Annotated in this window: 46 protein-coding genes (1 of these 46 cut by a window edge); 22 read left to right on the plus strand and 24 right to left on the minus strand. The window is 72.5% G+C overall.

The features are described 5' to 3' along the window. Positions 1-2,079 (minus strand): AAA family ATPase (locus tag LZ198_RS36850; RefSeq protein WP_253976827.1); only part of this gene is annotated, 2,079 nt, incomplete at its 3' end. Next, entirely contained in the window at positions 2,076-3,320 is a 1,245-nt protein-coding gene (locus tag LZ198_RS36855; protein ID WP_253976828.1) for an exonuclease SbcCD subunit D C-terminal domain-containing protein, read from the minus strand. The genes LZ198_RS36855 and LZ198_RS36850, both read right to left, overlap by 4 nt. A 239-nt stretch (positions 3,321-3,559) precedes the next feature. Here LZ198_RS36855 and LZ198_RS36860 point away from each other — a divergent pair, with 239 nt between their 5' ends. Then, on the plus strand, positions 3,560-4,183 hold the full coding sequence (locus LZ198_RS36860) for a hypothetical protein (RefSeq protein ID WP_253976829.1): 624 nt from the start codon (positions 3,560-3,562) through the stop codon (positions 4,181-4,183). Between the two features lie 8 nt (positions 4,184-4,191). Here the strand turns inward: LZ198_RS36860 and LZ198_RS36865 are convergent, their stop codons facing one another. Together LZ198_RS36865 and LZ198_RS36870 are read right to left on the minus strand one after the other, a co-directional pair. Further along, positions 4,192-6,933, minus strand: coding sequence for a PQQ-dependent sugar dehydrogenase (locus LZ198_RS36865; protein WP_253976830.1), 2,742 nt, complete (start codon positions 6,931-6,933; stop codon positions 4,192-4,194). A gap of 148 nt (positions 6,934-7,081) precedes the next feature. Beyond that, positions 7,082-7,804 carry a lysophospholipid acyltransferase family protein gene (locus LZ198_RS36870; protein ID WP_253976831.1) on the minus strand — a complete coding sequence of 241 codons (723 nt, stop codon included), beginning with the start codon at positions 7,802-7,804 and terminating at the stop codon, positions 7,082-7,084. A gap of 148 nt (positions 7,805-7,952) precedes the next feature. Here LZ198_RS36870 and LZ198_RS36875 point away from each other — a divergent pair, with 148 nt between their 5' ends. The 5 genes from LZ198_RS36875 to gndA all read left to right on the plus strand — a co-directional run bounded on the left by LZ198_RS36875 (position 7,953) and on the right by gndA (position 14,663). After that, positions 7,953-9,824 carry a hypothetical protein gene (locus tag LZ198_RS36875; RefSeq protein ID WP_253976832.1) on the plus strand — a complete coding sequence of 624 codons (1,872 nt, stop codon included), beginning with the start codon at positions 7,953-7,955 and terminating at the stop codon, positions 9,822-9,824. A gap of 55 nt (positions 9,825-9,879) precedes the next feature. Next, positions 9,880-10,776: a collagen-like domain-containing protein gene (locus LZ198_RS43320; protein ID WP_267145506.1), complete on the plus strand. Its 897-nt coding sequence runs from the start codon at positions 9,880-9,882 to the stop codon at positions 10,774-10,776. Between the two features lie 207 nt (positions 10,777-10,983). Further along, a complete protein-coding gene (zwf, locus tag LZ198_RS36885; RefSeq protein ID WP_253976833.1) occupies positions 10,984-12,525 on the plus strand; it encodes a glucose-6-phosphate dehydrogenase in 1,542 nt (513 codons plus the stop codon). After that, positions 12,522-13,193 (plus strand): 6-phosphogluconolactonase, encoded by a 672-nt coding sequence (gene pgl / locus LZ198_RS36890; protein ID WP_253976834.1) that lies wholly within the window; start codon positions 12,522-12,524, stop codon positions 13,191-13,193. The genes zwf and pgl overlap by 4 nt, the downstream gene beginning before the upstream one ends. A gap of 33 nt (positions 13,194-13,226) precedes the next feature. Beyond that, positions 13,227-14,663, plus strand: a complete 1,437-nt coding sequence (gene gndA / locus LZ198_RS36895; protein WP_253976835.1) for an NADP-dependent phosphogluconate dehydrogenase — start codon at positions 13,227-13,229, stop codon at positions 14,661-14,663. A 42-nt stretch (positions 14,664-14,705) separates the two neighbouring features. On the opposite strand, the gene LZ198_RS36900 is transcribed toward gndA, so the two are convergent. From LZ198_RS36900 to LZ198_RS36915, 4 genes are all read right to left on the minus strand, one after another. Continuing rightward, positions 14,706-16,352, minus strand: coding sequence for an acyl-CoA synthetase (locus tag LZ198_RS36900; protein ID WP_253976836.1), 1,647 nt, complete (start codon positions 16,350-16,352; stop codon positions 14,706-14,708). A 148-nt stretch (positions 16,353-16,500) separates the two neighbouring features. Further along, positions 16,501-17,928, minus strand: coding sequence for a zf-HC2 domain-containing protein (locus LZ198_RS43325; RefSeq protein WP_267145507.1), 1,428 nt, complete (start codon positions 17,926-17,928; stop codon positions 16,501-16,503). Beyond that, positions 17,925-18,482 (minus strand): RNA polymerase sigma factor, encoded by a 558-nt coding sequence (locus LZ198_RS36910; RefSeq protein WP_253976837.1) that lies wholly within the window; start codon positions 18,480-18,482, stop codon positions 17,925-17,927. The genes LZ198_RS43325 and LZ198_RS36910 overlap by 4 nt, the downstream gene beginning before the upstream one ends. A gap of 180 nt (positions 18,483-18,662) precedes the next feature. After that, positions 18,663-18,857 carry a hypothetical protein gene (locus tag LZ198_RS36915; RefSeq protein ID WP_253976838.1) on the minus strand — a complete coding sequence of 65 codons (195 nt, stop codon included), beginning with the start codon at positions 18,855-18,857 and terminating at the stop codon, positions 18,663-18,665. A gap of 111 nt (positions 18,858-18,968) precedes the next feature. Here LZ198_RS36915 and LZ198_RS36920 point away from each other — a divergent pair, with 111 nt between their 5' ends. Further along, complete coding sequence (locus LZ198_RS36920) at positions 18,969-19,979, plus strand: cupin-like domain-containing protein (RefSeq protein WP_253976839.1); 1,011 nt, start codon at positions 18,969-18,971, stop codon at positions 19,977-19,979. A gap of 13 nt (positions 19,980-19,992) precedes the next feature. On the opposite strand, the gene LZ198_RS36925 is transcribed toward LZ198_RS36920, so the two are convergent. Beyond that, a complete protein-coding gene (locus LZ198_RS36925) occupies positions 19,993-22,740 on the minus strand; it encodes a CHAT domain-containing protein (RefSeq protein WP_253976840.1) in 2,748 nt (915 codons plus the stop codon). 500 nt (positions 22,741-23,240) lie between these two features. On the opposite strand from LZ198_RS36925, the gene LZ198_RS36930 reads away from it, so the two are divergent. After that, positions 23,241-24,305, plus strand: coding sequence for a polysaccharide lyase (locus tag LZ198_RS36930; RefSeq protein ID WP_253976841.1), 1,065 nt, complete (start codon positions 23,241-23,243; stop codon positions 24,303-24,305). A gap of 113 nt (positions 24,306-24,418) precedes the next feature. Here LZ198_RS36930 and LZ198_RS36935 read toward each other — a convergent pair whose 3' ends face one another. From LZ198_RS36935 to LZ198_RS36945, 3 genes are all read right to left on the minus strand, one after another. Beyond that, on the minus strand, positions 24,419-25,960 hold the full coding sequence (locus LZ198_RS36935; RefSeq protein WP_253976842.1) for a DHA2 family efflux MFS transporter permease subunit: 1,542 nt from the start codon (positions 25,958-25,960) through the stop codon (positions 24,419-24,421). 1 nt (position 25,961) lies between these two features. Beyond that, complete coding sequence (locus LZ198_RS36940) at positions 25,962-27,212, minus strand: HlyD family secretion protein (RefSeq protein WP_253976843.1); 1,251 nt, start codon at positions 27,210-27,212, stop codon at positions 25,962-25,964. Positions 27,213-27,326: 114 nt separating this feature from the next. Beyond that, positions 27,327-27,851: a MarR family winged helix-turn-helix transcriptional regulator gene (locus LZ198_RS36945; protein ID WP_253976844.1), complete on the minus strand. Its 525-nt coding sequence runs from the start codon at positions 27,849-27,851 to the stop codon at positions 27,327-27,329. Between the two features lie 192 nt (positions 27,852-28,043). Here LZ198_RS36945 and LZ198_RS36950 point away from each other — a divergent pair, with 192 nt between their 5' ends. The 5 genes from LZ198_RS36950 (at position 28,044) to LZ198_RS36970 (ending at position 31,602) form a co-directional block, all read left to right on the plus strand. Continuing rightward, complete coding sequence (locus tag LZ198_RS36950; protein WP_253976845.1) at positions 28,044-28,277, plus strand: hypothetical protein; 234 nt, start codon at positions 28,044-28,046, stop codon at positions 28,275-28,277. Positions 28,278-28,312: 35 nt separating this feature from the next. Continuing rightward, the gene (locus tag LZ198_RS36955; RefSeq protein ID WP_253976846.1) at positions 28,313-28,864 is read left to right on the plus strand and encodes a metal-dependent hydrolase; all 552 of its coding nucleotides are present in this window, start codon (positions 28,313-28,315) and stop codon (positions 28,862-28,864) included. Positions 28,865-29,116: 252 nt separating this feature from the next. Further along, complete coding sequence (cobT, locus tag LZ198_RS36960; RefSeq protein ID WP_253976847.1) at positions 29,117-30,181, plus strand: nicotinate-nucleotide--dimethylbenzimidazole phosphoribosyltransferase; 1,065 nt, start codon at positions 29,117-29,119, stop codon at positions 30,179-30,181. Between the two features lie 46 nt (positions 30,182-30,227). Further along, complete coding sequence (gene cobS / locus LZ198_RS36965; RefSeq protein WP_253976848.1) at positions 30,228-30,971, plus strand: adenosylcobinamide-GDP ribazoletransferase; 744 nt, start codon at positions 30,228-30,230, stop codon at positions 30,969-30,971. A gap of 10 nt (positions 30,972-30,981) precedes the next feature. After that, positions 30,982-31,602 carry a histidine phosphatase family protein gene (locus LZ198_RS36970; RefSeq protein ID WP_253976849.1) on the plus strand — a complete coding sequence of 207 codons (621 nt, stop codon included), beginning with the start codon at positions 30,982-30,984 and terminating at the stop codon, positions 31,600-31,602. Between the two features lie 23 nt (positions 31,603-31,625). Here the strand turns inward: LZ198_RS36970 and LZ198_RS36975 are convergent, their stop codons facing one another. From LZ198_RS36975 to LZ198_RS36985, 3 genes are read right to left on the minus strand one after another with little or no spacing between them, the layout of a single operon-like run. After that, positions 31,626-32,567 (minus strand): FecCD family ABC transporter permease, encoded by a 942-nt coding sequence (locus tag LZ198_RS36975; protein WP_253976850.1) that lies wholly within the window; start codon positions 32,565-32,567, stop codon positions 31,626-31,628. Next, positions 32,564-33,361: an ABC transporter ATP-binding protein gene (locus LZ198_RS36980; protein ID WP_253976851.1), complete on the minus strand. Its 798-nt coding sequence runs from the start codon at positions 33,359-33,361 to the stop codon at positions 32,564-32,566. The genes LZ198_RS36975 and LZ198_RS36980 overlap by 4 nt, the downstream gene beginning before the upstream one ends. Beyond that, entirely contained in the window at positions 33,358-34,224 is an 867-nt protein-coding gene (locus LZ198_RS36985) for an ABC transporter substrate-binding protein (protein WP_253976852.1), read from the minus strand. The genes LZ198_RS36980 and LZ198_RS36985 overlap by 4 nt, the downstream gene beginning before the upstream one ends. A gap of 226 nt (positions 34,225-34,450) precedes the next feature. Between LZ198_RS36985 and LZ198_RS36990 the strand changes: the two genes are divergently transcribed. The 3 genes from LZ198_RS36990 (at position 34,451) to LZ198_RS37000 (ending at position 37,590) form a co-directional block, all read left to right on the plus strand. Then, a complete protein-coding gene (locus LZ198_RS36990; protein ID WP_253976853.1) occupies positions 34,451-34,660 on the plus strand; it encodes a hypothetical protein in 210 nt (69 codons plus the stop codon). Positions 34,661-34,759: 99 nt separating this feature from the next. Then, the gene (locus tag LZ198_RS36995) at positions 34,760-36,241 is read left to right on the plus strand and encodes a sensor histidine kinase (RefSeq protein ID WP_253976854.1); all 1,482 of its coding nucleotides are present in this window, start codon (positions 34,760-34,762) and stop codon (positions 36,239-36,241) included. Further along, positions 36,223-37,590: a sigma-54-dependent transcriptional regulator gene (locus tag LZ198_RS37000; protein ID WP_253976855.1), complete on the plus strand. Its 1,368-nt coding sequence runs from the start codon at positions 36,223-36,225 to the stop codon at positions 37,588-37,590. The genes LZ198_RS36995 and LZ198_RS37000 overlap by 19 nt, the downstream gene beginning before the upstream one ends. Positions 37,591-37,594: 4 nt before the next feature. Here LZ198_RS37000 and LZ198_RS37005 read toward each other — a convergent pair whose 3' ends face one another. The 3 genes from LZ198_RS37005 to LZ198_RS37015 form a co-directional block, all read right to left on the minus strand. Beyond that, positions 37,595-38,392, minus strand: a complete 798-nt coding sequence (locus tag LZ198_RS37005; protein WP_253976856.1) for a glutaminyl-peptide cyclotransferase — start codon at positions 38,390-38,392, stop codon at positions 37,595-37,597. A 92-nt stretch (positions 38,393-38,484) separates the two neighbouring features. Further along, on the minus strand, positions 38,485-39,963 hold the full coding sequence (locus LZ198_RS37010; protein WP_253976857.1) for a hypothetical protein: 1,479 nt from the start codon (positions 39,961-39,963) through the stop codon (positions 38,485-38,487). A gap of 148 nt (positions 39,964-40,111) precedes the next feature. Beyond that, entirely contained in the window at positions 40,112-41,491 is a 1,380-nt protein-coding gene (locus LZ198_RS37015; protein WP_253976858.1) for a hypothetical protein, read from the minus strand. Between the two features lie 166 nt (positions 41,492-41,657). On the opposite strand from LZ198_RS37015, the gene hflX reads away from it, so the two are divergent. The 4 genes from hflX to mxcH all read left to right on the plus strand — a co-directional run bounded on the left by hflX (position 41,658) and on the right by mxcH (position 48,017). After that, positions 41,658-43,100: a GTPase HflX gene (gene hflX, locus LZ198_RS37020; protein WP_253976859.1), complete on the plus strand. Its 1,443-nt coding sequence runs from the start codon at positions 41,658-41,660 to the stop codon at positions 43,098-43,100. Between the two features lie 58 nt (positions 43,101-43,158). Further along, positions 43,159-43,743 carry a TetR/AcrR family transcriptional regulator gene (locus tag LZ198_RS37025; protein WP_253976860.1) on the plus strand — a complete coding sequence of 195 codons (585 nt, stop codon included), beginning with the start codon at positions 43,159-43,161 and terminating at the stop codon, positions 43,741-43,743. A 78-nt stretch (positions 43,744-43,821) separates the two neighbouring features. Then, on the plus strand, positions 43,822-44,934 hold the full coding sequence (locus LZ198_RS37030; RefSeq protein ID WP_253976861.1) for an aldo/keto reductase: 1,113 nt from the start codon (positions 43,822-43,824) through the stop codon (positions 44,932-44,934). 320 nt (positions 44,935-45,254) lie between these two features. Beyond that, entirely contained in the window at positions 45,255-48,017 is a 2,763-nt protein-coding gene (mxcH, locus tag LZ198_RS37035; protein WP_253976862.1) for a TonB-dependent siderophore myxochelin receptor MxcH, read from the plus strand. Between the two features lie 57 nt (positions 48,018-48,074). Here the strand turns inward: mxcH and LZ198_RS37040 are convergent, their stop codons facing one another. The 6 genes from LZ198_RS37040 to LZ198_RS37065 all read right to left on the minus strand — a co-directional run bounded on the left by LZ198_RS37040 (position 48,075) and on the right by LZ198_RS37065 (position 53,147). Then, positions 48,075-49,304, minus strand: a complete 1,230-nt coding sequence (locus LZ198_RS37040) for an MxcI (protein WP_253976863.1) — start codon at positions 49,302-49,304, stop codon at positions 48,075-48,077. A gap of 44 nt (positions 49,305-49,348) precedes the next feature. Continuing rightward, a complete protein-coding gene (locus LZ198_RS37045) occupies positions 49,349-50,893 on the minus strand; it encodes a PepSY-associated TM helix domain-containing protein (protein ID WP_253976864.1) in 1,545 nt (514 codons plus the stop codon). After that, positions 50,890-51,147: a hypothetical protein gene (locus LZ198_RS37050; RefSeq protein WP_253976865.1), complete on the minus strand. Its 258-nt coding sequence runs from the start codon at positions 51,145-51,147 to the stop codon at positions 50,890-50,892. The genes LZ198_RS37045 and LZ198_RS37050 overlap by 4 nt, the downstream gene beginning before the upstream one ends. Continuing rightward, positions 51,147-51,422, minus strand: coding sequence for a hypothetical protein (locus LZ198_RS37055; RefSeq protein ID WP_253976866.1), 276 nt, complete (start codon positions 51,420-51,422; stop codon positions 51,147-51,149). The genes LZ198_RS37050 and LZ198_RS37055 overlap by 1 nt, the downstream gene beginning before the upstream one ends. Positions 51,423-51,635: 213 nt before the next feature. Next, positions 51,636-52,631 (minus strand): lysylphosphatidylglycerol synthase domain-containing protein, encoded by a 996-nt coding sequence (locus LZ198_RS37060; RefSeq protein WP_253976867.1) that lies wholly within the window; start codon positions 52,629-52,631, stop codon positions 51,636-51,638. Positions 52,632-52,685: 54 nt separating this feature from the next. Then, positions 52,686-53,147: a response regulator gene (locus LZ198_RS37065; protein WP_253976868.1), complete on the minus strand. Its 462-nt coding sequence runs from the start codon at positions 53,145-53,147 to the stop codon at positions 52,686-52,688. A 463-nt stretch (positions 53,148-53,610) separates the two neighbouring features. Here LZ198_RS37065 and LZ198_RS37070 point away from each other — a divergent pair, with 463 nt between their 5' ends. Both LZ198_RS37070 and LZ198_RS37075 read left to right on the plus strand, forming a co-directional pair. Continuing rightward, positions 53,611-55,092 carry a Do family serine endopeptidase gene (locus LZ198_RS37070; RefSeq protein WP_253976869.1) on the plus strand — a complete coding sequence of 494 codons (1,482 nt, stop codon included), beginning with the start codon at positions 53,611-53,613 and terminating at the stop codon, positions 55,090-55,092. Between the two features lie 96 nt (positions 55,093-55,188). Beyond that, a protein-coding gene (locus LZ198_RS37075; protein WP_253976870.1) for a serine/threonine-protein kinase crosses the window boundary here: on the plus strand, positions 55,189-57,553 show its 5' portion. Its footprint extends 1,661 nt past the window's final position; only the first 2,365 of its 4,026 coding nucleotides appear in the window; its start codon is at positions 55,189-55,191; its stop codon lies beyond the right edge, outside the window.

A 57,553-nucleotide genomic window follows, 5' to 3' on the forward strand; every position in this document is an offset into this window, starting at 1 on the left:
TTCCGCCCAGGCGCTCCGCTGCTCCGCGCCCCGCGCCGCCGCGGCCTCGCGCCGGCCCTCCGCCTGCGTCCGCCGGGTCCGCGCCGCCGTCCGCCGCGCGCCCGCCTCGACCTCGCGCCGCGCGTGGTCCGACCGCTCCGACTCCAGCGTGTCCACGCGGGCCGCGGAGAGCGCCACCAGGTCCTCCAGCGCGGAGACCTCGTGGCGGTACGGGTGCGACGTGGCGCCACACAGCGGACAAGCCTCGCCCTCCCGCAACCGCGCCCGCTGCGACGCGTACCCCTGCGTCGCCTGGGCCTGAGACAGCGCCCGGCGGGCCTCCTTCAACGCCGCCTCGCGCTCCAGCCGCCCCGCCGCTGCCTCGGAGGCCTCCCGGTCCGCGGCCTCTGCTTCCTCGAGCGCCTCGCGGGCCTCGCGCTCCGCGTCCCGCGCCTCCGCCCCGCGGGCGAGCCACTCGCGCCGGGCCGCCTTCAACCCCTGGAGCACCTCCTGGCGGGCGTGCAGCGACTCACGCAGGGCACGGCGACCCGCGCCCGCGTCCGTGCCCACCGCCGCGTCCGCGTGCGTGGAGGCCGCCTGGGCCCGGGCCTCGGACTCCACCGCCGCGTCGCGCTCCTGGCTCCGCAGCCGGGTGGCGTCGCGCAGCCGGTCCACCCGCGCGCGCAGCTCCGCGCTGGCCTCGCGCTCCACGCGGCTGTCGCCGAGCGCCTTCTCGTACCGCTCCAGCTCGCGCTGCCACCGCGGCCACTCGTCCGCGAGCGCCGCCCAGTGGGCCTTCTCCGCCAGCCACGTCCGGGCCCCCTCCCCCGCCACCCGCGCGGCCTCCTCTCGGACCACCACCTCGTCCAGCTCCGCGCGGGCCTGCGCCGCGGCCTCGGCGGAGGTCCGCGCCCGGTCTCGCGCCTCCTCCGCCTCCTTCGTCGCCGCCACCAGCCGCGCGTCCAGCTCCGCCGCGGCCTCCAGCGCCGGCCTCGCGGACTCCTCCTCCGCCAGCGCCACCGCGCGCGCCGCCTCCGCCTCCGCCAGCAGCGCCTGCTGCCTCGCGGCCCGCGCCCGCGCCCCCTCCCCCTCCGCCGCGCGCGCCTCCCGGGCCGAGCGCGCCTCCGTCCACTGGCGCTCCGCGCCCTCCGCCGTGGCCACCGCGCCCCGGAACGACTCCGCCGCGCGGACCTCCTCCAGGCGCTTCACCCGGGGCGCCGCGGCCTCCAGGGACTCCGCCGCGCGCCCCTGCCGGAGCTCCGCCTCCTGGCGGGAGGCCGTGAGCGCCCCCCGCTCCGCGTGCCACGCCGCCGCGGCCTCCGCCTCTCCCAGCCGGGCCTCGACCGCCTTGCGCGCCTGGGCCTCCACCGACAACTGGGACGCCGCCGCGGCCCGCTCCTCCTCCGGCATCAGCGCGATGGCCTTCAGCCCCGCCTCGCGCCGCGCCAGCTCCTCCTGCTCGGCCTTGTTCTTCTCGTGCGCGGCGATGGACAGCCGGCTGTACACCTCCGTGCCCGTCATCCGCTCCAGCAGCTCCGCGCGCTCGCTCGCGTCCGCCTTCAGGAAGGCGGCGAACTCGTTCTGCGCCAGCAGCGCGGAGCGGCGGAACTGGTCGAACGACAGCCCCAGCCGCTCCTGGATGGCCGTCAGCACCTCGCCCTTGGTCCGGCCGAACTGCTGCCCGGAGGCCACCTCCGTCAGGCTCATCTCCTGCGGCCGGAAGCGCCCCTCCGCGCGGCTGCGCGCGCGCCACACGGACCAGCGGGCCCGGTAGCGCTTGCCGTCCTTGCCGAGGAAGTCCACCTCCGCGAAGCCCTCGCCCGCCCCGCGCCGCAGCATGCCGCGCACGTCGTACGCGGACAGCCGCGCCTCCTCGTCCTCGTCCGCGCGCCCCACCGGCACGCCGCCGCGCCCGCCCAGCCGGGGCGTGCGGTCGAACAGCGCCAGACACATGGCGTCCAGCAGCGTGCTCTTGCCCGCGCCGGTGGCGCCGGTGATGGCGAACAGGCCCAGCCGGTCCAGCGGCGGCCGGTCCAGCTCCAGCGCGAAGTCCCCCGCGAAGCTCGTCAGGTTCGCGCCCCGGATGGAGAGCACCTTCATCGCGGCTCCTCCTGGACCTGGGTGAGCAGCGTGTGGAACGCCTCCAGCAACGGCTCCGCGGGTGGCTCCGCGTAGTCGCGCGCGTATCGCGCCCGGAAGACGTCCTCCGGCGTGCGCTCCTTCAGCGACAGCCCCGGACGCACGTCCGCCAGCGCGCCGCCGGTGCCCGTGTACGCGGGCGTCAGCTTCACCAGGCGCGCCGCGCGCCCCTCCAGCGCCTTCTCCACCTTCTGCCGCAGCGACGGCTCCGGCCGGGGCAGCGACACACACACCTCCAGGTACGGCCGCCGCCACTCGGGCACCTGGTCGTCCCACGCCGGCAGCGCCTCCAACGACCCCAGCACCTCGTCCAACGGCAGCGCCTCCCGCTCCGGCACGCGCAGCATCTCCGCGCGGCGGGGCACCGGCAGCGACGTCACGCGCCCCAACGCCGCCGCCTCCAGCTCCACCAGCAGCACCTGGTGCCGGTAGCCCGCCTCCGACAGCGACAGCGGCAGCGGCGAGCCGCTGTAGCGCACCCCTTCGCGCCCACCCACCCGCTGCGCCTTGTGCAGGTGCCCCAGGGCCACGTACGCGACGTCCTCCGGGAACAGCTCCACCGGGAGCGCGTGCTGGTTGCCGCCGAGGATCTTCCGCTCGCTGAGCACCGACAGCTCCGAGCCCGTCATGTAGCAGTGGCCCATGGCCACGAGCGCCTGCCCCGGTCCACGCCGGCGCCGCGCCTCCTCCAGCACCTCCGCGTAGATGGCCCGCACGCCCTCCACGAGCCGGTCCCCCGCGTCCTCCGCGACAGGCGGCAGGTCCGAGGGGCGCAGGTACGGCACCGCCGCCACCCACGCGCCCACGTGCCCCCTCGCGTCGTGGATGGGCACGAGCAGCCGCTCCAACTCCAGCGCGCCCCCCGCGCGGGGCAGCCCGCCCACCACCCTCACGCCCAGCGCCGCGAACAGCGGGTCCGGCGCGTCCAGCCGGGCCGCCGAGTCATGGTTGCCACCGACGACGACCACGTCCAGCCGGGGGAGCCGGCGCCGGGCCTTCGCCACGAACTGATACCAGGCCGCCTGCGCCTCCGCGCCCGGGTTGGCCGTGTCGAAGATGTCGCCGGCCACCAGGAGCGCGTCCACGGCGTGCTCCTCCAGCGTGTCCAGCAGCCACTCCAGGAAGGCGCCGTGCTCCGCCTCCCGCGAGACGTCGTACAGCGTGTGTCCCAGGTGCCAGTCCGACGTGTGCAACAGACGCATCCCGCGTACTCCCTCCCTCTCACCCCTCGGCGGTCGAGCCGGCCGGCAGCCTCACCCGCCGAAGCCGCCCGCTCCAAGCGCCGGGCGCCCGCTCCCTTACACCCTCCCTCTGACATGCGAGCAAGCGCCTGGAATTCCGCGCGGTTGCGGAGCGGCCCCGCGCCCCGAGTCGGCTTCCCACCTCCGACCCGCGAGGGCGACTGGTGGACCGCACCGCCCTGGAGAGATGCTGCGTCCCTATGCCCGCGACTTACATGCCCTACGTGGTCATCGGCCTGACGCTCGGCCTGCTCGCCGGCGGGTTCGTCTACGCCGTCTGGGAGCAGCGCCGGCGGCACGACGCCTGGAGCGGGTTCGCCGCCGAGCGTGGCTGGAACTTCAGCGAGTCCTGGGGCGCGATGGAGGTGCAGGGCCTCTACCAGGGGCAACAGCTCTCCGTCGCCACGGAGACGCGCGGGCGGGGCAAGGGCCGCTACACGACGACGGTGGTGCGGCTGGACCTGGGAGACAGCGTGCCCCCGGAGCTGCACGTGGAGCGCGAGGGCCTGGGCAACAAGCTCCTCAAGCTCGTGGGCGTCCGCGACGAGGAGCTGGGGGACGCGGAGCTGGACGCGGCGCTCGACCTGAAGGGGCTTTCACCGGAGTCCCGCCAGTTGCTCCTGGCGGACGCCGTGGCCACCGCCCTCTTGGAGGTGCGGCGGCACAACGAGCGGTTCTGCATCATCTCCGGGCTGCTGGAGGCGGAGCACCGCGGGACGCCGAACTCCCCCGACAAGCTGGCCGCGAGGGTCGACCCCCTCCTCGCCCTGGCCGACGCGCTGCACGCCGAGTCAGGGCGAGTCCGGGAACGCCGAGGCGCCTGAGGGCCCGCTCAGCGCCGCGCGCGACGGCGGCGGGTGAGCGCCAGCGCCATCAACGCGCCCCACGCGAGCGGCCCCATCGCCGCGCTGCCGCAGCCGCAGCCGTCGCCCTCGCCATCCGGGGGCAGCGTGATGCCGGCGTCCGACGTCCCTCCGTCCGACGTCCCTCCGTCCGACGCCCCTCCATCCGGCCCGCCCGCGTCGGGCGGCGGCACCAGGTCGCAGGAGCCATCCCCCACGCACACCTTCACCTCGACCTCGTGGCGGGCGCCGCCGGTGTCGATGACGGCGAACTTCACCAGGTGCCCACCGGGGGCGAGGCCCGTGGTGTTCCAGCGGTTGTGCTCACCGCCGAAGTGGAAGTGGTTGTCCGTGCGGTTCTCCGCGTACTCCCGCTGGCCGTCGATGAAGAACTCCGCGCGCGTGCACCCCACGTCGTCGAAGCAGTCACCGTAGAACTCCGCCGAGTCTCCCGCCACGCGCTCCTCCGCCCTGGGCCGGGTGAGGACGGCGCGCGGCGGGTCGTCCTGCTTCACCACGAGCGTGAAGGTCTGGGTGGCGTTCGGGGAGACGCCGTTGCGGACGTCCACCGTCACCGTGGTGCTCATCGCCGTGGTGGGCGTCCAGGTGACGAGGCCGCTGGCCGCGTCGATGCTCATCCCCGGCGGGCTCGCGGTGAGCGAGAACGTCGCGGCGGGGCGGGCCTGCACCTCCACGTCGTAGCGGTACGGGCTGCCCACCACGGCGGAGGTCGGGGCGGTGGAGGTGATGACGGGCGCGAGCGGTTCGTCATCGACCTCCGTGGCCGTCACCGTGCGCGAGTCCAGCTTGGGCGCGGTGAGGCTGATGGTGGCCACGCCATCCACGTTGTCCGCGTCCTGCGCGGCGGCCAGGGTGACCGTCTGGGGCGTGCTCCAGTTGCTCGGGGTGAACGTGAGCGACCCACCCGCCTGCACGGTGATGTCCGTGTCGCCCGTGGTCCGGGCCACGGTGAACGTGACGTTGGCCGTCGGCTGCCGGGAGAGGGACACGTCGAAGGTGGCGGTGCCGCCCTCGGGGACGCGCACGTTGGTGGAGGACAGCACCAGCTGCACCTGGTTGTCGTCGATGGTCGTCGCCACCACGGACTCGGAAGACAGGCCGTTCGAGCCCACGATGAAGGTGGCCGTGTCCGGGTCCGCGTCCGCGTCCTCCAGCGCCTCGAGGGTCACCACGCGCGGCACGCTCCAGTCCGTGGACGTGAAGGTGAAGGCGGTGGGGCCCGTCAGCCGCAGGTCCGTGCTGCCGCCCGGGGCGCGGTACACGTCGACCAGCACCGGCTCGGTGGGCGCCTGCGCCAGCCGCACGGTGAACGTGGCCCGACCGCCCTCGACGACGCGGGGGAAGAGGTGGGTCACCACCAGCTTCTGCCCCACGGTGCTCGGGGTGATGCGGCGCAGCCGCCCCCCCGTCACGCCGATGGTGTACAGCGCGCCGTCCGGCCCCACCGCGACGTCGACATATGAAGAGAAGTTGCTGCCCCACGGGTCCACCGTGGCCACGGTGTTGTCCCCGGCCAGGGTGACGCGCATGAAGTTGGAGGAGTTGTAGTCGCCGAAGAAGAAGTTGCCGCGGTACTCCTCGGGGAAGAGCGTGGCGTCGTAGAAGACGCCGCCGTTCATGCACCCGCCCAGCTCCTGCGTGCGCGCCGTGCCGCCGGTGCTCGTGGCGTCGGGCTGTCCCGCCTGCGCCACGGTGACGGTGGTGTCGCCGGGCACGCTCGCGACGTAGAAGTCGCCGTTGAAGGTCGCGTCCGCCACGCCGGCGATGGTCAGCTTCTCGCCCTTGCGGAAGCCGTGCCGCTGCGTGCCCGTGGTCAGCGTGGTGACCCCACCGGCGCGGGCCGCCGTCGTGAGGTTGCGCGTGTCCGCGCCGTTGGTGCGGTACTTGATGACCGGGGTGATGTAGTCGTTCGTCGAGGGCTGGTTGTTCTCGTAGTCGTCATAGCCCGCGTGGTTGCGCCGGTTCACCACGAAGGTCTGCTCGTAGCCGGTGCCCACGACGTTGACCCACAGCTGGCCCGTGGAGGGTTGGAAGGTGAAGGTGAACGGGTTGCGGAAGCCGCGCGCCCAGATGAACTCGTTGTTGGGGCCCACGCCGTCGTTGAAGGGGTTGTCGTTGGCCGGCGTGCCGTCGCGGTTGGCGCGGCTCACCTTCGCGGCGAGCGAGGTCAGGTCCGCGTCCACGCCCGTGCCGTTGCCCAGGTCGCCGATGGACCAGTAGAGCTTCCCGTCCGGCCCAAAGCCGATGCCACCACCGTCATGGTTCTGTCCCCGCGTGGGCAGCCCGGAGACCAGCACCGTGCGGGAGATGCCCACGTCGTTGGAGTCCGTGTAGCGGACGATCTGCTGCTCCGTCGCGGACACGGTGACGAAGATGTACACGTAGCGGTTGGCCACGTAGTTCGGGTCGAACGCGATGCCGATGACGCCGCACTCGCTGTTCGTGTGGACGTTCGGCTCGGTGGCGAACAGCTTCGTCACCAGCCGGGCCGGATTGCCCGACGTCTCCAGCTCGCCGTTCTTCATCGAGACGATGCGGACCTGGCCCGTCTTGATGGTGACGAACAACCGCCCCGAGCCATCCGGCGCCCACGCGAGCCCCGTCGCGCTGCCCAGCTCGTTCGACAAGTAGTCCGTCTCGGTGAAGCCGGAGGGGACCGTGGCCCAGGCGGGCACGGCCATCAACAGCAGCAGAAGCAGGAGTTGGCGCATGACCGCCAAGGATAGCGCAGCCCATGCACGCCCAGACTGTCTCGTGAAACAACGACACGTCCGCTGTGACGAGACCGGCTTTTTTCAGTCGTGGTGATGGAACACCGCCATCCCGACGACCTCTCCCTACCGGGAGCCGTGGCTCGCGTCAGCCCGCCGCGAGCGTCGTCTCGTAGAGCGAGCGCACGCGGTTCGCCAGCTCCACGGAGTCGGCGCCCAGGGACTCGGGCAGAAGGGGCGGCAGCACACGCACGCGGATGGAGGCGCGGACGTTGAACCAGGGGCCGTCCCCCTCGAGCAACTGCGTCGTGCCCTCCACGACCACGGGCACCACCGGCACGTGCTCCTCCACCGCGAGCTGGAAGGCGCCGCGCTTGAAGGGCAGGAGCTGGCCCCCGGTGGAGTACGTGCCCTCCGGGAAGATGAGCACGGACATGCCCCGGCGCAGCCAGCGCCGACACGGGTCGAGCAACTGGTTCATGGCCGTGGACGAGCCCCGGACGATGGGCACGTAGGCCAGCAGCGTCATCATCCAGCCCACGATGGGGATGGAGAACAGCGACGCCTTCGCCACGAACTTGTACGGATGGAACAGCCCCATGACGGCGAGGATGTCCATGGCGGACTGGTGGTTGACGACGAGCACGCTCGGGCCCGGGGGCAGCAGCTCCCGGCCCTCGATGCGGGTGCGCCACCCGGGCGACAGGTGCAGCCACAGCAGGTGGCACCAACCACACACCAGCAGGTGCAACAGGTTCCGGTTGCGGTCGAACGGATACGAGACGACCAGCAGCAGCGCGCCCAGCGTGAAGAGCACCGGCGCGGTGACCAGGAAGACGAACCAGAACCAGACGGTGACGACGTACTTCATGGGGGGCGGGGTGCTCGGCGGCGGGGCGCGAGGCCGGGTTCGGGGGCCCCAGGGCATAGCACCTTTCCGCCCGTCCCGCGTGAGGAGGGGGCTCGACCGCCAGCTCGCACTGGAAACCCCCGTCCTCCTGACATAAACGCGCTCGGGCATGACTTCGCCCCCGCCCACCGAGCAAGCCCCATCCCCGTCGCGGCCCCGGTGGAGCAAGGAACCCTGGCTGGCCGTCGGTCTCGTCTTCGCCGCCGTGGCGGCGGCGGCGTACCACTGCGGCTTCCTGTCCGTCCCCATCGTCGACGACGCGGCCATCTCCATCGCGTACGGCCACACCTTCTTCGCGGGCCACGGCTTCCGCGTCACCCCGTCGTCACAGCCCGTGGAGGGCTTCTCCAACCTGCTCTGGACCCTGATGCTGGGGCTGAGCCGGCCGCTGGACGCCGCGCCCGACACGTACGCGCACACGCTGGGGATCGTCTTCGGCCTGCTCGCGCTGCCGGTGTTCGCCGCGTGGGGCCCCGTCGCGGGTCGGCGCTCGCCCCGGCTGGAGGACGCGCTCGGTCCCTGGGTGGCCGCCGCGAGCACCACCTACGCGACGTGGATCTCGAGCGGCATGGAGACGGGCCTCCAGACCTTCCTCCTCGCGCTCTGCGGGGTGTTGCTCCTGCGGGAGCTGCGCACGGGCACCGGCGCCTGGGTGGGGCTGGCGCTGGGACTGTTGTGCCTGACCCGGCCGGAGGGGCTCCTGTACGTCGTGGCGGCCGGGCTGGTGTGGCTGTGCCACCAGGGGCTGGGGCGCCAGTGGGCGGGGCGCCAGGCGCTGGGCATCGCCGCGTGGCTCGTGGTGCTGGTGGGCGGCTGGTTCGTGGTGCGCTGGGTGTACTTCGCGGACTGGCTGCCCAACACGTACTACGCCAAGCGGCTGTGGTCGTTCGACGGCCCCGGCTACCTGCGCAACTACTACACGGAGAACGGACGGCTGTGCCTGCTGGCGGCGGCGGGCCTCGTGCTGGGCCTCCTGGGTGGCGCGGCCACGGGGCGGCAGTCGGCGCTCGCGGCGCTGTTCCTCCTGGCGGGTGGATTCTTCGCGTACCGCAACGGGGACTGGATGCGCGAGTGGCGCTTCCTCGCGCCGCTGGTGCCGCTGCTGGGCGTGGCCCTGGCGGCGGGCGTGGCCGGGACGCGGGAGCGCGCCGCGCTCGTGGGCGCGCGCGGCGGCCGGTGGCACTGGGGTGAGCGCGGCGTCGTGGCGGTCGTGGTGGTGGCGATGCTCGCGGTGCTCGGGCCGTGGATGAAGAAGTCGGTGATGCGCGCGCCGGGCATCAAGGTCCATCCGGAGCTGCCCTACGAGTTCATCGCGAACCGCCTGCGGGTGGTGCAGGACCAGGCGCGCGCGCTCGGGCAGGTGCATCCCCTGGTCGCGTACCCGGACCTGGGCGGCCAGTCGATGGTGCTGCGCGAGGGTGAAATCATCGACGTGGCGGGGCTGGGCGACTACGCGATGGCGCACCAGTCCGGCAACCCGGCCGCCATGGAGGACTACCTGGTGTCGGAGGGGCCGCCGAGCTTCCTCGACGTACACGGCCCCAGCAGGCACCTGATGGGCTTCCGGTCGCTGATGACGCAGTTCCACGCGCTGGGCGAGGACCGCTGGCAGCTCAACGGCCTCTCCGCGACGGAGGACCCGCGCTGCCCCGGCGGGAAGAGCGCGGCGCTGGCGCCGGACCGGCAGGCGCTCGCGAAGCTGTTCGAGCAGGACATCCAGGAGGGCGCGGCGGAGCGCGGCTTGAAGCGCTGGCGCTGCGTGTTCGCGTACAAGCCGCGCCGGGAGCTGCCCGAGCGGGACGAGCTGCGTCGGCTGTCCGACCTGGCCGAGGAGCGCGGCGAGGCGCTGGAGAAGGAAGGACAACTGGTGCCCGCGCTGCGCAGCTACTCGCTGGCCACGCTGCTCGACCGGGGCGACGCGCACCTGCGCCGGAAGACGGAGGCGCTGCGCGCGCGGGTGTTCCCGGCCGTGGCGCCCTGACACAATCCGCTGGCGTTGCAGAGTGCGCGGGGCGGTTGCTATGCGCTTGCCCCACATGACCTCGACCGCCCGGCGCGTGTTCCTGCCCCTGTTGTTGAGCTGTCTCCTCTCCACCGCCTGCACGTCCGAGGGCCCCGCGGGGCCCCAGGGCCCGACCGGCCCACAGGGTCCGGCGGGTGGGCCCGTGGGCCCACAAGGCCCCCAGGGTCCCAAGGGCGACACCGGGGCACAGGGGGCCACGGGCTCCCAGGGCGCGACGGGGCCGCAGGGCGCGACCGGACCGCAGGGCGCGACCGGACCGCAGGGCCCCAAGGGCGACCCGGGCTCCGGGGGCGGAGAGGCGCCGCAGAGCTGCACGCCGGGCGAGCGATTCTGCGATGGCGCGACGGTGTGGGCCTGTACCCGGACGGGCACCGACGCGGTCCGGAGCGAGAAGTGCAGCGGGGGCGACCCGACGAACCCCGTGAGCTGCCACGCGAGCGACTGTGGCGCGGATGAGGCCGCTTGCTGTCGGACCGCGCAGCCCACGTGTCGCTGGGACCTGACCCGACCTGTCGTCAGCGCGGGGGTGACCTACTCGAACAGCCTCGGCAGTCCCGACACCACGGGGCGCGACTTCTACTGCTACACCCAATGGAACTGCGCCGCGGATACCCACCTCACCATCACGGGTGCCAGCACGCGGTTCGCCTCCTGCAACGACCCCATGAAGAACATGACCGTCGCGCTCGAGCGTCCGCTCACGACGCCCGGCCAGGTCCTGACCCTGCCGAACGCCAAGGTCACGCTCCGCCTGTACGCGAGCGACACCGCGCAGTCCTGCTCGACGTGGACGGGGACCGTCACCTGGGACTCCGACCTCCCGAACTGGAAGGTGCGCATCGACGCGACCTGCTCCGAGGCGGGCACGAGCCACATCCAGGTCGTGGGCACCTACAGCGGCGGTCCTTGAGCCTCCCGCGGCGGCCCACGCCCATCCCCCCTCAACCGGGCGTGGCGGTCCGCCGGCCCCACTGTTAGAGCTGCCGACGTCGTCCGGGGCGTATTTTCGGACGCTTCGGACGTCACGCGGCAGTCACTGCGCACCACGTCCCTTGCAGCCGGAGGACGCGAGCGGCGTAAGGTGGCCGCCCACGAAAGAGCCGGAGGAGGCAGCGGAATGGACGCGCAGGGGCTGCACATCGAAACCCACCCCCGAGAGGGAGATCCGCTGCTGCGCGCGGCGCGACCGGACCCGTGCACGGCGGTGATCTTCGGCGCGACGGGCGACCTGGCCCAGCGCAAGCTGTTCCCCGCGCTGTTCGAGCTGGCGCGCGCCAACCTCCTCCCGGAGCACTTCTCCGTCGTCGCCTTCAGTCGCTCCCCCATCGACAACGACGCCTTCCGCCAGCACGTGAAGGCGGGGCTCCAGAAGTTCGCGCGCACCCAGCCCCTGGACGAGGCCACGTGGCAGCGCTTCGCGCCGCGGCTGGAGGGTATCTCCGGCGCCTATGACGACCCGGCCGCCTTCGCCCGGCTGCGCGAGCGGCTGGACCAGGTCGCCCAACGCCAGGGCACCGAGGGCAACCAGCTCTACTACCTGGCCACGCCCGCCTCCACCTTCCCGCAAATCCTCCACGAGCTCGCCGGCGCCGGCCTGCTCAAGCGCGAGGACCAGCCCGGCCAGAAGCCCTGGCGGCGGCTCATCATCGAGAAGCCCTTCGGCCACGACCTGGAGAGCGCCAAGGCGCTCAACCGCGAGCTGGCGGCGGTGCTGGACGAGAAGCAGATCTTCCGCATCGACCACTACCTGGGCAAGGAGACCGTCCAGAACATCCTCGTCTTCCGCTTCGCCAACGCCATCTTCGAGCCGCTGTGGAACCGCAACCACATCGACCACGTCGAAATCACGGCGGCGGAGTCCATCGACGTGGAGAACCGCGCCGGCTTCTACGACGAGACGGGCGTCATCCGGGACATGGTGCAGAACCACCTGCTCCAGGTGCTCGCGCTGTGCGCCATGGAGCCGCCGGTGTCCTTCGCCGCGGAGGACATCCGCGACGAGAAGAGCAAGGTGTTCCGCGCCCTGCGCCCGGTGGAGGGACGCGAGGTGGCCAATTCGGTGGTGGCGGGCCAGTACGAGGGCTACCTCCAGGAGAAGGGCGTCAAGCCCGGCTCGCGCACCCCCACGTTCGTGGCCATGAAGCTGAGCGTGGACTCGTGGCGCTGGGAGGGCGTGCCCTTCTACCTGCGCGCGGGCAAGGCGCTGAAGAAGCGCCTGACGGAGGTGTCCATCCACTTCCGCTCGGTGCCCATCGGCCTGTTCTCCGGCGAGGGCGCCACCTGTCAGCGGCTTCAGCCCAACGTGCTCACGCTGCGCATCCAGCCCCAGGAGGGCATCGCCCTCTCCTTCGAATCCAAGGTGCCCGGCGAGGACGTCAACATCGCGGGCGTCACCATGGACTTCAACTACGCGGAGAGCTTCCAGAAGCCGGTGCCGGAGGCGTACGAGCGGCTGCTGCTGGACTGCATGCGCGGCAACGCCACCCTCTTCGCGCGCCAGGACAGCGTGGAGCAGGCGTGGGCCTACGTGACGCCCATCCTCCAGGCGCTGGAGTCGGGCGTGGGAGGCCCCATCCAGTCCTACGCCAAGGGCAGCACGGGACCGCAGGCCGCGGCCCAGCTGACCGCGCGCGACGGCCGGCGGTGGACGCAGCTATGAGCAGCCTCCCCCCCCGCGTCGTCCCGGACGCGGCGCTGTCACACGAGGCGGCCGAGTGGATGGCGCGCGCGCTCCAGACGGCGCTCAAGATGAAGCGCCGCGCGAGCCTGGCCCTGTCGGGTGGGAGCACGCCCGGCCCCGCGTACCGGGAGCTCGCGCGCATGACGCTGCCCTGGGAGCGGGTGGACGTGTACTTCGTGGACGAGCGCTTCGTCCCGCCCGACCACCCGGAGAGCAACTACCACCTGGTGGAGGACACGCTCCTGCGTCCGCTGCGGCTCGGGCCGTCCCAGGTGTTCCGGATGGAGGGTGAGCGCGACGACCGCGACGCCGCCGCGAACGACTACGCGGCGCGCCTGCCGTCCTCGCTGGACGTCGTGCTGCTGGGCATGGGGCCGGACGGGCACACGGCCAGCCTCTTCCCGTCCCACCCGGCGCTGGAGGAGAAGTCCCGCCGGGTGCTGGCCGTGGTGGGCCCCAAGCCCCCACCCTGGCGGATGACGCTCACGCTGCCGACGCTGCTCGGCGCCAACGCGGTGCTGATGCTCGTGGCGGGCGCGGGGAAGAAGGACGCGGTTCAACGGGCCCTGGCGGGCGACCAATCGCTGCCAGCGGCCCGGGTCACCAATGCGCAGTGGATGATGGACCCCGCCGCCGCCGGGCGGTGAGTGGTCCTCGTCGGGACGAAAGAGGGAGGGAACATGAGTGCGGCAGACAGCGCCCCCCAGGGCGCGCAGTTCGGCGTGGCGGGCATGGGGGTCATGGGCGCGGCCCTCGCCCTCAACATCGCGGACCATGGCTTCCGTGTGGAGATATGGGACCGGCATCCGGAGCGCATCGACGAGATGCGCCAGCAACACCGTCACCCGCGCATCTCCGGCACCGGCTCGTTGGAGGAGTTCGTGGCGCGGCTGGAGCGCCCGCGGCGCATCCTCCTGATGGTGACGGCGGGCGCGCCGGTGGACCAGATGCTCGAGCGCCTGTTCCCGCTCCTGTCCGAGGGCGACGTCGTCCTGGACGCGGGCAACTCCTGGTTCCAGGACACGCGCCGGCGCGAGGAGCTGTGCCGGAGCAAGGGCCTGAACTTCATCGGCGTGGGGGTGTCCGGCGGCGAGGAGGGCGCGCGCCACGGCCCGTCCATCATGCCGGGCGGCTCCGTGAAGTCGTACGCGCTGGTGCGGCCGGTGCTGGAGGCCATCGCCGCGCGCACCGACGAGGGCCTGTGCGTCACGCACGTGGGCCCGGACGGCGCGGGCCACTTCGTGAAGATGGTGCACAACGGCATCGAGTACGCCGACATGCAACTGCTCGCGGAGACGTACGACGTGCTGCACCGGGGCCTGGGCCTGTCCAACGACGCCATCGCCGACCTGTTCAGCCAGTGGAACCAGGGCATCGCCGAGTCCTTCCTGCTGGAGACCAGCATCAAGGTGCTGCGCAAGAAGGACCCGGAGACGGGCAAGCCGCTGCTGGACCTGGTGCTGGACAAGGCCGGCCAGAAGGGCACGGGCAAGTGGACGGTGCAGGTGGCGCTGGACCTGGGCGTCCCGGTGCCCTCCATCGCCTCCGCGCTGGACGCGCGCAACCTGTCGTCCATGAAGGACGAGCGCGTGGCGGCCAGCCGCAAGCTGAAGGGCCCCACGGAGGCGCTCTCCGCCGAGGAGAAGGCGCAGCTGGCGGCGTGGACGCATGACGCGCTCTACGCGGCGCGCGTGGTGACGTACGCCCAGGGCATGCGCCTCATCCAGGTGGCCTCCCAGGAGTACAAGTGGGACGTGTCGCTGGCGAGCATGGCGCGCATCTGGCGGGGTGGCTGCATCATCCGCGCGAAGCTGCTCACCCCGCTGCGCGAGGCCTTCACCCAGCAGCCGGAGCTGCCCAACCTCCTGGTGTCGGACGCGTTCGCCCCGGTGCTGGAGCGCATGGCGCCCCAGTGGCGCAAGCTCGTCGCCACCGCGACGAAGGTGGGCATCCCCATCCCCGTGTTCAGCTCCTCGCTGGCGTACCTGGACAGCTACCGCAGCCCGGAGCTGCCGCAGAACCTCACCCAGGCCCAGCGCGACGCCTTCGGCGCGCACACCTACCAGCGCCGGGACAAGCCCGACGCCGGCTTCGTGCACAGCGACTGGAACGGCTAGGCCCGCCCGGGGCCACCGCCGGGGTGACGGGCACCGTGTCCCTCACCCCGGCTTCGGCGGCGTGGCGCGCAGCTCCGCGCGGCGAATCTTCCCGCTCACCGTCTTGGGCAGCTCGGTGACGAACTCCACGTCGCGCGGGTACTTGTAGGGCGCGGTGACGCGCTTGACGTGCTCCTGGAGCTCCTTCGCCAGCTCCTGCGACGGCGCGTGCCCCGGCGCCAGCACCACGAAGGCCTTCACCTTCTGGCCCAGCTTGTCGTCCGGCACGCCGATGACGGCCGACTCCGCGACGGCGGCGTGCTCCAGCAGCGCGGACTCCACCTCGAAGGGCCCCACGCGGTAGCCGGACGTCTTGATGACGTCGTCCGCGCGGCCCACGAAGTAGAAGTATCCGTCCGCGTCGCGCACCGCCCGGTCGCCGGTGACGTACCAGTCCTCGCGCCGGCACGCCGCGTTCGCCGCCGCGTCGCCCAGGTACTCCTGGAACAGACCCACCGGCCGCTCGGGCGCCACGCGCACCGCGATGTCGCCCTCCTTGTCCACCGCCACCTCCTGGCCCTGCTCGTCGATGACCGCCACGGTGAAGCCCGGCGAGGGCTTGCCCATGGAGCCCACGCGCGGCTCCAGCGCCGGGAACATGCCCACCACCACCACCGTCTCCGTCTGGCCGTAGCCCTCGCGGATGTGCAGCCCGGTGGCCTCCTTCCACGCGTCGATGACCTCCGGGTTGAGCGGCTCGCCCGCGCTCAGCACGTGGCGCAGCGAGGACAGGTCGAAGGCCTTCAGGTCCTGCAGCACCAGGGCGCGCCACGCGGTGGGCGGCGCGCAGAAAGTGGTGACGCGCTGGGTGCCCAGCACCGTGAGCAGCCTCGCCGCGTCGAAGCGCCCCCGGAAGTCGTAGACGACGTTGCACGCGCCCTGGCTCCACGGCCCGAACAGCTTGCCCCAGGCGCACTTGGCCCAGCCCGTGTCGCTCAACGTCAGGTGCCGGTCCTCCGGCGTGAGGTCCAGCCAGTACTTCCCCGTCACCTCGTGCCCCATGCCGTAGCTGGCCTGGGTGTGCAGCACCATCTTCGGCATGCCGGTGGTGCCGGACGTGAAGTAGATGAGCAGCGGGTCGTCCACGCGCGTGCGAGGGAACTCGAGCCCGTGCGCGCCGATGCCCACCGTGCCGGACGCGTAGCCCACCCAGGGGGAGGGCGCGCCCTCCCCCACCGCCACCCACGTCTCCACCCGGCCGGTGCCCACCAACCCCTCGAAGCGGTCCAGGCAACTGACGTCCGCGATGACGGCGCTCGCGTCCGCGGCCACCAGCCGGTAGCGGATGTCCTTGGGCGTGAGCATGGGCGTGCCGGGCATGAAGACGATGCCCGCGCGGATGCAGCCCAGCACGAGGAACCACCACTCCGGAACCCGCGGCATCATGATGAAGACGCGGTCGCCCTTCTTCAGCCCCAGCCCCGCCAGGAACTGCGCCGCGTGCAGCGAGCGCTGACGCACGCCCTGCCACGTGAAGCGCTGGCCCCGGCCGGACTCGTCGGACCACAGCAGCGCCAGGGACTCCGGCCGCTCGGCGGCGTGCCGGTCCACCACGTCCGTGGAGAAGTTGAAGAACTCGGGCCGCGCCCACCGGAAGTCGCGGTGGGTGGACGCGTAGTCACGCATGTTGCGGGGGGCGGTCGAGGACATGGCCCCGAGCCTGCCATGCGGGGCGAGGCAGGACAGCACCCCGCCCCGGCCACCGCCCGCTGGACGACAGGAGCCCGCAACGAGGAAGGCCGGCCCACGGGGGACCGGCCTTCACGCGTGGAGCGAGCGGCTCACGCCCGACGACGGCTCAGTTCAGCTCCATGCACGGGGCGATGTTGCCCAGGCCGTTGCACGTCAGCATCGCGTCCATCAGTTGCTTCTCCGCCTGGGCGGTGTGCCCGGCGGCCAGCTCGCGGCGGATGACCTCCCGCTCGGCGAGCAGGTGCAGCCAGGGGTCCGGCGTGCCCTCGGCGAAGCCGCGCAGCGCGCCCAGCGCCGTGGCGTCCGTCACCGCCGCGCCCGTCTGCACCAGGGCGCCGAAGTAGATGTCGCGCTCACCCGAGCGGCGCAGCATGTCCATGAGCGACGTCGTGTCCTTCTTCGACTCGCTGTGCCGCAGCAGGCCCGCGTACCCCAGCGCCAGCGGGGAGCGCGCCGCGAAGTCCTTTCCGGCCACCTGCCGCACGTAGTCCTGGAGCACCGAGCCGCCGCCAATCGCGTCCAGCTCCCGCGCCAGCGGCAGCAGCGCCAGGGCGCGCTCCTTCGACGTCACCGTGCGGGCCGCCTCGTACAGCGCCGCGCGCGCCACCACCGGCCGCTGCGCCAGTTGCTTCGCGTCCCACGCGCCGTCACCCGAGAGCGTCTGCCAGGCGTCGTTCACCTGCCGCTTCCAACGCACGCGCTCCTCGGCCAACTGCGTGCGCAGCTCCGCCGCCATGCGCCGCGCCTCGTTGCTCCAGCCGTCCTCGCCCAGCGAGGCCACCGTGTCGAAGGACGCCGCCGCCCGGTCCAGCAGGTCGCGCTCGCGCAGCACCAGCGCCCGGTTCCACAGCGCCTGGGAGTGACGCGGGTCCAGGGCCAGCGCGCGGCTGACGAGCCCCAGGGCCTCCTCGTACCGCTGCCGGCTCAACGCCACCACCGCCAGGTCGTTCAGCTTGTCGGCCGAGTCCGGCTCGCGGCCCAGGAAGGCCTCCGCCTGCTGCCAGTCGCCGCGCAGCGCGTACGCCGCCGCGATGCCCCGGAAGTCCTTGCGCTCCTCCAGCTCCGCCAGCGGCCGCAGGGGCAGCATCTCCGACGTCTGGCTGGTGCCGCGCATGGGGCCATAGGGCAGGAAGCGGTCCGCCCGCGGGTGGCTCAGCCGCGCCTCGAAGGTGCGCGTGTCCGCGCTCGCCAGCCAGACCTCGCCCGGAATCTCCGGCGTCGCCTGGAAGCGCAGGAGCCCCACCGCCGCCAGCCCCGCCGCCACCGCCAGCGGCACCGCCACCTGGTACGCGCGCTTGAGGCGCGAGCGCAGCGGCGTCACGTTCTGCGGCAGCGCGTCCGGCTCCGGCTCCGCCACCGCGGCGCCCCCCAGCGCCCGCGAGGCCAGCAGCTCCAGTTGCAGCAGGTCCCTCAACCCCGCCTCACACTCCGCGCACCGCGTGAGGTGCTGGCGGAAGGCCTCCGCGTCCGGCGCGGACAGCTCGCCGTCGACGAAGAGGTGCAGCCGGTTGATGTTGGTGCATGGCGTGTTCATGAGCTCGTTGCCCCCCGCTCCCGGGCCACCGCTACCTGTGGCAGCAGCAAGTCCTTCAGGTCCCTGCGCGCCAGGGTGAGCCAACTGCCCACCGTGCCCACGGGAACGTTGAAATGCTCGGCGATGGCCGTGTAGCGCCTGCCCTCCGCGTGCAGCCGGTAGGCGTCACGCAGGTGCGGCTTCAGCCGCTCCACGGCCTTCTGGAACTCCTCGGTGCTCACCAGCTCCCAGTTCTCCTGGGCCTCCACCTGCGCCGCCGCCTCCTGGACCAGCGCCAGGTGCGGCATGCCCCGCGACTCGGTGCGCTGACGACGGCAGTAGTCCAGGAACCGGTTCGTCATCGTCGTGCACAGCCAGGCCGCCGCCGCGGCCTCCGTCCGCCCCTTGAGCTGTTCGAACTCCTGCATCGCCCGTTCGAACGTCTCCTGGACCAGGTCCTCCGCCTCCAGGCTGGAGCGCGCCGACAGCCGCCGCGCCAGGCCCAGCAGGCTGGGCCGGTGCAGTCGGATGAACGCGTCGAAGCGCCTCCGCTCCCGGTTGAAGAGGTCGGCCATGATGTCCCACACACTCGCACGGCAGGTTTCAGGTCAAAGACGCGAAGCCCCGCCAATCCTTGAGAAGAAAAAAGATCAGCCCCCGGACAAAGCAATGCCCGGAAAGGGTGAAATCCCCGTCCGGGCAACAACGTCGCGGGGTGAGGCGCGGACACCCCACCCCGAGTCAAGCCCGCGGGACTAGCGGGCCAGGGCCGGAGTCGAGGGAGGGGGGAGCGGCTGCCGCTGGCGCTGCACTCCCACGTTGGTGGAGCAATCCACGTAGTTGTTCTTCACGTGGGCCTCCGAGGCGTTGACCTCGGCAACCTGGGGCTTCTGGGACTGCATCGAACCGGGCGTCATGCTCTCCCCCTTGTGCTCGGATACAGGCAGCACGGACAAGTTCCTGGTTGGTGAAATGGAACTGTCGACGTCCTTACCATGACGGGGCCCGAATCCGTGAGAGGGTGGGGGCCAGATTGACTCTCGTTTTTCTTGGATTTCCAAATGCACACGGAAATTTCGCGACTCTCGACGGAGTGGCAGGTCTGGCTGGTGGAGAACCTCTCGCTGGGCGTGACGCGAGAGGACGCGTGCCGGACGCTGATGGGAGCCGGGGTGAGCGAGGAGGTGGCGCGGGAGGAGGTGGCGCGGGTGGAGGCGCACCCGTACTTCCAGGCCTGCCAGCGGGTGGGCCGGCGCTACGGGTGGCTGGAGTCGGTGATGGACGTGTACAGCGAGCTGCACCGCCAGTCCGGCGGGCACGCGACGCTGGAGCGGCGGGAGAAGCTGTCCGCGGACGAGTTCTTCGCGCGCTACTACTTCGGCCACCGGCCGGTGGTGCTCACGGGGATGATGGAGGACTGGCCGGCGATGGGGCGCTGGAGCCTGCCGTACCTGGCCGAGCGCGTGGGCGACGCGGAGGTGGAGGTGATGACGGGGCGCAACGCGAACCCGGACCACGCGCCGGAGTCCGACAAGCACCGCTCGACGATGTCCTTCCGCGCCTACGTGCAGCAGGTGGCGACGGGCGGCGAGACGAACGACTACTACATGGTGCCGCGCAACGAGAACTGGCAGCGCAACGGGCTGGCCCCGCTGCGTGACGAGGTGCGCGCGCCCCGGGGCATCATCGACGAGGGGCTGCGGCCCGACATGATGACGCTCCTGCTGGGCCCGGCGGGCACCGTCACGCCGCTGCACCACGACAACATGAACGTGATGCTGGCGCAGGTGATGGGGCGCAAGCACGTGCGGCTCATCCCCTCCTTCCAGCGCCACCTGATGTACCCGCGCTACGGGACCTTCAGCCACGTGGACGCGGAGCGACCGGACCTGGAGCGCTTCCCGCTGTACGCGGAGACACACCAGGTGGAGGCCGTGCTGGAGCCCGGGGAGCTGGTCTTCATCCCGGTGGGCTGGTGGCACTGGGTGCGCGCGCTCGACGTGAGCGCGTCCGTGACGTTCCACCACTTCCAGGTGCCGAAGAACAACACGTACCTGCCCACGCCCCTCTGAGGGGCGCGGAAGGTCAGTCGGACGTCTCCACCAGCAGCACGTGGTGCGTCCAGCCGTTGCGCGCGTCGCGGGAGAGCCACTTCTGGCGCTCGTCGCGCAGGGCCACGGCGGGCGCGGTGCCGGAGCGGATGCGCTGGCGCACGCCGTCGAAGAAGCGGCCGGCCGCGTCCGGGATGTCCACCGTGGAGGCGAGCACCGCGCGCGCGCCCGCCTGGATGAAGGCCGCCGGCAGGCTGAAGGGCTCGTGCGTGGCGGTGGACGCCAGCCGCCCCGCGCTGCACGCGGCGAGGAACACCAGCGGCGAGCCCGCCAGCTTCTGCTGCCGGACGATGTCCGCGGTGAGCGCGTAGCGGCCGTTGCCCTCCGGGGACAGCACCACCAGCGACGCGTCGGAGATGACCGGGTCGCTGATGCCGTGCGCGTGGATTTCGATCTCCGTCGCGTCCGTCATGCTGGACAGCACGTGCGAGGGCGTGGCCTCCGAACCCGACAGGTGCTCGAGCGCGGTGGGCTCCGGCTCCGAGGACGGCGTCCACGCGGGCAGGCGGGGAAGCTGGAGCAGCGCGGGCGCCTCCACGCTGGAGACGACCAGGCGGCGACCGGCGGGCTTCGCCACAGGGCGCGCCGCGCGCCCCATGCGGAAGCTCCACGGGACGTCCGGCGCGAGCAGGTCCGTGCGCCCGAAGACCGGCGCCCACGCCAGGACGTCCACCTGCGCGCAGCCGCGCAGCGCCTGGCGCAGCCGCTCCGGGACGAGCTGGGCGCTGGACGTCGCGGCGAAGGGCTCCTTGTGGTCGCCCTGGTAGTCCCCCACCACCGCGCCGTCCGCGCCCCGGACCACGGCCACGGAGCGCTCGTTGTGCACGGCGGCGGCCAGCGCGCACTTCGCCGGGGCCTCCGTGCCCAACTGCGCGGCCATCAGCTCCAGGACGCGGGCGAACTGCCCGGTGCGGCCCGCGTCGGTGACGAGCGACGAGTAGCTCAGCGTCCACGCCTCGCGCGCCAGCGTGTCCGTGGGCGGCAGGCGATCCGCCTCCTCGATGGTGCGCAGCAGCATCGCCTGTCCCCCGGCGTTGTCCTGGTCCAGCGCGAAGCGGCCCTCGATGTAGTGCGCGTACACGGCGTCGCCCGGCGTGGGGTTGGTGACGCGCGCGATGTCGAGCACGTGGCGCATCCGCGCCGCGTCCGCCGGGTCCGGCCGGGCGCGCGCCATCTCCGCGAAGGTGGCGCCGTACATCAGGTCCAGGGGCGCCTCCGGACACGCGGCGGCGGCCTCCAGCGAGGCGCGCGCCTCCTGCGGCCGCAGCGCCAGGTAGTGGATGTGCGCCATGTTCACCTGGGGCCAGTAGCAGGGGTTGTTGATGCGCCCCCCGCGCGCGGACCACTCCTGCACGTACGCGAGCGAGCTGGAGAAGTCGCTGCGGTCCCGGGAGATGTGGGCGAGCAGCTCCAGCGCCGTCAGCTCCAGCTCCCACTCCTGGAGCTGGCGCGCCCAGGCCCACGCGGTGCGCGCGTGCTGCTCCGCCTCCGTCAGCCGCCGCAGCTCCGCGTAGAGGATGCCCACGCGGATCTCCAGGTCCACGCACCGGGCGGAGAAGGCGCCCTCGCGGCAGCGCTGGAGCGCGTTGAACAGGCGCTGCTCCGCCTTCCACCATTCGCCGTCCGCCGTCTCCTTGCGGGCCTGCTCGCGCTCCAGGTACAGGCTGAACCACGAGTCCTGTTGGCGCGGACTGCGCGACAGCAGCTCCGGCAGGTAGCGCAGCGTGGCCTTGTTGTGCAGCGCCAGGCCGACGAAGAGGTCGTCCTCGCCCGCGGCGCGCGCGGTGTCCAGGAGCGCGTCCGGCGCGGTGGCGCGGTGGCGCAGCACGTCCGCGTAGCTCTTCGCCAACGACTCGCGCCGGGAGAAGTCGCGCGTGGCCACGTGCCGGACGTAGTCCCCCAGCGCGCTGCCGCCCTGCGTCCGGTCCAGCTCCTGCGCGAGCGGCAGGAGCGCCATCACCCGGTCCTTCGACGGCGCGGCGCGCACCACGTCGTAGAAGTGCTGTCGGACGACGCCCGGGCTCTGCCGCGCCTCCAACAAGGGCAGCGGCGCCTTCGGGTCGTCCATCAGCGCCAGCGTCGCGGCGCGGGCGCCCCGCCACCTGCGGGCCCGCTCCAGCGTCTCCTCCCGCAGCACGAGCGCCTGGCCATGCGCCTCGCGGCTCCAGCCCGGCTCGCCGAGCGCGGCGACCTCGTCGAACGTCTCCGCCGCCTTCATGGACAGGCCCATGTCCCGCAGCACGAGCGCGCGGTTCCACAGGGCCTGCGGATGACGGGGACGCGAGGCCAGCACCCGGTCCAGCAGCCGCAACGCCTGCTCGTGTGAGCCCTTCGCCAGGTACACCGCCGCCAGGTCGCTGTCGCGGTCGGAGGTCGCCGGCATGCGCTCCAGGAAGGAGACCGCCTGGTTCCACTCGCCCTGCAGCCCGTACGCCGCGGCGATGCCCGCCCAGTCACCGGCCTCCTCCAACCGGGCCAGCTCCTTGAGCGGGATGGGCTCCGCGGGGACCGGACAGCCTCCCGCCGAGGTGCGAGGACGATAGCGGTCCGCCTCCGGGTAGGTGAGCCGCGCCTCGATGCGCGCCGAGGCCCTGCGCTCCACCCAGAACTGCGCGTCCACCCCGCTCCCCTTGGATGGCGTCCGGACGAGCAGGACCGCCAGGAAGAGCACGGGCGCCGCCAACGCCAGGACCAGGACCTTGTCGAACGTCGGCTTCCACATGCTGCCCCCTCGGGCGCCACCCCCAAGCAGCCGCCCACGTGTCGGGTTCTACACCAAGCCCCCTGCCGCCGCCGACTTTCGGCGGATTTGAGACACCCTCTGTCGCGTGAGTGGAAGTTCCAGACCACACGTCCGCCTCGTACCAACGGGCGAGTCATCTGGAATTCGAGTCAGGACTTCACCGACTTCCCTTTTGTCTTGGCTCCGCGTCAATGACAGACGTGCCAGACGGCGGCGCGTCGTCAGGCGGCAGGGCGTGCAGGCGCCGTGAAGGCGCGAGTGTTCGGCGAACCCACCCACGACGTCGCGCGCCATCCCCCGGGAATCATTGCGCGCATCGACGAGCGGCGAGCGTGGAGCCAGGCGCCGTCACGTCGCGCGCTCCACCTCGCGTCGGAGCGAGGCCTCGGACGGGTGGGGGTTGGCAGACGGGCTCCAGCGGGAAGTGGCACGCCCGGCCGGGTGTCCCACTGCGCCAACCCGGAATGAAAGGACTCCGTTTGACCGCATCCCTTCGACTCGCCGCCTTGGTGTTGCTGTCCGCTCCCGCGCTCGCGTCCGCGGAAATCGTCTGGAAGGGCGACTTCGAGACCGGGAACACCTCGCAGTTCACGCGCTCGCAGAGCGTCGCCAACAGCCGCCTCCAGGTCGTGACGGACGTGGTGCGCGAGGGGCGCTATGCGCTCAAGGCCACCGTGCGACAGGGCGATGACCCCATCGGCGCCAGCGGCAACCGCAACGAGCTGCTCTACATCAGCGAGGAGAAGGCGGGCTCCACGTACTTCTACAAGTGGAGCACGATGTTCCCGAGCAACTATCCCATCTCGGATGGGTGGCAGGTCTTCACGCAGTGGCACCAGGAGGGCTGCTGCGGCTCGCCGCCGCTGGAGTTCTTCGTGCGCGGGCAGACCATCCACATGCGCGTGGGCGGCGCGGACGGCCCCATCCCCTGGACGACGCCGCTGGCCCGCGGCACCTGGCACGACTTCGTCCTCCAGGTGAAGTGGTCGTCCAACCCGAAGGTCGGCTTCGTGCAGTTGTGGCACAACGGCAAGCTGGTGCTGCCCAAGACGATGGGCGCCACGCAGTTCGGCAGCGAGATGAACTACATGAAGCTCGGCCTGTACCGCGAGGACACCATCCGCCCCGAGGCGAGCGTGTACCACGACGGGTTCACCATGGCGACGTCGCAGGACGACGTGATTCCTCCCGTGACCACGCCGACGCCGACGCCGACTCCGACTCCGGAGACTCCCACGACGGAGACGCCGACCCCCGAGACGCCGACCACGGAGACGCCGACGACCGAGACGCCCACGACCGAGACGCCGACCCCCGAGACGCCCACGACGACGCCTCCGGTCATCACCGTGCCCACGCTGCCCGGCCCCAACACGCCGAGCACGGGCGTGGTGAACGACGACAACCGCGGGGGCTCGGGCGGGGGTTGCAGCGCCAGCGGCGCGGGCGGCACGCCGTTCCTCGCGGCCACGGGGCTGCTGGCCCTGGCGACGCTGCTCGGCCGTCGCCGTCGGTACGCCCGGGCCCACGCCCCCCGGCGCTGACCCGACGACGGCGAGGCGCACGCGCCTCCCCGTCCCTGGAAACACGAAAGCGGGTCCGCTCCACGAGGGCGGACCCGCTTTGCTCGTCCTACGACGGGGTCGTCGTCAGCGGCTCAGTGCGCGCCCTCGACCTTCACCGTGGGGTCGGCGCGGCGCAGCATCACCACCAGCACCAGCGAGCACGCGAAGATGGCCGTGAGCACGGTGAAGTTGGCGTTGAAGGCCCGCACCAGCGCCTGCAGGTTGATGCGCTGACCAATCAGCCCGTAGGCGGCGGCCAGCGGGTCCGCGACCCGCGCGCCCACGGTGGCCTTGATGCCGGCGATCTGCTCCTGCGTCACCTGGCCATACACGTCGACGTGGGACGCGAGCGCCGTGGTGTTCACCTTCGTCAGGCGGTTGAGCGCGCTGCTCATCCACGCCGTGCCGATGGAGCCGCCCAGCTCGCGCGTGAGGTTGAACAAGCCCGCCGCGTTGCCGCGCTGGTCCGGCCTCAGGTTGCTGAGCGCCATCACCGACAGGGGCACGAAGATGAAGCCCATGGAGCAGGCGCGGATGAACACCGGGGAGATGAGCGCCGCCTCGTCCGCCGTGCTGGACAGGTGGCCGTTGGTCCACAGCGACAGGCACATGCCGACGATGCCCACGCCCACCAGCCACCGCCCATCCACCTTCCCGCCGAAGCGACCGATGAGCGGCATCAACGCCAACTGGATGGCGCTGCCCTTGAGGAACACCAACCCGATGTCCAACGCCGAGTAGCGCATCACCGTGCCGCAGAAGAGGCTGAACAGGAACGAGCCTCCGAACAGCGCGGTGCCCACGAGGAAGTTGATGCCGGTGGCGGCCGAATACGAGCGGTTGAGGAACACCCGCAAGTCCACCACCGGCTGGGGTGTCTCCAGTTCGTGGACGACGAAGGTGATGAGCGTCACGCCCGCGAGGATGGCCAGCACGGTGATTTCCATGCTGTCGAACCAGTCCTCGCGCGTGCCCTCCTCCAGCACGAACTGGAGCGAGGCCATGCCCACGGCCAGCAGGGCGATGCCCCACCGGTCCACCTTGTCCATGGACGGCTCGAAGTCCTTCTGCTCGATGTGGCGCCACGCCATGTACGCGGCGAACAGGCCCACCGGCAGGTTGATGAGGAAGATCCAGTGCCAGCTCGCCACCTCGATGAGCATGCCGCCCACCGTGGGGCCGAGCAGCGGCCCCGTCACCGCGCCCAGGCCGAACAGCGCGCCCGCCATGCCGTGCTCCTTGGGCGGATAGCGCGCGAAGAGGATGGCCTGCGACGTGGGGATGATGGCGCCGCCACCCACGCCCTGCAGGATGCGGAAGAGCACCAGCGAGGGCAGGTTCCACGCCAGGCCACACAACACGCTGGCGGCGGTGAAGATGAGGATGGAGGCGGTGAAGTAGCGCCGGAAACCGAACCGGCGCTGGAGCCAGCCCGTCATCGGGATGACCACCACGTTCGCCATCATGTAGCCGGTGGAGACCCAGGCAATCTGGTCCAACGGCGTGCCGAAGCTCGCGCGGATGTCGCTGAGCGCCACGTTGACGATGGAGATGTCCAGCACGGACATCAACGCGGCCGCCATCGCGGCGATGGTGATACCGGTCTTGGAGCCGGTGATGGCATCTCCCTTCACGTCAGCGGCTCCTCGTGTCCACGGTGACGACGGCGCTCATGCCCGGCTTGAGCGGCACGTCCTTCACGTCGTCGAAGCGGATGAGCACGGGGATGCGCTGCACCACCTTGACGAAGTTGCCGGAGGCGTTGTCCGGGGGCAGCAGCGCGAAGCGCGCGCCGCTGGCGCCCGCCAGGCTGTCCACGTGGCCCTTGAAGTGATGGCTGCCGTAGGCGTCCACCTCCACGTCCACCGGCTGGCCCGCCTTCATCTCGCCGACCTGGTCCTCCTTGAAGTTGGCGACGATCCAGACGTCGTCCTGCGGCACCAGCGCCATCAGCGGACGCTCCGGCCCCACCACCTGCCCCACCTCCACCGTGCGGCGGCTCACCACGCCGGAGACCGGCGCGCGCACCTGCGTATAGGAGACGGCCAGCTCCGCCAGCTTCAGCGCCGCCTGGGCCTGCTTCAGCTTCGCGTCCGACAGCTTCACCGCGGCCTCCGCGGCCTGCACCTGCACCGGACCGGACTCGGCCGCGGCCAGCTTGCCCTGCGCGGCCTCCAGGCCACCGGAGGAGCCCTGCACGCCCGCCTCGGTGGAGGACAGCCGCGCGCGCGCCACGTCCAGCGCCGCCTTGGACTGGTCATACGCGGACTGCCGCGCGTCCAGGTCCGCCTGCGTCACCGCGCCCTCCGCCTTGAGCGTCTTCACGCGCGTCAGGTCCGTGTCCGCCAGCTTGAAGCGCGCCTCGGCGGCCACCACGTCCGCGCGCGCCTGGTCCAGCGCCGCCTTCGAGGAGCTGATGCCGCTGCTCGCCTGCGTCACGCCGCCGCGCGCCTGGCGCAGGTTGGCCCCCGCGTTGACCTCCGTGAGCGCCAGTTGGGAGCGCGCGTTCGCCGCCTGGGCCTCCGCGCTCAGCACGTCCGCGCGCGCGACGTCCAGCTTCGCCTCCAGGTCGGTCGCGTCCAGCGCCACCAGCACGTCGCCGGCCTTCACCTGCTGGTTGTCGCTCACCAGCACCTTGGCCACCTGGCCGGAGACGCGCGGCGACACGTTGGCGATGCGCCCCTCCACCTGGGCGTCGTCCGTCGACTCGTGGCCGTGCGTCACCAGCCAGCGGGCACCCGCCCCCACCGCCGCCACGGCCAGCAGCGCGGGGAACACCTTCTTGGCCCGCGAGGAGCGGGGCGCGGCCGGTGTCTTCACCGCGGAGGGTGCGTTCTTCGAGGACTCGGCTTCCGGAACATCCAGGGAGGGGGCGGCAGTGCTCATGGGCTTCGACTCGGATGGTTCAGACAGTGAATGATTTGGGGGCTAACCACCGGGCCGTGACGGGTTCATCCGCCAGGGCCGGCAGCCAGGGTTCGTTCAGGAAGAGGGGAGGGACTACGGCTCCAGGAAGGAGGGCAGGCGGCCGCTGACCTTGGTCAGCAGCTCACGCAAGGTGGTGCGCTCGGTCTCGTCGAGGTCCGACATGAGCGTGGCGACGCGGCTGAAGTGCTCGGGGAGGAGGTCCTCGAGCAGGCGCTGGGCCTTGGGCGTCAGGTGCACCGTGTACATGCGCCGGTCCTCGGGGTGGTCCTGACGCGAGATGAGGCCGTCCTTCTCCAGCGTGTCCAGCAGGCCCGTCATGGTGGCCCGGCTCACGCACGAGTTCTCCGCCAGCTCCGCGGGCGTCAGGCCCTGGTCCCCCTCGCTCTCCAGCGAGGAGAACAGGCGGATGAGGACGGTGAAGCGCCCGGAGGACAGCCCGTGGCGCGACATCCGCGCCTCGTAGGCTCCCGCCAGCTCGTTCGACAGCCGCAGGAGCGCGACGCACGACTCGATGGCGGTCGCGTCCAACTGGGGGAAGCGACGGGCCAGGCGCTGCAGCCGCTCGTAGCGGGTGATGGGAGGGGCACTCACACTCATGATGGATGCACAGGCGAAATGATGACGCCTTCAACTCGTAAGGCCCCTAATCACCGCGCGCAACCGAAATGTGCGGGAGCGACGCGGAAAACTCCAGCCTTCATCGAGCGGGCGGGCGCTCCGGGGCGCCCTCGCTTCCGAGTCTCTCTGAGACCTCCGCTTCCGGCCCGTGCCTCGCGTTAGAACAGGGGCATGCTGGACGTGAAGGACGCCACGGTGCAGGCGGCGCTCCGCCAGGCGTGCGAGGAGGCCGGGCTGCCGGACTCGCTTCGAGGCTGCGTCTACCCGCTGCTCAGGGACCCGGAGGGCGAGTGGCCCCCGTGCTGTGGGGGTGGCTGCATGCCGTGCGCGGCGACGCTGGCCGACGTGGCGGTGCGAACGTTGGAGCTCCTGGGAACGCCCCGCCGCGCCCCCGTGGAGGATTAGCGGGCCCTGGAGGGGCGGCGTAGGCTCGTGGCTCCATGAGCCCCATCGTCCATGCGGAGCTGTCGTGGCTGGTCAGCCAGGGGTTGCGCGAGCGCCGGGACCGCGTCCTCGTCACCTGCGCGGGGCTGGCGCCGGACCTGGACGGGCTGACGCTGCTGGGGGGCGAGGAGTGGTACGCGCGCTATCACCACGTCCTCTTCCACGGCTACGTGGGCGCGCTCGTCACGGTCGCCGCCTGCGCGGCGCTGGCCCGGCAGCGGCTGCGCGTGGCGGTGCTCGCGCTGGGGACGTTCCACCTGCACCTGCTCTGTGACCTGGCGGGGAGCGGCCCCGGGTGGCCCATCCACTACTGGTGGCCCACGAGCATGCGGGACTGGTTCTGGGACGGACAATGGAACCTGTCGTCCTGGCAGAACGCCGTCATCGGCCTCGTCGCCACGCTGGCGTGCCTGGCGTGCGCGCTCGTCTGGCGGCGCACCGTCGTGGAGCTGTTCTCCTCGCGCTGGGACGTGGAGGTCACCCGCGTGTTGCGGCGCAGGTTCCTCGGAGAGACGAGCGCGCCGGGCGACGCCTCCACCGGACGCTGAGCACCGGACCCCCGTCCTCGTCCCGTTGATACATCCGTCCGGATGTGACGATGTCTCAGGTCTTCTCCGGGAGGCGCGCGGCGGCTGCCAAGGGATTTCTCCCGTGCCGGCACGGGAGGGTGGAGTCCGCGTCGGGGAGACGCCGCGCCGGCTGTCCACCAGCAAGCACCCCGCGACCCGTGTCGCGAAGCCGTTGATTCATGACACACCGCGCGCCTAGCTTGGCGCGGTTTCCCGCGCTGGGGGCGGTTCATGCCTGCATACCGTGACGTGCTCGTCAGGATTCCCGAGCCAGACATCGACGCCGGGCGGAAGTGTCAGGCGCTGCTGGACTTGAAGACGAAGCCCCAGGGCAGCCTGGGCCGCCTGGAGGAGCTGGCGTGTCAGTGGGCCGCGCTGCGCGGAGAGCCTGCGCCCGACCTGCCCCGCAAGGGCCTGGTGGTGATGGCGGCCGACCACGGCGTCACCGAGGAGGGCGTGAGCGCCTATCCGTCGGAGGTCACCGGGCAGATGGTGGCCAACTTCGCCCGGGGTGGCGCCGCCATCAACGTGCTGGCACGCCAGCACGACGTGCGCGTGCAGGTCGTCGACATGGGCGTGCGCAACCCGGTGGAGGGGCTGGAGGGCGTGCGCGTCCACCGCCAGGGCCCCGGCACGTCGAACTTCACGCGCGGGCCGGCCATGTCTCGGCGCGCGGCGGAGGAGGCGCTGAGCGTGGGCGCGCTGCTCGCGCAGGAGCTGGCGGACGACGGCATCACCCTGTTGGGGTTGGGGGAGATGGGCATCGGCAACACCACGGCGTCGGCCGCGCTGACGTGTGTGCTCGCCGGCGTGGCGCCGGACGTGGCCACCGGACGTGGCACGGGCGTGGACGACGCGGGCATGGTGCGCAAGGTGGACGCCGTGCGCCGGGCGCTGGAGGTGAACCAGCCGGACGCGGCGGACCCGCTGGACGCGCTCGCCAAGGTGGGCGGCTTCGAGATCGCGGGGCTCGCGGGCGTGGCGCTGGGGGCCGCGGCGCGGCGGGTGCCGGTGGTGCTGGATGGGTTCATCTCCTCCGTGGCGGGGCTGGTGGCCGCGCGGCTGTGTCCCCGGGTGACGCCCTTCCTCCTCTCCAGCCACATCTCGCGGGAGATTGGCCACCGGCGGGTGCTGGAGGCGCTCAAGCAGCGCCCGCTGCTCGACCTCAACCTGCGGCTGGGCGAGGGCACCGGCGCGGTGCTCGCCATGGGGCTGATGGACAGCAGCCTGCGCATCCTCCACGAGATGGCGACGTTCTCGTCCGCGGGCGTCACGGAGAAGACGCGGCGGCGCTGACGCTCGCGCCCTTGACGGAAACGTGGCAGGAGGTGCTTCCAACGACATGCAGCGCCTCTTCGCCGGCATCGCCTTCCTCAGCCGCATCCCCGTGCCCGGCGCCGCGAGCTTCGACGCGGCCGACGTGGGCCGCTCCACGCTGTGCTTCCCCGTGGTGGGCGCGCTGCTGGCCCTGGTGCTCGTGGGCGTGCGCCACGCCGTCTACCCGCTGCTGCCCTCCACCGTCGCGGCGTTCCTGCTGCTCGGCGTGTTGGCCCTGCTCACGGGCGCGCTGCACCTGGACGGGCTGGCGGACATGGCGGACGGCTTCGGCGGCGGGCGCACGAAGGAGGACGTGCTGCGCATCATGCGCGACCACGTCATCGGCGCGTATGGCGGCGTGGCCCTGCTCTTCGTCGTGGGCCTGAAGGTCAGCGCGCTCGCGGCGCTCCTGGAGCGGGGACAGGCGGACACGGCCCTGCTGGTGGCGCTGGTGCTGGGACGGTGGGCCTCCGTGCCCATGGGGTGGCTCCTGCCGTATGCGCGCCGCTCCGCCGGAGGGCTGGGCATGGCCATCACCGACCACGTCGGGCGCGTCGAGGTGTTCGGCGCCACGCTGGTGGCGGCGGGCGTCGCGGTGGGGCTCCTGGGCTGGAGGGGTGGCGTCGCGCTGGGGGCGGTGGCGTGCGCCTCCGCGCTCCAGGGGCTGTGGTGCATGCGGAAGATCGACGGCATCACCGGCGACACCCTGGGCGCCAACACCGAGGTCTGCGAGGCGCTGGTGTTCGTGCTGGTGCTGGCGTTGGGCTGAAGGGGCCGACATGGACTGGAGACTTCCGGGCGGCGTGACGCGCGTGGTGCTGGTGCGGCACGGCAAGCCCTCCGAGGAGATGAAGGGCCGCTGCTACGGCCGGCTCGACGTGGGCCTCGCGCCGGAGGGCCATGTCCAGGCCACCCGCGCCGCGAAGCTGCTCGCGGACGTGGCGTTCACCGCGCTCTACGCGAGCCCCCGGCTGCGCGCGCTCGACACCGCGCGCCCCATCGCCGAGGGCCGAGGCGTGGACGTGACGGTCGACGAGGCGTTCCGCGAAATCGACTTCGGCCTCTTCGAGGGCCTCACCTACGAGGAGGCGGAGCGGCGCTTCCCCGCGCTGTACGCGGAGTGGATGGCGCACCCCGAGCAGGTCCGCTTCCCCCAGGGCGAGACGTTCTCCGAGATGCGCGAGCGCGTGCGCGCGGGAGGCCGGGCCCTGCGAGCCAGACACCCGGGCCAGTGCTTCGCGCTCGTGTCCCACGGCGGCGTCAACCGGACGCTGCTCGCGGAGGCGCTGGGCATGGCGGACGCGAACCTCTTCCGGCTCGACCAGGTGCACGCGGCGGTGAACGTCATCGACTACTACGGCGACTCGCCCGTGGTGAAGCTGATGAACCTCCAGCCCTGACGCCGGCGCGCGCGGCGTCCCCCTCAGGTGGACCTGCGCGCCACGAGGTACACGAGCAGCGGCGCGCCCAGCGCCGCCGTCACCAGGCCCACGGGCGGCTCGCGCCCCGGGAACACGACGCGCGTCCCCGCGTCGCAGAGCACCAGGAAGGCCGCGCCCACCACCACGGAGCACGGCAGCAGCACGCGCCGGCTCACGCCCAGCACGCGCCGGACGATGTGCGGGACGATGAGCTCCACGAAGGCGATGGGGCCACACCACGCGACACAGCCCGCCACGCCCAGCGCGCCCAGGCCGATGGCCACCATCCGCACCCGGCGCACGTCCACGCCCTGCGATTCGGCGTGCTCCTCGCCGGCGATGAACACCTCCAGCGCCCGGGTGAGCGCGAGCAACCCCACCACCGTCACGACGACGACGGGCAACAGCAGCACCACGCCCTGGTAGCCCACCTGGGGCAGGTGCCCCATCGTCCAGCGCGTGGCCGCGAGCAGCTCCGCCGCGTCCGCGGAGTACTGCACCCCCGTGGAGATGGCGCCCGCGCCCATGGAGAAGGCGATGCCCGCGAGCACCAGGTCGTTCATGCGCACCGCGCGCCCGGCCGCGATGGCCGCCACCGCGAGGCTCACCCCGAGCGCCCCCGCGAACGCGGCCGCGGCGACCAGGGGCAGCCCCCACACCGCCGCGCGCGCGCCCAGCACGATGGCCACCAGCGCCCCGAGCGTGGCCCCCGCCGTCGTCCCCACCGTGCTCGGCGCCGCCAGCGGGTTGGCGAAGAGGGACTGGTACACCGCTCCCACCAGCGACAACGTGCCGCCCACCAGCAGCGCCATCAACGTCCTCGGCACGCGCAACTGCCAGAGGATGAAGTCGCGCGCGTCGTCCGGCATGGCCGGGCCGACGAACGGCGCCACGACCAGCACCGCCGCGCACAGCACCATCGTCGCCACGAGCCGCGTCCTCATGCCCCGCTCCGCTCCACCGGCAGGCCCACGAAGACGCGCCGCCCCTCCACCCGCACATCGCCCATGCGCACGCCGAACACCCGCCCCAGCTCCGCGCCCAGCTCCGGCGCGTCGTAGTGCGACTCGAACGCCACCCGCCCGCCCGCCAACCCCACGACGCGGAGGCGCCCCGCCGCGCCCGGCTCCAGCGCGTGGGCCAGCACGTTGATGTCATGGGTGATGCACAACACACCCTTCCCCGCGCGCCACAGCCGCCCCACCAGCGCGTACAGCTCCAGTTGCTGCGCCGGGTCCAGGAAGTTGGCCGGTTCATCCAGGAGCACCCACGGCGCCTCCTGCGCCAGCAGCGCCGCCACCGCGACGCGCTGCTGCTCGCCGCCCGACAGCTCCGTGACGGGCCGCGCCGCGAGCGCCTCCGCCTGCACGCGCGAGAGCGCCTCGCGCGCCGCCTCCTCCGAGCGCCGCCGCGGCTCCTGGAAGCGGTAGCGCGCCGCCGCCACGTGCTCCAGCGCGGTGATGGGCTCCGACACCTGCACCCGCTGCGGCAGCCACGCGACGAACGCCGCGCGCTCCCGGGGCGACAGCGCGGACACGTCGCGTCCCCGCACCGTCGCGCGCCCCGCGTCGGGCCGCTGCAGCCCGAGCGCCACGCGCATCAGCGTCGTCTTGCCCGCGCCGTTGGGCCCCACCACGGCCACGAAGTCCCCCGGCGCCACGCGCAGCGAAACGTCGTCCAGGAGGACGCGCCCGCCCTTGCGCACCGTCGCGCCGGACACCTCGAGCAGCGCGCTCATGGGTGCTTCGCGGTGGAGCGCAGCGCCGCGCGCAGCTTGTCCACCACGTCGAGGATGCGCGGCCCGGTGGACTGCACGTCCGCTCCGGAGAGCACGCGCACCCGGTCCTCCTTCACCGCGCGCAGCACCGCGAGCTTCTTCCAGGCCTCCAGGTGGCGCGCCTCCTCCTCGGGAGACAGGGCCTTGCCCGCCACCAGGACGAGGATGACGTCCGGGTCCAGCGTCATCAGCCGCTCCACGGGCAGGTTGGGCGGGCCCGGCACGTCCTCCGCGACGGCGTTGCGCGCGCCGGCCGCCTCGAGCGCCGCGCCGTGCAACGAGCCCTTGCGGATGTACCAGATGCTCGACAGCGAGCCCTCCGGGTCCCCCAGCGCCAGCAGCACGCGCGGCCCGTCTGCCGGCGCGGCCCGGCCGAGCGTCGACTCCACGCGCGACGCCAGCGTCCCCGCCTCCGCCTCGCGCCCCGTCACCCGCCCCAGCTCCCGGATGCTGCCGGCCACGTCCGCCACCGTCAGCCACGGCAGCACCTTCAGCGGGGCCAGCGCCGTCAGCGACTCCGCCGGGGCCTGCTTCACCTTCTCGTCCAGGATGAGCGTGGGCTTGAGCCGCGCGATGGCCTCGTACTGCGGGGTCAGCGTGGAGCCCACCCGCGGCACCGTGGCCACCGCCGGTGGCCAGTCCGCGTAGTCCGTCACGCCCACCACCTGGTCCCCCGCGCCCAGGGCATAGAGCGTCTCGGAGATGCCCGGCGACAGCGCGACGATGCGGCGGGCGCCCGGCTCCGGGGCGGACGGGGAGCGCTGACAGCCCGAGGACAGCGTCAGCGCGAGGACCAGTGGCAGGAAGGAGCGCAGGTCGGGCATGGGCGCACCCAACCTACCAGGGGAACCCGCGAGGTCCACCGCCCTTCCGGGGGCACATTGCCTCGACGGGGCATTGTGCCCCAGCGCGCCCGGGGCATCGCGCCCCTCGCGGCGGGGGGCTCCAGAGTGGAGCGCTCCGCCTGGAGCCCCTGGCACGGCGGATGCTCATGCCCGGATGCGTGACCGGAGACGACTCCTCCCGGGCACGGAACGGAGAAGTAGACCCATGAAGCGTACCCTGACCCTGGCCGCCAGCCTCTCCCTGCTCTCGATGAGCGCGTTTGCCGCGACGAACAAGACCCCGACGGCGACGGCGACGCAGAAGCCCGCCGCCGAGGCGCCGGCCAAGCCCGCGGGCAAGGCCAAGAACACCAAGGAGCATGCGGCCCACGCGAAGGGCGCCCAGACGCCCGCCAAGGACTCCGCCACGCACTGATCCGTTTCGAGCAGCACTCGCGGTACGTTGTGAGTAACTCCTTCCGGTCCAGGCGCCCCGACCCCTCCCACGCCTGGACCGGAACAGCCTCGACCGACCGTGAGACTCGCACGCAAGTTCACCCTCGCCCTCGTCCTGCTCGCCGTGGCGGTCATCGCCGGGCTGCAGGTCATCCAGGTCCGCCGAGAGCTGGAACGCTCCGCGCTGGACATGCAGCACGACCACCGGCTGCTCGGCCACACGCTCGCCGGCGCCATCGCCCAGGCCTGGCAGCTGGCGGGTGAGCGAGAGGCCCTCACCCTGCTCAACCAGTCCAACCGCTACCAGGAGCAGGTCCACCTGCGCTGGGTCTGGCTGGACGGAGGGCCGGGCACGCCGTCGCTGGTGGGATTCCCGCCGCGACTGCTCGCCACGCTCCGCCAGGGCCAGGACGGCTCCATGGTGGACCCGACGCCAGACCCGGGCTTCCTGCACTCGTACACGCCGGTCTTCATCGGCCCCCGGTTCGGCGCCATCGAAATCACCGAGTCGCTGGGCGAGGAGCGCCAGCACGTCTTCGTCACGGTGGTGGGCACCATCGTCGCGACGGGGGCCATCACCCTCGCCTTCCTCGTCACCGCCATGGCCATGGGCCGCCGGCTCGTCGGCGAGCCGGTGGACCAGCTCGTCCAGCTCGCGGCGCGCATCGGCCAGGGGGACCTGTCCGCGCGCGTGCAGCTTCCCCGGCAGCGCCGGGGCGACGAGCTGACCATGCTGGCGGACGCGATGAACCGCATGGGTGAGCACCTGGAGGAGACCCGCGCGCGGCTGGCGACGGAGACCGCCGCGCGCCTGTCCGCCGTGGAGCACCTGCGGCACGCGGACCGGCTCACCACCGTGGGCAAGCTGGCCTCCGGCGTGGCGCACGAGCTGGGCACGCCGCTCAACGTCGTCATGGGCCGCTCGAAGATGATTTCGTCCGGCGAGGCCGAGGGCGAGGAGGTGGTCGAGTGCGCCAACATCATCGGCCAGCAGGCCCAGCACATGACGCGCATCATCCGCCAGCTGCTCGACTTCGCGCGGCGGCGCGCGCCCCACCGGGCCCCCGAGGACGTCCACGAGCTGGTGACGCGCTCGCTGAGCCTCTTGCGCCCCATGGCCTCCAAGAAGAGCATCACCCTGGAGGACACGGTGCCCCCGGGAGTCATGCTGGAAGTGGACGGCGGCCAGGTGCAGCAGGTGCTGACCAACCTGGTGATGAACGCGCTGCAGGCCATGGAGAAGCCGGGCACGGTGCGCGTGCGGGCGACCCCCGAGCGCGTCGCGCCCCCCGGGGACGTGGGCGGCCCCGTGGGCGACTACGTCCGGGTGGACGTGGAGGACGAGGGCTCCGGGATTCCCGCGAACGTGCTGGCCCACGTCTTCGAGCCCTTCTTCACCACCAAGGACGTGGGCGAGGGCACCGGGCTGGGGCTGTCCGTGTCCTATGGTCTGGTGAGGGACCATGGCGGCTGGATTGCCGTGCGCTCGGAGCCCGGACGCGGTAGCTGCTTCTCCATCTACCTGCCGAGCGGAGGAACGACATGCCAGGCCGCGTCCTGATGGTCGAGGACGAGCGCGAGATGCGCGCCATGCTGGAGAAGGGGCTGACGCGCCGGGGCTACACGCCGGTGGCGCTCGCATCCGCGAGCGACGCGCTGGCCCGGCTGGCGGAAGAGGACTTCGACGTGGTGCTGACGGACCTGCGCATGCCGGGCATGGACGGCCTGGCCCTGTGCGAGCGCATCGTCCTCAACCGCCCGGACATCCCGGTGGTGGTGGTGACGGCCTTCGGCAGCCTGGAGACGGCGGTGGCCGCCATCCGCGCGGGCGCGTACGACTTCGTCACCAAGCCCATCGACGTGGACGCGCTGTCGCTGGTGCTGGAGCGCGCGGTGCAGCACCGCGCCCTGCGCGAGGAGGTGCGCCGGCTGCGCCAGCAGCTGGGGCGCCAGCAGGACAATGGCTCCATCGTCGGAGAGAGCTCCGCCATGCAGCAGGCCTACGCCCTCATCGACCGGGTGGCGGACCTGGACTCCACGGTGCTCATCACCGGCGAGAGCGGCACCGGCAAGGAGGTGGCCGCCCGCGCGGTGCACGTCCGGGGGCGGCGCGCGGCGGGGCCCTTCGTGGCCATCAACTGCGCGGCCATGCCGGAGGCGCTGCTGGAGAGCGAGCTGTTCGGCCACGCCAAGGGCGCCTTCACCGACGCCAAGGCCGCGCGCACCGGCCTGTTCGTCCAGGCGCACGGGGGTACCCTCTTCCTGGACGAGGTGGGCGAGCTGCCCCTCACGCTCCAGCCCAAGCTCCTGCGCGCGCTCCAGGAGCGCACGGTGCGGCCGGTGGGCGGGGACACGGAGGTGCCGTTCGACGCGCGCATCGTCGCGGCGACCAACCGCGACCTGGAGCTGGCCGTGGAGGAGGACCGGTTCCGCGAGGACCTGTACTACCGGCTCAACGTCATCGGCGTGGAGCTGCCGCCCCTGCGCGCGCGCGGCAACGACGTGCTGCTCCTGTCCCAGCGCTTCATCGAGCAGTTCGCCGCGCGCAACAACAAGCGCGTGGTGGGCCTGTCCCCCGCGGCGGCGCAGCGGCTGCTCGCCTACGGGTGGCCGGGCAACGTGCGCGAGCTGCAGAACTGCATCGAGCGCGCGGTGGCGCTGACGTCCTTCGAGCAGCTCACGGTGGACGACCTGCCCGAGCGCATCCGCAACTACAGCCAGCCCAAGGTGGTGCCGGAGAACACGGACCCGTCGGAGCTGGTGACGCTGGAGGAGCTGGAGCGGCGCTACATCCACCGCGTGCTGGACACGGTGGGAGGCAGCCGCACGCTCGCCGCGCGCATCCTCGGCGTGGACCGCAAGACGCTCTACCGCAAGCTGGAGCGCGACGACGAGGCGAAGAAGGCCTGAGCGCTCAGTCCACCTGTTCCAGGCGCACCTCGAACAGCTTGGGCCACAGCTTGCCGGTCATGAACATGCGCCCGGTGCCGGGCTCCACCGCGATGCCGTTGAGCACCGCCTCGTGGTCCTTCAACTGCCCGGCCACCGCGCGCCTCAAGGCCGAGGCGTCGATGACGGCGACGACCTTCCCCGTCGCCGGGTCGATCTCCAACACGTCCGTGGTGAACCACACGTTGGCGTAGACGACGCCGTTGGCGCACTCCAGCTCGTTGAGCTGGTCCACCGGCTGCCCCTGCAGCGTCACCGGCACCGACCCCACGGGCTTGAAGCCGACGGGCTCGTGGAAGGTGAGCGTGGCGCTGCCGTCGCTGCGCACCAGGCGGCCCTGCCCGTAGCACAGGCCCCAGCCCTCGCCGGTGTAGCGGGTGGTGGCCACCTGCTCGGGCGGCAGGCCGCTCCACGTGTAGAGGGTGCCCTCCGTCCAGGTGAGCTGGTAGAGGCGCTCGCCATCGCTGGCGAGCCCTTCCGTGAAGACCTGCCCCAGCGGGCGGACCCAGAGCGGGTCCGCCGTGTCGAACGAGAGTTCGCGCAGCGTGCCCTCGCGCCCCGTGCTCTCGAACAGCCGCCCCTGGTGGAAGACGAGGCCCTGCGTGAAGGCCTGCGTGGAGTGCGGATACTCCCGGACGATGCGCGCCACCTTGTGGCGGGGCGCGACGTCCGGGGCGCTCTCCGGCGCGCGTTGGTGCGCGGGGCCGCAGCACGCAACCAACGCGCAGAGGGACAGCCACTTCGAGGGCGGAACGAAGCGCATCGGACACCCGACGGGGAGAGGAGACCCGGGGAGCCTATCCGGCCGGCCCCGCGAGTCCACCCCTCCCGCGCGCGGACGTCAGGTGCGCGCCGTTACCGCGCCTGCTCGGTCAGTCCAGCCGGGCAGGAGAACGACGCGGAGACCGACCAGAGCTGCGGGCTCCCGGTGTCATCCAGCGCGCTGAAGAAGACGCGGCTGCCGGAGCGCACGAAGTTGCCCACCTTGGACACCGTGCTCGCCGGCAGGCTCGCCAGCTTGCCCGTCAACGCCGCGGTCCCCTGCGTGAACATGGGGTCGAGCGACGAGCCGTCGACGAAGAGCACCTTGCCCGTCCCCGTGCCGAGCAGGGGCGAGGAGAGCGGGTCGCTGCTCTTCACGAGCGGCTGGAAGATCTGCTTGGTGCCCGCCGCGGTGCCGTCCGTCGCCCACAGGATGACGTTGTCGGGCACGGTGCTCAGCCCGTTGTAGGCCACGGAGAAGAGGACCTGGCTGCCCTCCGTGACGGCCTTCTGGACCACCGGGACCACGGTGGAGCTGGGGTTGGGGAGCACGCCGACGAGCTGCCGGGTGCCGTCCGTCAGGGACAGCTTCTGCAACCGCAACTGCTGGGTGAGCGGGTCCACCGAGGACAGGAGGACGTTGGAGCCGAGCGTGCCGAGCAGCTGCACGGGCGCGCCGAACGAGTCCAGGCGGACGGTGCCCGCCGGCGTCCCATCCGTCTTCCAGACCTCGTTGAGGAGCCCGTCCACCAGGGTGAACACGCTCTGGGCGTTGGTGCCCGTACCGGTGCCGGTGGGCTGCAGCACCTGCTTGAGCTGCGCCAGGCCCGAGTCCAGCTTGAGCACGGGCACGGTGCCGCCCGGCGTGCCGTCCGAGCGCAGCAGGTTCGTGCCGGACGCGAGGGACTGGACGAAGAGCAGCCCGTTGCCCACCTTCATGGTGAGGCTGTTCAGCAGGCCCGTCAGGCCGTCGAAGTCGCCCAGCTTCACGGTGCCCGTGGGCGTGCCGTCCGAGCGCCACAGCTCCGTCTTGAGCGCCGACGTCAGGCGGTAGAAGAGCAGCTGGCCGTTGACCTCGGCCGCGTTGAGCAGCGTGGAGCCATCCATGCCGGTGGTGAGGTCCTTGACCAGCTTGGTCCCCGAGGCCGTCCCGTCGCTGACCCACAGCTCCAGGCCGGAGACCGCGTCATAGCCCCTGAAGAACAGCTTGTTGCCCACCGCCGTGAGGCCGGACACCACGCCCGACAGCCCCTGGAACGTCTTCACCGGCACGGTGCCCACGTCGGTGCCGTTGCTGCGCCACAGGGTGACCCCCACGGAGGACTGGGAGGTGAAGTAGAGCGTCCCCTGCACGTCGGTCAGCTCGGACAGCGGCCCCAGCCCGGCGAGGCTCGAGCCGGACGACTGGACGATCTTCACCCGCGCCGCGACGCCGACGGGGCACGCCTGCGCGCTCACCTCTTGCGCGGGCTGCTCCATCTCCTGGCCAGGCGGAAGGCCTTCTTCTTGCGGAAGCCCGCCGCAAGCCGCCAATCCCAGCCACAACAGGGCGCCACCATTCTTCATGCGCATTCATTGCTCCTTGCCGTGAAATGCGGCCGCAAGGTGCTGCGCGGCACCCGTCCCTCCAACTTGCGCCGAGAGGTGGTGTAAGTGTCCCGGCGAGTCACGCGGGTGGAAACCCCGTATGACTCGCGGGTGAGGTGACGCTCGCGAGGCCTCAGCGTGCGCCGCGCGCGCCCGGCGGGCAGGAGAACGATGCGGGCACGGACCAGAGCTGGCGCAGGCCCGTCTCGTCCACGGCGCTGAAGTAGACGCGGCTCCCCGCGCGGGTGAACGCCTCCGCGGGGAACACCGGCGCCTCCGGGGAGAGGGACACCACCCGCCCCGTCGTCGACGGAGCGCCCTGCGTGGACCAGAGGCGGGTGTCGTTCCCCGCCACGAACAGGACGGGGCCGCCGCCGGTCGCGAACACCGGAGAGCCCCGCTCCTCGTCGCGCAGGAGCGGACCGAAGAGCGCCCGCGTCCCGGCGGCCGTCCCGTCCGTCACCCACAGCTTCGCGTCGAGGGGAACGGGGCTCGGCCCGCCGTAGGCCACGGAGAAGTAGAGCTGCCCGCCGGACACGGTGGAGCGCTGGACGTCGGCGACGAGGTCGAGCCCGGGGTTGGGCAGGGTCGCCACGTAGGTCCGTCCACCACCCGCGAGCGACAGCCGGACGAGGCGCACCGTGCCCTCCTCGGTGGAGACCCCCAGGGAGACCTGGCCGCCCAGCACGCCGAGCACGCGCGCCTGGGTGCCGAAGGTGTCCAGGCGCACGGTCCCCTCCGTCGTCCCATCCGTCTTCCAGACCTCCGCGTTGGGCCCATCCCGCAGCACGAAGAGGCCCAGGTCGCCGGCCCCCGCCACCTGCTCCACCCAGGTCTCCCCCTGGTCCAGCCGCGCGACGAGCCGGGTCCCCACGGCGGTGCCATCCGAGCGCCACAGCGTGGTGCCCCCGGCCTCCAGGCGGAAGAAGAGCCACCCCTTCGCCACCTTCAGCGTGCGCGCATAGGCCAGGCCGAGCGCGCCCTCCAGGTCCAGCAGCTTCACCGTCCCCGCGGCCGTCCCGTCCGAGCTCCAGAGCTGCGGCGGGCGCATCATCACGTCCAGGACGAAGAGGAGCCGGCCGTCGACCTCGGTGGCCATCCCCACGTCGACGCCCTCGGCGAGCGTGAGCGGCTTCACCCGGCGCGTCCCCCTCCCCGTCCCGTCGCTGGCCCACAGCTCGAGCCCCGCCTCCGGAGCGTGGTGGAAGAAGTAGAGGGTGGGGCCGACCGCCGCGAAGCCGCCGAGGAAGGAGTCGTCTCCCGAGGGGAACACCCTCACCTGCGTGGTGCCGGCCTCCGTGCCGTCGCTGCGCCACAACACCGGGGCGCTGCTGACGGAGTCCGTGGAGAAGAACAGCGTGCCCTGCACGTCGGTGAGGTGCTCCACCCGCCCATACGTGTCCGAGCCCGGAGGATGGACACGCTTCACCCGCGTCGCGACGCCCGCGGGACAGGCCTGCGCGGACACGCTCGACGCTTCACCACACGCCACCATCCCCAACCAGACCAGCAAGCACCCCCACCGCATCCCCATGTCCGCTCCCTTCGCGCGCCGACGACGCCGGAAGGTGGGGAGCGAGGCTTGGACCTCCAACCTTGACCCGCGAGTCCGTGTAAGTGTTCCCACGAATCCGCGGGTCCGGAGTTCACCGGCGCCCCGCCGTGTTACGAGCATTCCCATGTCGAAGACCGCACCCGTCGCCCGCCCTCGCGCCGTCCTCGTCGGCGTCCAATTCCCCCACGTGACGGACACCGAGCACGCCGCGGACCTCGAGGAGCTCCGCCGGCTGGTGCACACGCTGGGCTACGACGCCGTGGCCACCGTGTCCCAGCGCCGCTCCGCGCTCGCCTCGGGGACGGTGCTCGGCCGGGGCAAGCTCGAGGACCTGGCGAGCCTCACCGGCGGCTCGGGTGTCATCGCGCCCAACACGCGCGCGCGCGTCTCCAAGGCGCGGGAGAAGTGGGAGGCGGCGGCCGAGGAGGCGGCGGCCGGTGCGCTCGAGGAGGAAGCGGCACGGCCCGGCCCCGAAGAAGAGGACGAGGACGACGACGAGGTGATGGAGGACGAGGAGGCGCCGGGCGAGGAGGTGGCGCGCCCGGAGGGCCCCGCCCCCACGGTGGTGGTGGTCGACCACGAGCTGTCGCCGAGCCAGCTGCGCAACCTGGAGAAGGCCACGGGGGCGCTGGTGCTGGACCGCACGGGCGTCATCGTGGACATCTTCCACCGCCACGCGCGCAGCCACGCGGCCCGCATGCAGGTGGAGATCGCCCGCCTCACCTACCTGGCGCCGCGGCTGCGGGAGTCCCCGGGAGGCCGGGAGCGACAGCAGGGTCGGGGCTCGGGTGACTCCGCGGTGGAGCTGGACCGGCGGAAGATTCGCGACCGGCTGGCGGAGCTGCGGGCGGGGCTGGTGGCGCTCGAGAAGGAGCAGGACCAGCGCCGCCATGCCCGCAGGGACCAGCTCCGGGTGGCGCTCGTGGGCTACACCAACGCGGGCAAGTCCTCGTTGATGCGCGCCCTCACCGGCAGCGAGGTGCTGGTCGCCGACCAGCTCTTCGCGACGCTGGACACCACCGTGCGGGCGCTCCAGCCGGAGACGCGCCCCCGCATCCTCGTCTCCGACACGGTGGGCTTCATCCAGAAGCTCCCCCACGACCTGGTGGCGTCGTTCCGCTCCACGCTGGACGAGGCGCTGGAGGCCTCGCTGCTCCTCTACGTGGTGGACGTGTCCGACCCGACCTGGGCCGCGCAGTTGGAGGTCACCCGCTCCGTGCTGCGCGAGATTGGCGCGGACGCCGTGCCGTCGCGGCTCGTGTTCAACAAGGTGGACCGCCTGGACGACGCGGCGCGAGCGGCGCTGCGCGCGGAGCACCCGGAGGCCCTCCAGCTGTCCGCCCACCGGCCGGAGGACGTGACGGGCCTCCGCCTGCACCTCATCGGCTTCTTCGAGCAGTCCATGGTGGAAGCCGACCTGGTGATTCCCTACGCGAGCCAGGGCCGCATCGGCGAGGTGTACGAGCACACCACCGTGCTCTCGCAGGAGTTCGACGAGACGGGGCGCAAGCTGCGCGTGCGAGGCCTCCCCGCCGCGATTGCACGGCTCACCCAGGCCTTCGGGTGAGCGGCGCCGCGGGTCCGCCATTCTTGACAGGACAGTCCAGCATCGTTAGCAATAGGGCATGGCGCGACCCAAGGAGTTCGACCGAGACGAGGCCGTCAGGCGCGCCATGGGCGTGTTCTGGGAGAAGGGCTACGAGGCGACCTCGACGGACGACCTGCTGCGGGCCATGGGTATCGGCCGGCAGAGCATGTACGACACGTTCGGGGACAAGCACCGGCTCTACCTGGAGGCGCTCCAGCGCTACCAGGCGGAGAGCGCGGCGTCGCTGATGGAGCGGCTGCGCGCGGAGGACTCGCCGCTCGCCGCCGTCGAACGCGTCCTGATGGCCATCGCCAGCGAGTCCGCCGCCGAGCGCGCCCGGGGCTGCATGGGCGTGAACGCCATCGCCGAGCTGGCGCAGAAGGACGCGGAGGTCGCCTCGGTGTCCAAGTCCGCCGCGATGACCTGCGAGGCCGCCTTCGAGCGCGTCGTCCAGCAGGCCAAGCGCCGGGGCGAGGTCCCGCCCTCCGTCGACGCGCGGCAGGCGGGCCGCTTCCTCCTCAACGCCCTCCAGGGCCTGCGCGTCACCGCCAAGGCCGGCGCCCCACCCGCGGCCCTGCGAGAGGTCGCGACCTTCACCGTCGCGAGCCTCCGCGCCCGCTAGGCCATCCCCTCCTTCACCTGGCGCGCCTGCTGGCGCGCCCGATTATGGACCAATCAGTCCAGATAGAGAGCACACACCATGGCACTCCACGACTACTACCTCCTGGGACGTTCGGGCCTGCGGGTCAGCCGGCTGTCGCTGGGGACGATGACGTTCGGCAAGGACGGGATGTTCGGCGCCTGGGGTTCGACGGAGGAGGCCTCCCGCGCCGTGTTCGACCGCTACCTCGCGGCGGGCGGCAACTTCCTCGACACGGCGGACTTCTACACGAAGGGCACGAGCGAGAGTCTCTTGGGGAAGTTCATCGCGGAGGCGGGGGTGCGCGACCGCGTCGTCGTGACGTCCAAGTTCAGCAACAACGCGGAGGCCGGCAACCCCAACGCCGGGGGCAACGGGCGCAAGAACATGATGCGCGCCGTGGAGGGCTCGCTGCGGCGGCTGCGCACCGACTACCTCGACCTGTACCTGTTGCACACGTGGGACCGCATCACCCCGGCCGAGGAGGTGATGCGCACGTTCGACGACCTGGTGCGCGCGGGGAAGATTCGCTACGCGGGGCTGTCGGACGTGCCGGGCTGGTATGCGGCGCGCGCGCAGACCTGGGCGGAGGCGCACGCGCTGACGCCGCTCATCAACCTCCAGCTCCAGTACTCCCTCGTCGAGCGGAGCATCGAACCGGAGTTCGTGCCGCTGGCGCAGAACCTGGGCATGGGCATCACCGCGTGGAGCCCGCTGGGCTCGGGGCTCCTGTCGGGCAAGTACCGCCCGGGCGAGGGCGCCGTCACCGGCGCGGGTCGGCTGACGACGGACTCCGCGGGCGAGAAGCTGGGCAAGTTCACCGAGCACAACTGGCGCATCGTCGCCGCGGTGGAGCAGGTGGCGAAGGAGCTGGGGCGGAGCATGGCGCAGGTGGCGCTCAACTGGGCCGCGACCCAGCCCGGCATCGGCTCCCTCATCATCGGCGCCAGCCGCCCCGAGCAGCTCGACGACAACCTCGCCGCGCTCGACTTCCAGCTCCCCGCCGAGCTGCGGAAGAAGCTGGACGAGGTCAGCGCCCTGCCCCCGCCGTTCCCCTACACCATGTTCACGGACGCGTATCAGGCATGGATCCTCAACGCGGGTGTCGCGGTGGGAGACAAGCCGCTCGGCTACGCACCCCAGGTGTGGAGCGCGCCGCCCAAGGCGGCCTGACGCAGCGCCCTGTCACGTTCGCGCCCCGCCATCCAGCTTCGGGGTAGCGGCGCTGAACGGCCGGTCATGAGCAAGCAGCCACCCGAGGGCCATGACCGTGCCCTGGCCCCGGCGCCGGGCGCCACACCTTGACCCTTCCTCCGCAATCCTCGATACCTCTGGCGCGCCGTTGATATTGCGTCGCAAAACCAAGAAGTCCGAGATTGCGGATGTTCTCCCCAGGCCCTTCCCTCGCTCTGTTGCTCTCGGTGGCCGCCGCGCCTCCTCCCGCCGCGCCCCCTTCTCCCGGCACGGCCCCTCAGGTCACGCACGACGGCTCCGTGGGCCCCGCGCACGAGGCGGGTCAGGCCACGGCGGGGACGCCAAGAGCGGAGCCCGCGCACGCGCCGTCCTCCGCCACCACCGCGACGGGCGACTCGGCCAGCGACGACGCGCCGGCCCACGACGACGGGCCGCACGCCGCTGCGACGGGCGACTCGGCCACGTCCTCCGTGCCGGCCCACGGCGACGGGCCGCACGCCGCTGCGACGGGCGACTCGGCCACGTCCTCCGTGCCGGCCCACGGCGACGGGCCGCACGCCGCTGCGACGGGCGACTCGGCCACCTCCTCCGCGCCAGCCCACGACGACGCGCCGCACGCCGCCGCGACGAGCGACTCGGCCACGTCCTCCGCGCCCGCCGCCAACGGTGACGTGCAGTTGCCCGTGCGCATCGACGCGGTGGAGGTGCCCTACCCCGAGGCGGAGCACTCCGCCGGTCGGGAGGGCGAGGTGCTGCTGCGCCTGACACTCGACGAGCACGGCACGGTGACGGACTCCGAGGTCGTCCGCTCCGCCGGCCCCGCCTTCGACGAGGCCCTGCGCACCGCCAGCCGCTCCTTCCGCTTCGAGCCCGCGCGCGTGAAGGGCGAGGCCGTCGCGTGCCAGATCGAGCTGCTCCATACGTTCAAGCTCGACACCCCCGCGCCAGTGCCCGTCGAGGCCCCCGCCGTCGCGGAGACCCCCGCCACGCCGGAGCCCTCCACCACCGAGCCCCAGGACAAGCGCCTGGAGACCACGGTGTCGGGACGCTCGGAGGCGGAGCGTCACCGCCAGTCCGCCGAGGCCGTGAAGATCATCAGCATCCGCCGCGCCCAGGCCCGCTCCGGCGACCTGGGACAGGTGCTCGCGTCACAGGAGGGCGTGGAGGTGCGTCGCTCCGGCGGGCTCGGCAGCTCCGCGATGTTCGCGCTGAACGGCCTCACCGACGACCAGATCCGCTTCTTCCTCGACGGCGTCCCGCTCGACCTCTCCGGCTATCCGTTCGGCATCGCCAACGTCCCGGTCAACCTCGTGGACTCCGTGCAGCTCTACCGGGGCGTGGTGCCCATCCGCTACGGCGCGGACGCGCTGGGCGGCGCCGTCAACCTCACGTCGGCGCCGCTGGAGACCGGCGCCCACGGCGCGGCGTCGCTCCAGGGCGGCGCCTTCGGCACCTTCCGCCTCACGCTCGGCGGCAGCTACAAGCCCGCGGAGCAAGGCTTCTACGCCCGCGCCCACTTCTTCGCGGACACCACGGACAACGACTACTCCGTCGACACCGAGGTCGCGGACGAGCGGGGCAGCCTCCGCCCCGTCACCGTCAAGCGCTTCCACGACGGCTACGACGCGCTCGGCGGCGGCCTCGAGGCCGGCTACACCGGCCTCTCCTGGGCCGACCGCATCGTCGTGCGCGCCTTCGGCTCCACCCACGACAAGGAGCTGCAGCACAACCTGGTCATGCGCGGCACGCCCTACGGCGAGGCCACCTACGGCGCGGACACGCTGGGCGCGCAGGTGCTCTATGCGAAGACCCTCTCCGAGCACACACGCCTGGACGTGCTCGCCGGCTACGCGTGGCAGGCCACGGAGCTGGTCGACGTCTCCGAGTGGGTCTACGACTGGTTCGGCAATCGCGTGAACCCCCGCCAGAACCCGGGTGAGATTGGCGAGACGGCCACGGACCAGTCCATCTGGCAGCAGTCCGTCTACGGACGCGCCAACCTCGGCTGGGACCTCGGCCCCACGCAGACGCTGCGCCTGTCCGCCGCGCCCACGCTGACGCTCCGCACCGGCGAGCAGCGCCGCAAGGTCAGCCCCACCGACCCGGACCGCCTCGCGCCGGAGCGCTCGCTCTTCACCTTCGTCACCGGGCTCGAGTACGAGACCCACCTGTTCGACGACGCGCTGGAGGTCATCCTCTTCGGCAAGGACTACGTCTACCGGGGCCGCGCGCAGCAGCCCATGGAGTCCGGCGGCTGGCGCGCCAAGGACCGGAACCTGCACCGGCTGGGCGGAGGCGCCGCGCTGCGGCTGCGGCTGACCGGGACGTTCTACGCCAAGGCCAGCTACGAGCGGGCCACGCGCATGCCCCGTCCGGACGAGGTCTTCGGCAACGGCGTGCTCATCCTCGAGAACCTCGACCTGGCGCCGGAGCACAGCCACAACGTCAACCTGGGCATCGCCTCCGCGCCGCTGCGCACGCGCCTGGGCAGCTTCCGGGGCGAGGTCAACGGCTTCGCGCGCTTCGCGGACGACCTCATCCTGCTGGCGGGGCGCGACCGCGACTGGAGCTACCAGAACGTCTACGCGGCCCGCATCCTCGGCGTGGAGGGCACCGTGGGCTGGACGTCGCCCACGGGGCTGGTGAGCCTGGACGCCAACGCCACCGTGCAGGACCCGCGCAACGCCTCCGACCAGGGCACCTTCGGCGCCTTCGACGGCCGGCGCCTGCCCAACCGCCCGTGGCTCTTCGCCAACGCCACCGCGCGCGTGTCGCTGAAGAACCTGGCCCTGGCGGACGACGAGCTGGCGCCCTTCTGGAGCACCCGCTACGTGCACGGCTTCTTCCGCAACTGGGAGGGCCTGGGCACGGTGGAGTCGAAGGACACCATCGACGCCCAGTTCGTCCAGGCGGCGGGCGTGGGCTACCGGGTCCGCAGGGGCGCCCTCACCGTGGGACTCACCGCGGAGCTGGAGAACCTCACCGACGCCAAGGTCTTCGACTTCTTCGGGGTCGAGCGCCCCGGCCGCGCGGGCTGGCTCAAGGGCACGCTCGAATACTGACGCGCGGCGCGCCCGGTCCAGCGACACGGGCCGGGCGCACCGCGGAGCAACGGAAGCTCAGCGCACCTTCACGAACTGGTACGCCCAGCCCAGCGTCTCGAAGCGCTTCGTCGGCGCGCCGCTGGTGCCCAGCTCCCAGACCACCGTCTTGGAGTAGTCCGTCTCCGGCAGCAGCAGGAAGGTGCGGCCGTCGAGCGTGAAGGCGTAGTAGCCGCCCGCGATGAAGCCCAGGCCGTCCACCTGCGAGGCGGTGCCGGTCTCCAGGTTCACGCGCCACAGCTTCCAGTGGCTCTCGCTGGTGACGACGGAGGGCGCCGTGCCGGCGTTGATCTCCACCTCCTCGTCGTGGAACGCGGCGACCACGCCCACGCCGTTGCCCAGGTAGCGGAACGCCGCCGTCTCACGGCCGCCCACCAGGTCGGACAGCGAGCGCGTCCAGGACGCGTCGATGTCCAGCTCGCCCGCCTTGATGCGCACCATGCAGGTGTGCGGGGCGCTGTCGGGCTCGATGACGGGGGCCGCGGCGCTGAACACCCAGTTGCTGAAGTAGAGGTTGCCCGCCTCGTCCTGCGTCGCCACGTCGAGCCCGGGGCACGGCGCGTCGATGAGCTTCACCAGGCTGCCGTCGGTGTTGGAGTAGACGGCGATCTGCGAGCTGGGGGAGAAGTCGTAGAAGTTGCCGTCGGTCCAGTAGAAGGCCTGGAACGCGTAGTCACCGCGCGTCACGCGGCCGCGGTCGAAGCTCGTCTTCACGACCAGGCCCTCGCGCTGCGAGGCCAGCCCCGGCGCTTCGGCGGTGCCGGAGAGCTCCATGGTGGAGGGGTTCCACACGATGCGCTTGGACTCCTCCAGCGACATGTACGCGCGCGTGGAGCCGACGAACTGGTTGAGGTACAGCGGCGCGGAGGTCAGGCCGTAGTTGGCGAAGCTGACGCGGCCCGCGGCCTCCAGCGAGCCGTCGTCGCCCACGCGGAAGCGCGACAGCTCCGGCGCCTCGCCCGAGCCGACGAAGAGCAGCCCGTCCACCGCGCCAATCGTCGCGAAGCCGGAGTACTCGCGGGCCTTCTCCAGGTCCAGGCCGGTGACGTCCAGCGAGTCGAACACGCTCACGTACGTGGCGCTGCCCGCCTGGGAGAAGACGGACGTGGCCAGGCTGTACACCGGCTTCTTCGTCTCCGGGGGCGGGGTGGGGGTCTTCTCGTCGTCGTCCCCGCAGCCCACGAGGCTGGCGGCGAGCAGGAGGGAGGTGGCGGTGGAGGCCACGGTGAAACGGCGGAAGGGACTCATCGGTGATGCACTCCAGTGAGGGGTGAGGGGGGACAGCGAAGGACTCAGCCGGGCAGCGGCTCGGGGGTCTCGGACACCGCCGGCCGTGCCGCGGAGGAAGGCGCGCGCTGGAGGCGACGGATGGCGATGGACGCCCCCAGGAGCAGGAGCGCCAGCGCCACCAACCCCACCTCCGTCGCGAGCACGTGCGTGGACCCCGAGCCGAACGGGAGCCGGAGCGTCAGCGCCGAGTCGAGCAGCGGCACGGTGAAGAGCAGGCCGCTGGCGGCGAGCAGCAACCGACGCGCGTGGAGCGCCGGGTCCGCGCCCAGCAAGGCGCCGAGCACCCCCGCCGCCCACGACGCCAGGAAGACGCCGTGCTCCCACCGGGGCCGCTCCGCCAGCCCGCCGGGCAACACCTGGTTGGCGACGAACAGGCACGCCACCGCCAACGCGAGCCCGGCGCACACGCCCGACGTCAGCCGCGCGAGCACGACATCGAAGCGGTTCGGCGACTTCGCGCGGCGGCGCTCCAGCCACAGCAGGTTGCCCGCGAGGATGCCGAAGGCGCAGAGGAACGCGAGCAGCGCGTAGAGCACCTTCGCGGGGAAGCCGGCCCACGTGGCGAAGTGCAGGCCGAAGAGCGGGTCCATCACCCGCGTGTAGGTCGTCCCTCCGCCCGCCTCGCGCTCCCAGATGAGCTGCCCCTGGCGCGACACCCGCACGTGCGTGAAGGCATGCAACGTGCCTTCCTGCTCGCCCGGCAGGTGCACGGAGCCGTTCTCGTCCCCCAGGTGGTCGAAGAAGAAGTGGTCATGGGCCGACGCCGGGAAGCGCTGCTTCGCCAGCGCCAGCGCCCGGGCCAGGTCGGGTGCGCCCGCGGGCCTGCCGGAGGCGGCGGGCGGCGACGGCCAGTCCACCGCGCGCGCCTTCGCGGTGGGGTCGTCCTTCATCGACGTGCGCACCACCGCGGGCTCGAACCAGTCGTCGAGCCAGAGGATGCCGCCGGTGAGCCCGAAGACGAGCAGGAACGGCGCGGCCACCACGCCGATGACCTTGTGCGTGTCCGACCAGAACACCCGCCGCGACGACGCGGGACGGAAGCGCACCAGCTCCCGCACCATGCGCCCCAGTTGGAGCAGGAGCCCCGTGCCGACGAGCAGCACCAGCACGGCCGACGCGACCCCGGACACGTGCTGGCCACCGGGGAGCGGCTCCAGGAAGTGCATCGCGTTGAGGAACTCGCCCAGGTCGCTGCGCTCGCCGAGCCGACGTCCGGAGACCGGGTCCACCCAGGTCATGTGGAGGCCACCGTCGGCCATGCGCCACAGCCGGAGCCACGGCTCCTCCGCCGTGGGCAGCGAGATGCCGAACCACACCGGACGCGACGGCGCCTCCTCCTCCGCGAAGTGCTGCGCGAGCGCCACCGCCCGCGCCTCCGACACCGCGACGGGCGCGCGGAAGTGCGGCTCCTGCCAGGGCGCCAGCTCCTCCGCGAACAGGGCGAAGGCGCCCAGGTAGAACGTCACGAAGAGGACCAGCGACGAGAGCACACCCGCCCAGGCATGCGCGTCCCAGAGGACCTCGTAGGCGCGGGGCGACAGCTTCACTTCGACACCAGGACACCCACGGACACGGCGGCCACCAACACCGAACCGACCCAGGCTCGCGGGGCGCTGCGCGCCAGCAGGGCCAGACACACGCCCGTGCAGACCGCGGGCAGCACCACGAGCATCGCCACCAGCAACCGCACGTCCTCCGCGACGGGCAGCACCGCCGGCACCGCCACGCTCGCCAGCACCGCCGCGACCGGCGCGCCCGTGACGGCGGCCGCGATGCGGCCCGCTCCATGCCGGTGCGCCATCAGGCGCCTCCCCACCACAACCACGCCAACCCCACCGCGCCCACCGGCAGCCCATAGCGCGTCGCGCGCGGCCACAGCGGCAACGCCAACGCGAGCCCCGGCGCCACCAGCATCCCCAGCACCGCCGCGCACGTCAGCCCCACCGCGAGCCCCTGAGCCCTCACCGCCAGCCCCACCCCACCCACCACGAGCCCCCAGCCCACCCAGGACGGAAGCGCCACCCCGCGAAGCAGCACGGCGATGCCCAGCACCATCAGCAGGGTCGAGAGCGCCATGTCCTCCTCGGGGGCCGCCAAAGTTGAGATTGATTCGCAATTGCGGAAACGTCAGCAGTTGAGCCGCCCGAGCCCATGAAGTCAAGGCGGGCCAAGCCCCCGGAGACGTGGCTTGCCCCCAATGCGGGAAGCCCCCGTTTTCGGGCGCATGGCATCAATCACAGACACTTGCACGGACATGTGTCGGCCGCGGGCGATGAGGGCTCGCGCGACTCAGGCCTCCTGGCGCCGGTGGCCTCCCCGCGGCCACCGGCGCGCGAGCAGGTTCCGGCGCTGGAGCACCTCGTGGACGACCAGCATCGTCGCGGCCACCGCGAAGGGAATCAGGTAGTAGATGACCCGGTAGACCAGCAAGGTGCCGAGCACGAGCGCCGTCGACAAGCGGGGCGTCAGCGCGGCGAGGATGACGGAGTCGAACACCCCCAGTCCTCCCGGCACCTGACTGGCGAGCCCGGCCAACTGCGCCACCGCGAACAAGGCCACCATGGTCGCGGGCGACACGCGTCCGTCGGGCGGCAGCAGCACCCACAGCACCATGGCCGCCAGCGTCCAGTCCGTGAAGGACACGACGAGCTGTTCGAAGGCCTGCCGCGGCGTGGGCAGCGACACCTCCAGGTCCAGGCGGCGCACGCGCAGCGGCTGGCGCACACGGAGGCACAGGCCGAAGTACAGCGCCAGCACGCCGAGCAGCGCCAGGCCCAGCGCCCGCGCCATCCCCGGGGACAGGGACAGGAGCGACATGGCGCCCTGGCCACCATCCACGAGGAGCGCGACGCCCGACACCGCGAGCAGCCCCACCCAGAAGGTGAGCACGTTGAACGTGCCCACCTGGGCCACGTCCAGCGCGGTCAGGCCCCGCGCCGCGTACAGCCGGTAGCGCACCCCACCGCCGGTGAGGAACGACATGCCGATGTTGTGGCCGAACGCGTAGCCCACGAAGGACGCGAAGCCCACCTGTCGGTAGGGCAGCCGGCGGCCCAGGTGCCTCAGCGCCAGCACGTCATACAGCGTCAGCGCCAGGTAGTTGCACACCGCGCAGGCGAGCGACAGGGCGATGCGGCTGGCCGGGATGGACTTCAGGGCCTTGAGCAACTGGCCCGTGTGCAGCTCGGACAGCTCGTGGCGCATGACGAAGAAGGCGAGCGTCAGCAGCACGAGGGGCAGCAGGGCGAGCGCCGCCCGCCGCAGGTGGTGAGCCAGGGACCGCACCCCCCGACGGTGCGCACACCGGCACGCGCGCGCCTGTCCTGGACGTCCGGCCGCTCAACGGCCCGGCGGCACGAGCGCCTCCGCCGCGTCGCAGAGGTCCTCCATGGCGAAGGGCTTGTCGAGCACGCGCGCGGCGCCGAGCTGCTCCGCCTCCCGGTGCACCTGCGCGTCACCGAAGGCGGTGATGAGGATGACCGGCGTCGTCCAGCCCTCGCGCCGCAGCCGCGCGACGACCTCCAGGCCGGAGTAGCCCGGCATGCGCACGTCGGTGACGATGAGGTCCGGCACCTGCGTCTGGTCGGCCAGCAGGCCGTCGATGATGGCCTGCACCAGGCCCGGCCCGTCCTCGGCCTCCACCACCTCGTAGCCGCGCCGCCGCAGGGCCCTGCGCAGCAACGCCCGCATCTCCGGCTGGTCCTCGGCCACCAGCACGCGCGGCCGGGCGCTGCGCGATATCGGAGGAAGCGGCCATGAGTGTGTTCCCGCCTGTTCCTCCCATTCCTCGTCTGGCCCCATCAATGTCGGCTCCTTCCCGCGTGGTGGGCCGCCGTCCTTCCATCCCTCGCGCATGGATGGGTGACGGCCCTGGCGCGGGCGGACAGAGCATTGGACGTGCCACGTCGCATTCCCGCTGGGACGTGGCCGGATGCCCCGGGGAGAAATGCCCCGGCCGGGGCACTTTGCCCCGCCCCACCGCCCCACGACGCCCCGCTCCGGACGCCCTCCCGCGCATGGCACAGAGGGAGACGCCGCCCCGCGCGGGGGCTGGCCCGACATCTGCACTAGGCCCGGACATCGGTTCGGGCGTGGGGCCTCACGAGATGCGCCCCCAGTCATGGCAGCCGTCGGGAGTCGGGGGACGACCAACGGACTGACCCTTTCCACCCTCCAGGAGGAGCGCGTCCGCGTCCTCCCCACGCCCGGGCCGAACCTACCCCTTCCACGGCCGGATGCCCTCCGGCCTCACGGAGAACGAACGATGGCCTGCTCGCTCCCTTCTCGACGACTCCTGGGTGCCCTGGCGCTGCTGCCCGCCGCGACGCTGGGCGTTGGTTGTGGCAAGGCGCTCGGCATCTCCGACGCCCACGCCGCGTCGCTGCCCGACACCACCGTGGCCGCCGCCGCGAGCACGCCCTCCGGCATGCCCGTGCAGCAGGCGCGCTTCAACCCCGTCACCTCCGGGAACATCACCTCGCTCGCGCCGCTGGTCGACTCCGTGAAGGGCGCGGTCGTCTATGTGGAGGTGAAGTCGCGCCCGCGCCGGGTCGCCGGCATCCAGGGCCTGCCTCCGGGCTGGGCCGAACGCTTCGGCATGATGCCGCAGGGCGAGGCGCCCGCGCGCCAGGGCCTGGGCTCGGGCTTCATCATCGACCCGTCCGGCACGGTGCTCACCAACAACCACGTCGTGGAGGACGCGGACACGGTGCGCGTGAAGCTGGGGGACGGGCGCTCCTTCGACGCGGAGGTGCTGGGACGCGACCCGCTCACGGACGTGGCGCTGCTCAAGCTCAAGGGCGCGCCGGCCGACCTGCCGTCGGTGAAGCTGGGGGACTCGGACGCGGTGCGCGTGGGTGACCCGGTGATGGCCATCGGCAACCCGTTCGGGCTCGAGACCAGCGTCAGCGCCGGCATCCTCTCCGCCCGGGCGCGCGACATCCACGCCGGCCCCTACGACGACTTCCTCCAGACGGACGCCGCCATCAACCCCGGCAACTCCGGCGGCCCGCTCTTCAACATGCAGGGCGAGGTGGTGGGCATGAACACCGCCATCATCGGCGGCGCCAGCGGCATCGGCTTCGCGGTGCCCAGCAACCTGGTGAGGTCGCTCCTGTCGCAGTTGCAGGAGACGGGCGCGGTGCGCCGCGGCTGGCTGGGCCTGGCCGCGCAGGACCTCACGCCGGAGCTGGCGCGGGCGCTCAAGTCGAACGCGGCCAAGGGCGCCGTGGTGGCGGGCGTCAACCCGGGCAGCCCCGCCGCGCGCGCCGGCTTCAAGGAGGAGGACATCATCACCTCCGTGGCGGGACGCGCCGTGGAGTCCGCCGGCGCGCTCACGCGCAGCGTGGCGCTGCTCAAGCCCGACTCCAAGGTGAAGGTGGACGTGGTGCGCGGCGGCAAGCCCCAGACGCTGGAGGTGACGCTGGGCACGCGTCCCGCGCAGCGGGGCGAGGAGGAGATCACCCCGCGCAACGCGCCCGCGCCGGTGTCGCGCAAGCTGGGCATCGGCCTGCGTGACGCGGAGGGAGGTGGCGCGCAGGTGATGTCGGTGGAGCCCGGCAGCCCCGCCGAGCGCGCGGGCCTGGTGCCCGGCATGGTGCTGGTGCAGGTGGACGACAACAAGGTCGCCAGCGCTTCGGACGCCGCCAACGCCTTCACGTCCGCCCGGTCCGGGGCCGCGCTGCTCCTGAGGGTGCGCGCGCCGGACTCGGACGCCACCGTGTTGCGCGCGCTGGAAGTGCCGTAGCGCGCCCGCCCGTGGGTGGGGACCCGAGGCCCCACCCACGGGCACTTTCCGCGGGTGTCCTGAATCCCCGCGGCGTTTGGCGTAGAGTCCCCCTTCGTGCCGCGCTGCCAGACATGCGGGCGACGTTGGGAGGGTTCCCACGCGCCGTGCCCGGCGAACACACCCGCCGAAGGCGCGGGGCGGGTGATGCCCGCCGAGCCGCCGCCCCCGCCCATCCCGGGCTACCGCGTGGAGGGGTTGCTGGCGCGAGGCGGGTTCGGCGTGCTGCTGCGCGCGCACCGCGAGTCGGACGCGCAGCCGGTGGCCATCAAGCTGGCCCGCACCGGACACACGCTGGCCCGCGCGCAGCTCGTCCGCGAGTCGGAGGCGCTGCGCATCCTGGGCCCGCCCACCGTGCCGGCGCTGTACGAGGTGGGTGTCCTCCCCGGCGGCGCGCGCTTCATCGCCATGGAGCACGTGGACCACCCCACCCTGGCGGAGAAGCTGGCGCGGACGGCCGACACCCTCCCCCTGCGCGAGGTGGCGGACCTGGCGCTGGCCGTGGCGGACGCGGTGGCGCGCGTCCACGCGAGCGGGCTCGCCCACTGCGACCTGAAGCCGGAGCACCTGTTCCTCGACCCGGACAGCCAGCAGGTGCGCGTCTTCGACTTCGGGCTCGTGCGCGGCACCACCACCGCGGAGGGCCACGCGCTGCTCAGCGAGGGCCCGACGACGAGCGACACGTCCGGCTTCGCGGGCACCGCGGAGTACATGGCGCCCGAGCAGTGCACGGGCACCGCGGACGTGGACACGCGCACGGACGTGTACGCGCTGGGGGTGCTGCTCTACGAGATGCTCACGGGCCGGCCGCCGTTCTTCGGCAACACGCCGGACGTGCTCCAGGCGCACATGGCGCTCCGGCCCCCTCCGCCCTCGGACTTCGCGCCGGTGCCGCCCGCGCTGGAGGAGGTGGTGCTGCGCTGCCTGGCCAAGGAGCGCGCCCGCCGTCCGGAGAACGCGAGCGTGCTGGGCATCGCCCTGCGCGAGGCGCTCACCCACGCCTACCGCCCCAGCGAGCCCAGCCCGCCCCGCCCCACGGCGCCGGGAGAGCCGCGCCCCGCGCAGGTGCGCCGCTCCGTCGCCATCCTCTTCCTCACCTCGCGCGCCAACCCCGTCAGCGTGCAGAAGGGGCTGGCCTCCTACGGGGGCCACATGGCCTTCACGGACGGGCCGCGCATCGCCGCCGTGTTCGACCCGGACGTGGGGGAGAACCCCGTGCGCCGGGCCATGCGCGCCGGTGAGGGGCTGGCCGAGCGGGGCCTGGCCACGGGCGCGCTGGTGGACGTGTCCGCCGTCACCGTGCAGCGCCGCCCCACCGGCACGCCGCGCTACCTGGGCGCCATCCTCTCGCGCGCGGACCGCTACCCCGCCGGGCCGGACACGCAGGGCGTGCTCCTGTCGCCCGCCGCCGCGGAGGCGGTGCCGGAGGTGCCGTGCACGGACGTACCCGGACAGCCGGGCCTCCTGCGCCCCGCGTCCCCCGGCTTCGCGCCCCGGCCGGACATCACCGTGCTCCAGCTGGGCAGCGAGGTGCTGGTGGGCCGGGAGCTGGAGACGTCCTATCTCCTGGAGAGCGCCCGCGCGGCGGTGGGCGAGGCGGCGCCCACGCTCGTCACCGTCATGGGCGACCGGGGGCTGGGCAAGAGCCACCTCGCCGCCGCGCTGCTGCGGGAGCTGCAGGCGCTGCTGCCGGGCGCGCGGGTGTACGGCACGCGCTCGCGCGAGCCGGTGCAGGGCGACCCGGACGGCACGCTACGCACGCTCCTGCGCTGCGCGCTCAACGGCTTCGAGAGCGACCAGACGGACACGGAGGAGCAGGGCCGCGCGGCCATCATGAAGCGGCTGGGCCCCACGCTGGGCGCGGAGCTGTGGCCCGGCGTGGCCGCGACGCTGGGCTGGTACGCGCCGGGCGGGCCGGAGCTGCAGAGCTGGGCGGCGGCGCCGGGCGCGCTGCGCTCGCTGGCCATGCGCGCGACGGGTGAGCTGCTGTCGGCCACCGCGCGCGACCGGCCGCTGTGCCTGGTCATCGACGACGCGCACTTCGCCGAGGAGACGGCGCTGGACGCGCTGGAGTACGCGAGCCTCGCCGAGGCCAGCGTGCCCCTGTGGGTGTGCGTGCTGGCGCGGCCCGGGTTCGAGCGCAGCCGCCCCATGTGGGGTGCCCGCGCGGCCCGGCAGGACACGGTGTCGCTGCGGCCGCTGGCCGGCGAGCAGGCGCAGGAGCTGTGCCGGCTGCTGCTCAAGCCGGTGGAGAACGTGCCGGCGCAGGCGGTGGAGCGCATCGTCGAGCGCGCGCAGCACGTGCCGCTCTACATGGTGGAGCTGGTGCGCGGCCTCAAGCGCCAGGGGCTGGTGCGCCAGCGCGCCCCGGGCGGGAGCTGGTACCTGGTCACGGACGGGCTGGAGAAGGTGCCCGAGCTGC

The sequence above is a fragment of the Myxococcus dinghuensis genome, assembly GCF_024198235.1.
GTDB lineage: Bacteria > Myxococcota > Myxococcia > Myxococcales > Myxococcaceae > Myxococcus > Myxococcus dinghuensis.

Excerpts from the sequence above, each read along its gene's own strand:
- LZ198_RS36955 (WP_253976846.1), top strand. The coding sequence starts at position 28,313 with ATGAGCCCCATCGTCCATGCGGAGCTGTCGTGGCTGGTCAGCCAGGGG.
- LZ198_RS36875 (WP_253976832.1), top strand. The coding sequence starts at position 7,953 with ATGACTTCGCCCCCGCCCACCGAGCAAGCCCCATCCCCGTCGCGGCCC.
- LZ198_RS37025 (WP_253976860.1), top strand. The coding sequence starts at position 43,159 with ATGGCGCGACCCAAGGAGTTCGACCGAGACGAGGCCGTCAGGCGCGCC.
- LZ198_RS37040 (WP_253976863.1), bottom strand. The coding sequence starts at position 49,304 with ATGAGTCCCTTCCGCCGTTTCACCGTGGCCTCCACCGCCACCTCCCTC.
- LZ198_RS37065 (WP_253976868.1), bottom strand. The coding sequence starts at position 53,147 with ATGGGGCCAGACGAGGAATGGGAGGAACAGGCGGGAACACACTCATGG.
- LZ198_RS36975 (WP_253976850.1), bottom strand. The coding sequence starts at position 32,567 with ATGAGGACGCGGCTCGTGGCGACGATGGTGCTGTGCGCGGCGGTGCTG.
- gndA (WP_253976835.1), top strand. The coding sequence starts at position 13,227 with ATGAGTGCGGCAGACAGCGCCCCCCAGGGCGCGCAGTTCGGCGTGGCG.
- pgl (WP_253976834.1), top strand. The coding sequence starts at position 12,522 with ATGAGCAGCCTCCCCCCCCGCGTCGTCCCGGACGCGGCGCTGTCACAC.
- LZ198_RS37055 (WP_253976866.1), bottom strand. The coding sequence starts at position 51,422 with ATGGCGCTCTCGACCCTGCTGATGGTGCTGGGCATCGCCGTGCTGCTT.
- LZ198_RS36870 (WP_253976831.1), bottom strand. The coding sequence starts at position 7,804 with ATGAAGTACGTCGTCACCGTCTGGTTCTGGTTCGTCTTCCTGGTCACC.
- LZ198_RS36985 (WP_253976852.1), bottom strand. The coding sequence starts at position 34,224 with ATGCCCGACCTGCGCTCCTTCCTGCCACTGGTCCTCGCGCTGACGCTG.
- LZ198_RS36865 (WP_253976830.1), bottom strand. The coding sequence starts at position 6,933 with ATGCGCCAACTCCTGCTTCTGCTGCTGTTGATGGCCGTGCCCGCCTGG.
- LZ198_RS37030 (WP_253976861.1), top strand. The coding sequence starts at position 43,822 with ATGGCACTCCACGACTACTACCTCCTGGGACGTTCGGGCCTGCGGGTC.
- LZ198_RS37010 (WP_253976857.1), bottom strand. The coding sequence starts at position 39,963 with ATGCGCATGAAGAATGGTGGCGCCCTGTTGTGGCTGGGATTGGCGGCT.
- LZ198_RS37070 (WP_253976869.1), top strand. The coding sequence starts at position 53,611 with ATGGCCTGCTCGCTCCCTTCTCGACGACTCCTGGGTGCCCTGGCGCTG.
- LZ198_RS36970 (WP_253976849.1), top strand. The coding sequence starts at position 30,982 with ATGGACTGGAGACTTCCGGGCGGCGTGACGCGCGTGGTGCTGGTGCGG.
- LZ198_RS36910 (WP_253976837.1), bottom strand. The coding sequence starts at position 18,482 with ATGGCCGACCTCTTCAACCGGGAGCGGAGGCGCTTCGACGCGTTCATC.
- LZ198_RS36855 (WP_253976828.1), bottom strand. The coding sequence starts at position 3,320 with ATGCGTCTGTTGCACACGTCGGACTGGCACCTGGGACACACGCTGTAC.
- LZ198_RS37050 (WP_253976865.1), bottom strand. The coding sequence starts at position 51,147 with ATGGCGCACCGGCATGGAGCGGGCCGCATCGCGGCCGCCGTCACGGGC.
- LZ198_RS36925 (WP_253976840.1), bottom strand. The coding sequence starts at position 22,740 with ATGTGGAAGCCGACGTTCGACAAGGTCCTGGTCCTGGCGTTGGCGGCG.
- LZ198_RS36945 (WP_253976844.1), bottom strand. The coding sequence starts at position 27,851 with ATGAGTGTGAGTGCCCCTCCCATCACCCGCTACGAGCGGCTGCAGCGC.
- LZ198_RS36990 (WP_253976853.1), top strand. The coding sequence starts at position 34,451 with ATGAAGCGTACCCTGACCCTGGCCGCCAGCCTCTCCCTGCTCTCGATG.
- LZ198_RS36950 (WP_253976845.1), top strand. The coding sequence starts at position 28,044 with ATGCTGGACGTGAAGGACGCCACGGTGCAGGCGGCGCTCCGCCAGGCG.
- LZ198_RS36860 (WP_253976829.1), top strand. The coding sequence starts at position 3,560 with ATGCCCGCGACTTACATGCCCTACGTGGTCATCGGCCTGACGCTCGGC.
- cobT (WP_253976847.1), top strand. The coding sequence starts at position 29,117 with ATGCCTGCATACCGTGACGTGCTCGTCAGGATTCCCGAGCCAGACATC.
- LZ198_RS36920 (WP_253976839.1), top strand. The coding sequence starts at position 18,969 with ATGCACACGGAAATTTCGCGACTCTCGACGGAGTGGCAGGTCTGGCTG.
- LZ198_RS36980 (WP_253976851.1), bottom strand. The coding sequence starts at position 33,361 with ATGAGCGCGCTGCTCGAGGTGTCCGGCGCGACGGTGCGCAAGGGCGGG.
- LZ198_RS43325 (WP_267145507.1), bottom strand. The coding sequence starts at position 17,928 with ATGAACACGCCATGCACCAACATCAACCGGCTGCACCTCTTCGTCGAC.
- cobS (WP_253976848.1), top strand. The coding sequence starts at position 30,228 with ATGCAGCGCCTCTTCGCCGGCATCGCCTTCCTCAGCCGCATCCCCGTG.
- LZ198_RS43320 (WP_267145506.1), top strand. The coding sequence starts at position 9,880 with ATGACCTCGACCGCCCGGCGCGTGTTCCTGCCCCTGTTGTTGAGCTGT.
- LZ198_RS36900 (WP_253976836.1), bottom strand. The coding sequence starts at position 16,352 with ATGTCCTCGACCGCCCCCCGCAACATGCGTGACTACGCGTCCACCCAC.
- LZ198_RS36940 (WP_253976843.1), bottom strand. The coding sequence starts at position 27,212 with ATGAGCACTGCCGCCCCCTCCCTGGATGTTCCGGAAGCCGAGTCCTCG.
- hflX (WP_253976859.1), top strand. The coding sequence starts at position 41,658 with ATGTCGAAGACCGCACCCGTCGCCCGCCCTCGCGCCGTCCTCGTCGGC.
- LZ198_RS37005 (WP_253976856.1), bottom strand. The coding sequence starts at position 38,392 with ATGCGCTTCGTTCCGCCCTCGAAGTGGCTGTCCCTCTGCGCGTTGGTT.
- LZ198_RS37000 (WP_253976855.1), top strand. The coding sequence starts at position 36,223 with ATGCCAGGCCGCGTCCTGATGGTCGAGGACGAGCGCGAGATGCGCGCC.
- zwf (WP_253976833.1), top strand. The coding sequence starts at position 10,984 with ATGGACGCGCAGGGGCTGCACATCGAAACCCACCCCCGAGAGGGAGAT.